Consider the following 56324-nt stretch of genomic DNA (forward strand, 5'->3'; position numbering starts at 1 on the left):
CTGAAAATCGCGCGGGAATGGTCGCGCGAACGGGTGCAGTGGGGCAAGCCGATCGGTAAGCATGCCGCCGTCGCCGGCAAGATCTCATTCATCGCCGCCACCTGTTACGCGCTCGAAGCGGTGCTCGAGCTCTCCGGTCAGATGGCCGACGAAGGCCGCAACGACATCCGCATCGAGGCGGCGCTGGCCAAGTTGTGGTCCAGCGAGATGGCCTGCGTGATCGCCGACGAGCTGGTGCAGATACGCGGTGGTCGCGGCTATGAGACGGCCGAGTCGCTGGCCGCGCGAGGTGAGCGCGCGGTGCCGGTGGAGCAGGCGGTGCGCGATCTGCGGATCAACCGCATCTTCGAAGGATCCAGCGAGATCATGCGGTTGCTCATCGCCCGCGAGGCGGTCGACGCCCACCTAACCGCCGCGGGTGATCTCGCCAACCCCAAAGCCGATTTTCGGCAGAAGGCCAAGGCAGCGGCCGGTGCCAGCGGGTTCTACGCAAAGTGGTTGCCGCAACTGGTTTTCGGTGAAGGGCAGCTGCCCACAAGCTACCGCGAGTTCGGCAGGCTGGCGACGCATCTGCGGTTCGTCGAACGCTCTGCGCGCAAGCTGGCTCGCAACACGTTCTACGGAATGGCGCGCTGGCAAGCCGCATTGGAGCAAAAGCAGGGCTTCCTGGGCCGCATTGTGGACATCGGCGCCGAGCTGTTCGCCATGTCGGCGGCGTGCGTGCGGGCGGAAGCCCAACGTGTCGCCGATCCGGTCCAAGGCGAACAGGCCTACGAACTGGCCGACACGTTTTGCCAGCAGGCCACGCTTCGGGCGGAAGCCTTGTTCGACGCCTTGTGGACCAACACCGACAGCACCGATGTTGCGGTGGCAAGCGATGTTCTGGAGGGCCGCTATGTCTGGCTGGAGGAGGGCATCCTGGACCAATCCGAGGGCACCGGTCCGTGGATCGCTTCCTGGGAGCCGGGCCCGTCCACCGAAGCCAATGTCGCGCGACGGTTTCTGACGGCACCGGAGCGATGAGCTCCTACGTCGCCGAAGCGGGTGAGTTCACCCGCGACACCGACTACATCGCCACACGCATCACCGCCGACGGACGCGACGGATATCCCGTCGAGCCCGGCCGGTATCGGCTCATCGTCGCCCGGGCGTGCCCGTGGGCCAACCGCGCTGTCATCGTGCGGAGACTGCTTGGACTCGAACCTGTTGTCTCCATTGGGTTTTGCGGCCCAACCCACGACGAACGCAGCTGGACTTTCGACCTCGATCCCGGCGGCGTCGACCCCGTGCTGAAGATCCCGCGACTGCGCGATGCCTACCTCAAACGATTCCCCGACTATCCGAAGGGCATCACCGTCCCGGCGATCGTCGATATCCCCAGCGGGGCCGTCGTCACCAACGATTTTGCGCAGATCACGCTGGACTTCTCCACCGAGTGGGCCGCCTATCACCGCGACGGCGCACCGCAGCTTTATCCCGAGCCGCTGCGGGCCGAGATCGACGAGGTGAACAGGCGGGTCTACACCGAGATCAACAATGGGGTGTACCGGTGCGGGTTCGCCGGGTCACAGCAAGCCTACGAGGCGGCTTACGACCGGTTATTCAGCGCACTGGATTGGGTGAGTGAGCGGCTGTCCGGTCAGCGGTATCTGGTGGGCGACACCATCACCGAAGCCGACGTACGGCTGTTCCCCACGTTGGTGCGCTTCGACGCGGTCTATCACGGGCACTTCAAGTGCAATCGCCAAAAACTCACCGAGATGCCGGTGCTGTGGGCGTATGCGCGTGACCTGTTTCAGACCCCAGGTTTCGGTGACACCGTCGACTTCGTCCAAATCAAACAGCATTACTACATCGTGCACCGTGACATCAATCCCACCGGGATCGTGCCGAAGGGCCCCCAGCTGACCGGTTGGCTGACGCCGCATGGCCGGGAAGCTTTGGGCGGCAGGCCGTTTGGTGACGGAACGCCGCCTGGGCCGCCAGTAGAAGCTGAGCGGGTGCCCGCCGGTCATGGGGCCAACGGCTAGCTCCACACCAGGCGCACCGACCATTCGGCGTGCGGCACGTCTTGCAGCTCACCGGCCGGGTCGACGACCAAAGTCAGCAATTGCACGACGATTCCGCTCAGTCGCCCGCGTTGGGGGTCGACGGGGGGAATGGTGGCCGCGAGCCGGGTGGCGGACCGGAAAAGCGTGGTGGTCGTATTCGCCGGGTCCTCGTACACCCGAAGCAGTCGCCAAGGCGCCCGCCCGATCGCCTTGGGAACCGACAACTGCACCGGATCTCGCGCGGTGACCGCCAGCACGCCCTGCGCGTGCGGTGTCTGACAGTCGTTGACGTTCAACACATTGCAATACACATACGGGCCTACCCTGGTCAGATGCCCGTGCGTGTACGCGCTGATCTTCGGTTGCTGCGGGCCGCGACCGGATACCAGCAGCCAGGTGCCGAATCCGGAGGCGACGGCCAGCACCACGACAACCGCCACCAGTGCGACACGGCGCGTCATTCCCACGCCACCGCAGCCGGGTCGGGCCCGCACCGCGCACCTTCCTGTTCGACCATCACGGGTCGATTGCCCCCGAAGCCCGGGATCAGCGAATCACCGTGGTAGCTGACGACGGTTTGGGCCAGGCCGAGGATCAGCAGCGCGGTCACCGCGGTGAAACCGACCCACAACTCGGTGTACAACATCACGCCCAGCGCGCCGCCCAGCACCCACGCCAGCTGCAGGGTGGACTCCGATCGCCCGAACGCCGAGGCCCGCGACTCCTCGGGCAGGTCGTCCTGCAGCGACGCGTCCAGCGAGGCCTTCCCGATTGCGCTGGCCCCTGACGTGATCAAGGTGGCTATCGCGGCCACTAACAGGTTGCCGGCCACCGCTGCCGCCAGCGCCGCCGCGGTGACCGCGACGGTGCAGCGCACCACCAGCACGGCGGGCCTGCCCAACTGCAGTCGCGCGCTGGCGAAGTTGCCCGCGAAGTTTCCGAGTCCCGCCGCGGCGCCGATCAGGCCGAGCATGCCCACCTGTACCCAGGCGTTGGCTTCATGCGCCTTGGCGACGAACGCCGGGTACAAGAACAGGAAACCCACCATCACCTTGATCGTGCAGTTCCCCCACAGTGCAGTAATAATGTTGCGGCCCAACGGTTGTCGCAGCGCCCCGCTGGCCCTCTTGACCTCCTCGGCCCAGCTTCGGCGGCCTCGGCCGTTGCGGACGCGATAGCTCAACGTGGTGGGAACCTCACCGGTGGTCACCTCGACCCAGCGCGGAATCCGCATCGACAACCAGGCACCCGTTACGGTGACCGCGACGATGAAGAACAATGCGCCCGGCAAGCCGAATAGGTGGGTGAATAAAAACTCGATCCCGCTTGCGATGCCCCCTCCCACAATGGTGCCGCCGAGCAGACCGAACACCGTCAACCGGGAATTCACGCGCACCAGGTCGATGGTGGGCGGCATCACCCGCGGCGTCACCGCGCTGCGCAAGACACTGAATGACTTCGACAGCACCATCATGGCCAGCGCCGAAGGGTACAGCACCCACGGCGGGAAGCTGCCGGTGGCGCTGTCGTAGTTCATGATCAGCAGCACCGCCAGCGCCGTGCGCAGCACGAACGACAGCGCGAGCGCGACCCGGCGACCGTGCTGCAGCCGATCCAGCGCCGGGCCGATCAGCGGCGCGACAACGGCGAACGGCGCGATAGTGATCAGCAGGTACAGCGCAACCCGGGCTTTGCTCTCGCCCGTGGCCGCCGCGAAGAACAAGGTGTTGGCAAGTGCGACGGCCATCGCGGAATCGACCGCGAAGTTCGCCACTACCGGCCACGTGAGCGCGGTCAGCCCGGATTTGTCGGCGCCGTCCGCGGTGGCGGCGCGTTGCACGAGCCAATACATCCGCGAACCCATTTCGCGGCTGCGCTGTGCCGCGGCCCGCGTAACGGTAACCCGTTCACCGGGCGGCGTGCTGCGGGGCGGTGCGGGACCGCCGCGCGTTTCCGGATCGCGGTGCAGCAGTGGCGGCAGGTAGCGGTTGGCGCTGGGCATCGGCGGCGGACGGTGCAGCCGCCGATCGCCGGCGTCGTCGGCGGGATAGTTGGCCATGCCGGGATGCTCGCCGACCGGTCGGGAACCGGGCCGACGGCCAGGAGCAGCCGCGCGGCCAACGCCGGTGTGATCACGCCGACGCCCAGACACACACCAATTCTGGCTCATGCCCAGGGTGCGGGCGTGCAACCGATCGGTGTGGCTGGTCGTCCTCCCGACGCGCGGGCATCGGGGACAATGGACAGCGTGACCGCACGCACCGAAGAAGCCGCAATCACCGAGTGGTCCCAAGAGGTGGCCGCGCTTCTCACCGGCGCGGTCGACCAGGCCCGCGCCGCGATCGAGGAGTTCAGCGGTCCGGAATCGGTGGGTGACTATCTCGGCGTCAGCTACGAAGATCCCGCCGCCGCGACCCACCGGTTCTTGGCACATGTGCCCGGCTATCGGGGATGGCAGTGGGCGGTCGTGGTGGCCGCGTATCCGGGCGCCGATCACGCGACGATCAGTGAAGTGGTCCTGGTTCCTGGCCCGACCGCGCTGCTGGCACCCGAATGGGTGCCCTGGGACCAGCGGATCAGGCCCGGAGACCTGGGACCCGGTGACCTGCTGGCAGCGCCACCCGACGACCCGCGACTGGTGCCCGGCTACGCCGCCACCGGTGACCCGCAGGTCGACGAAGTCGCCGTCGAACTCGGCCTGGGGCGCCGGCGCGTGATGAGTGCTTGGGGTCGCGCGCAAGCGGCCCAACGCTGGCACGACGGCGAGTACGGTCCCAACTCGCCGATGGCGCGCTCCACCAAACGGGTGTGCCGCGACTGCGGCTTCTACCTGCCGTTGGCCGGTTCGCTGGGCAGGATGTTCGGGGTCTGCGGCAACGAGATGTCTGCCGACGGGCATGTCGTGGACGCCGAGTACGGCTGCGGCGCGCACTCCGACACCCCAGCTCCCGCGGGCGGCGGCACGCCGATGTATGACCCGTACGACGACGGGGTGCTCGACATCACCGAGACACCGGCAGACGGCTAGCCGCTCTCGGCCGCGGCCTTGATGTTGGCCAGCGACGTGTTCATACCGTCGAGAAGCTCACGTTCGAAACTGTCCACGCCGCCGAACAACGCCTTGACCGTCATGGTCGAGATGGGCTTGACGCCGTTCTCGGCGTGCCGGCTCTCGATCACCCTTGTTCCCTCGTTCGTCGGCTCGAGCTCGTAGCTCCAGATGGTGCCGTTGGCGTTGACGCGGAACGCCAGCTTCTTTTCCGGGATGACTTCGGTGAGCGTGCACGTGGTGGGCCAGAACAGCTTGTCGCGTCGGTTGAAGTTGAGCGTGCGGGTACCCGGACGCACTGGACCGAGTGGTCTCATCCATCGGCACTGCGGGCTCCACTGCGGCATACGGCGCAAATCGGATATCAGCTTCCACACCTTGGCGGCGGGTGCCTTGATGTCGACTTGGGCTTGCAACAACGGCGCTGCCATCGGGTTCTCCTCGGTTGGCTGATCACTGCGGCCGGTGATGTTCCAGGCCGGTTTGCGCGCCCCGTGCCCCACGGCGCACGGCGTCGCGCTGCCACAGGAAGATACCCGTGCCGAGGAGCCCGGTGGCCAACCCTGCTACCGTCACCGGCCGCCACGTCTCGAGGGCGGGCACCACGAAGGCCGCGATCGTCGCGGTCAGCCACCCCAGCGCGCCCACGCCGATCACCGGCCACACCTCAAGCAACCCAGGGGGAAGCGGCGGCGGTTCGAGACCCTGGCGAGACATCGCGTTCAACATACCGGTGCGGGTGACCGGGGCAGGATTCGGCGTAGACGATGCTAAGCGTTCACTACCTGTCGTAACCTTCGCGCTGTGATAGACAGCGATACGCGGCTGGCTAGCGATTTGTCGTTGGCGGTCATGCGGCTGGCGCGCCAATTGCGGTTTCGGCGTCCGCAGTCGCCGGTGTCGCTGTCACAACTGTCGGCGCTGGCCACGCTGGACAAAGAAGGCCCGATGACACCGGGCGCGCTGGCCGAACGAGAACGCGTCCGGCCGCCGTCGATGACCCGGGTGATCGCCTCGCTCGCCGAGCTGGGTTTCGTGGAGCGCACCGCACACCCGGTCGACGGCCGCCAGGTGCTGGTGTCGGTGTCTGCTGCCGGCGTGGACCTGTTGGAGTCGGAACGTCGCGCCAGCAGGGAGTGGCTCGCGCAGCGGCTCGCGTCGCTGGGCAGCGCCGAGCGTGACACGCTACGCACGGCGGCCGACCTGATGTTGGCGCTGGTCGACGAAAGTCCGTGAGCGCCAGCCGCTTCGCGGCCATCGACGTAGTGGATGTCACTGATCCCGACGACCCGCGCGTCGACAACTTCCGCGACCTCAACAGCGTGGACCGCCGTCCCGATCTGCCGAGCGGCAAGGGGCTGGTGATCGCCGAGGGCGTCCTGGTGGTGCGGCGCATGCTGGCATCCCGGTTCACGCCGCTGGCCCTGCTCGGCACCGACCGCCGGCTCGCCGAACTCCAGGCCGACCTGGCCGGGGTGGCAGCGCCGTACTACCGGGTGTCCGCCGAGGTGATGGCCCGGGTGGTCGGCTTCCATCTCAATCGTGGCGTGCTGGCCGCGGCGCGCCGGGTACCGGAGCCAGACGTCGCACAAGTTATCGACGAGGCCCGCACGGTCGCGGTGCTCGAAGGAGTGAACGACCACGAAAACCTGGGCTCGATCTTCCGCAACGCGGCCGGGCTTGGCGTCGACGCCGTGGTCTTCGGCAGCGGCTGCGCCGATCCGCTCTACCGTCGCGCGGTGCGGGTATCCATGGGTCACGCGCTCCTGGTGCCATACGCCCGCGCCACCGACTGGCCGGCCGAGCTAAAGACGCTGCGCGAACACGGCTTTCGCTTGCTGGCCATGACTCCCAACGAACACGCCCAGCCGTTGCCCGCAGCGATGGCGCAGCTGTGCGACCAGCGAGTCGCCATCCTGGTGGGAGCCGAGGGCGCCGGCCTGAGCGAAAAAGCTATGCGCGGCTGCGACCTGCGGGTGCGCATCCCGATGTCCCGCGGCACCGACTCACTCAACGTCGCCACCGCGGCCGCGCTCGCCTTCTACGAACGCGCTAGGCTCGCGCCGTGACCGACGAATCCACGCCCTGGGCAACGGGTTTGACGGTCGCCGGATTCGTCGCGGCGGTAACCGGTGTCGCGGTCGTGGTGCTGACCCTCGGGCTGGTCCGGGTTCACCCGGTGTTGGCCGTCGGGCTGAACATTGTTGCGGCCGGCGGGCTGGCGCCGACGTTGTGGGGCTGGCGCCATACTCCGGTGCTGCGCTGGTTTGTGCTGGGGGCGGCCGTCGGTGTGTCGTGCGCCTGGGTGGCGCTGCTCACGCTGGCGGCGCTGGGTCGGGCCTAGCGGTTTCCGCCGGAGCGCACGCCCAGCAACACGTCCTCCCACGCGGGAACCGGTGGCTTGCCGCGCCGAGCGCGTGCCGGCTGGCGTTGGCGTTCCGGGGCAGCGGGTGTCTCCGGCGGCGGCGCGGGATCGTCGAAATCGAGTTGGGCCACCGCCGCCACCGGGCGCAGTGGACGGTCGAAATCCGGATCGATCAGCTCGCTGGCGGCGTCGTCGATGGCGGTCACCGTTCCGCCGTGGGCACCGGGCGAGAACCGGAAGTGAGCGACATTATCGGAGCGGCCGGCCTTCCAGGCCAGCTGTACCGTCCAGCGGCCGTCGTCGCTGCGCCACGCGTCCCAACTGGTGCTGTCGGGGTCGAGCCCACGCGCGGCCAATGCGGCGCTGACCGTCTCCCGCAGTGTCGCCACCGCGGGACCGTCGGCGAGCACGGGATGCGCCGTGGTTGCCAGCTCGGCGGCCCGGGCCCGTTCCAACAGCACCGGGTGGGCGAACCGCTGGATCCGGGCGATCTCGGCGCCGGTCGCCGCGGCCACCTGCTCGACGGATGCGCCCGCGCGAATCCGGGACTGAATCTCTTTGGGGCTGAGCATGTTGCCGACCTCGATGTCCATCCTGGTTGGCCCCAGCCGCGCCCCGTCGCCGCGTACCGCCGCCCGCAGCCGATCGTCGACGAGCAGCTTGAACCTGTCGCCGGAGTCCCCGTTGCTGTTAAGAGCCTCGCAGATAATGTGTTTGCCGTCGACATCGAGCCCAAGGACCGTGAGTTCCCGCATGTCGACCTCCTCGCAGGCTCTTGGCATACCAGCGCGACGGGCCTGTCAGCTGCGCACTCTAATGCAGCTGACCGCCGTAACCGCGCTGACACGCGGGCCGGCTCGGCACCGTTTAGAGCCGCTCGACCACCCAGTCGACGCACGCGGTGAGCGCGCTGACGTCATCGGGGTCAACCGCGGGAAACATCGCGACCCGCAGTTGGTTGCGGCCGAGTTTGCGGTACGGCTCGGTGTCGACGATGCCGTTGGCCCGCAGCACCTTGGCGACTGCGGCGGCGTCGACGTCGTCGCTGAAGTCGATGGTGCCCACCACCTGGGACCTCAGCCGCGGCTCGGCGACGAAGGGTGTGGTGTAGGGCCGCTCCTGGGCCCATGAATACAGCCGCTGCGAGGAGTCGGCGGTGCGTTTGACCGCCCAGTCCAAGCCGCCATTGCTTAGCAGCCAGTCGATTTGCTCGGCCAGCAGCACCAGCGTGCCGATCGCCGGCGTGTTGTAGGTCTGGTTCTTGCGGCTGTTGTCGACTGCGATCGGCAGCGACAAAAAGTCCGGCGCCCACCGCCCGGATTCGGCGATGGCCTCGATGCGGCCCAGCGCCGCAGGGCTCAGGATGGCCAGCCACAGCCCACCATCGCCGGCGAAATTCTTCTGCGGCGCGAAGTAGTAGGCGTCGGCCTCGGTGATGTCGACCGGCAGGCCACCCGCGCCGGAGGTGGCATCGATGACGACCAGCGCATCGCCCGAGCCGACCGGACGCTGCACCGGCACGGCCACCCCGGTCGAGGTTTCGTTGTGTGCCCACGCGATCACATCCACCGACGGATCGCTGCGCGGCTCCGGTGCGCTGCCGGGATCGGCCTTGACGATGACCGGATCGCCGACGAACGGATTCTTGGCGACCGCCGAGGCGAACTTCGAACTGAACTCGCCGTAGCTCAAGTGCAGTGACCGCTTGTCGATCAGGCAGAACGCAGCGGCGTCCCAAAACGCGGTGGCACCGCCGTTGCCCAAGATCACCTCGTAATCGTCGGGCAGCGAGAAATACTCGCGCAGACCGCTGCGGACCCGGCCGACCAGGTCCTTCACCGGGGCTTGCCGGTGCGACGTGCCGAACAGCCCGGCGGCGCTGGTGGTGAGCGCCTGCAGCTGTTCGGGGCGGACCTTCGACGGTCCGGATCCGAACCGGCCGTCGCGGGGTTTGATGCCGTCGGGGATCGTGAGCTGGTCAACCATGCCCACCAGCCTAGTGAGCACCACATGTGTGACCCGAGTCACAACGAGGCGGGTGGCGGCGGCTCGGCCACACTGGCGGACCCGACTCTAGCAAGTTGGCGATACCTCCGGTACTGTGTACACAACCCGTACGAATGTAAACCTCGTCAGGAGGCTATTCATGGCTCGGACGAAAATGGTGCAGCGGTGGCGCCGCAACATGGAGGTGCGGGACGACGCCGACTACGTCGACTTGCTGACCACACTGTCCGAGGGGTCGGTGCGGCGCAATTTCAATCCGTACACCGACATCGACTGGGACTCACCGGACTTCGCGGTGAGCGACGACGACCCCCGCTGGATCCTGCCGCAGACCGATCCGCTGGGGCGGCACCCGTGGTATCTGGCGCAGCCGCTGGAGCGCCAGATCAAGATCGGTATGTGGCGTCAGGCCAATGTCGCCAAGGTGGGCCTGCAGTTTGAATCCGTTCTGATCCGCGGGTTGATGGAGTACGCGTTCTGGGTGCCCAACGGCTCGCCGGAGTACCGGTACTGCCTGCACGAGTCGGTCGAAGAGTGCAACCACACCATGATGTTTCAGGAGATGATCAACCGCATCGGCACCGACGTGCCCGGCGCGCCCCGGTTCCTGCGGTGGGTGTCGCCGTTGATTCCGCTGGTCGCCGGCCCGCTTCCGATTCCGTTCTTCTTCGGGGTGCTCGCAGGTGAGGAGCCGATCGACCACGCCCAGAAAAACGTGTTGCGAGAAGGGAAGTCGCTGCACCCGATCATCGAGCGGGTGATGGCCATCCACGTGGCCGAAGAGGCGCGACACATCTCCTTCGCCCACGAATACCTGCGCAAGCGGGTTCCGCATCTGCCCAAGCGGAAGCGGTTTTGGCTGTCGCTGTATGTCCCGGTGGTGATGCGGATGCTGGGCCAAGCGATCACGGTGCCGCCCAAGAGCTTCTGGCGTGAATTCGACATCCCGCGCGAGGTCAAGAAAGAGCTGTTCTTCCGCTCCCCGGAGTCCCGGAAGTTCCTGCAGGACATGTTCGCCGACGTTCGGATGCTCGCCTGCGACACCGGCCTGATGAACCCGGTCGCCAAGCTGGTGTGGCGGATCTGCAAGATCAACGGCAAGCCGTCGCGCTACCGCAGCGAGCCGCAGCGCCAGCATCTGGCGGCCGTTCCGGCTGCCTGACTGCCGTTATGCCGCACGTCATCACCCAGTCGTGCTGTAGCGACGGGTCCTGCGTTTACGCCTGTCCGGTGAACTGCATCCATCCCACACCGGACGAGCCCGGGTTTGCCACTTCCGAGATGCTCTACATCGACCCGGTCGCCTGTGTCGACTGTGGTGCCTGCGTGAGTGCGTGCCCGGTCGGGGCCATCGCGCCCGATACCCGGTTGACGGACGACCAGCGGGCGTTCGCCGAAATCAACGCGTCCTATTACCCCGAGCGGCCCGCCGGGCAGAAGCTGCCCCCCACATCGAAGCTGGCCCCGGTGATCCCCGCCCCGCAACCGCGCCGCGGTGCGCTGAGCGTGGCCATTGTCGGATCAGGCCCGGCCGCGATGTACGCCGCCGACGAACTGCTCACCCAGCACGGGGTGCGGGTCAACGTCTTCGAGAAGCTGCCCACCCCTTACGGGTTGGTGCGCGCCGGGGTGGCGCCCGATCACCAGAGCACCAAGCGGGTCACCGCGCTATTCGACCGGATCGCTAGGCGCCGAGGTTTTCGCTTCTACCTCAACGTCGAAGTCGGCAAGCATCTGAGCCACGCCGAGCTGCTCGCCCACCACCACGCCGTCATCTACGCCAGCGGCGCACCCAACGACCGCCGGCTCGGCCTCGAAGGCATGGGCTTGCCCGGCACGGGCACCGCCACCGAGGTGGTGGCCTGGTACAACGGCCATCCCGAATTCGCCGATCTGCCCATGGATCTCAGCCACGAGCGTGTCGTGATCATCGGGAATGGCAACGTCGCATTAGATGTCGCCCGCGTGCTCACCGCCGATCCGGACAAGTTGGCTCAGACCGACATTGCCGATCACGCGCTCAAAGCGCTGCGGCGGTCGCGGGTCCACGAGGTGGTCATCGCGGCCCGGCGCGGACCGGCGCAGTCCGCGTTCACGCTGCCCGAGCTGATCGGGTTGACCGCGACGGCCGACATCGTGCTGGACGCGCAAGACCACGAGCTGGTGCAGCGCGATCTGGCCGCCGCCGCGAAGACCTTGACCCGGCAGAAGTTGGAAATACTGAGCAAACTCGGCGACAGCTCGTCGCCGTCGTCGCGGCCACGAATCCGGTTGGCCTACCGACTCACACCCCGGCGGGTGCTCGGCCGCCAGCGCGCCAGCGGCGTCGAGTTCTGCGTCACGGACACCGACCGGGTGTGCGCACTCGAGGCCGGCCTGGTATTGACCTCAATCGGCTATCGGGGCAAGCCGATTCGCGATCTGCCGTTCGACGAAGACGCCGGTGTCGTCCCCAACGACAGGGGCCGGGTCGTCGACCCGACATCAGGCCGACCGGTGCCCGGCGCCTACGTCGCGGGGTGGATCAAGCGCGGGCCGACCGGGTTCATCGGCACCAACAAGTCCTGCGCGCAGCAAACCGTACAGCAGCTCGTCGACGACTTCAACGCCGGCTTGCTCGCCGAGCCGATCAGCAGACCGTCGGCATTGGACAAACTCGTGCGGGAACGTCAGCCCGATCTCGTGGACGCCGCCGGATGGCAGGCCATCGACGCCGCCGAGATCTCCCGCGGCACCGCCGACGGACGTCCCCGCATCAAGTTCACCTCGATCACCGACATGCTGGCAGCCGCGGCGCTTGCGCCCGCGCCGCCGCTGCGGCAGCGGCTGGTCAACCGGCTGCGCGAATTGGCTTAACGCGCCGCTTGGCCCATCGCTGCGGCGATCTCCTCCATGCTGACCTCACGCACCGGCTGTCCCAGCGACCAGTGGTGACCGAACGGGTCGGCGACCACGCCGTAGCGGTCCCCCAGAACTGGTCGTCCAACGGCGCCACCACGGTGGCGCCGGCGTCGAGCGCACGCTGGAACTTGGCGTCGACGTCGGTGACGGTCAAATGAATGGTGACCGGGGTTCCGCCCAGTGACTTCGGTGTCATCGACTTGCCACCGCAGGTCTCGGGGAAGTCGTCGTTGAGCATCACCGTGAAGCCGTTGATGCGCAGCGCGGCGTGGATCAGCTTGCCGTCGGGGCCAGGCACCCGGCCCAGCTCTACGGCGTCGAAAGCCTTGACGTAAAAGTCGATCGCCGCGGCGGCGTCGTCGACGACGAGATGCGGTGACAGTGCGGGTTCGACGGTGATCGCCATGATGGCCTCCTACGGTCAGGTTTCTCGCGGCCCGGACGGGCTCACCAGTACCGACCCGGCCACCGACGCAAACTCATCGCAGCGTGTGGCCTCAACCTTTCTGAATCTGGTCCCAGCCTTCGACCGACTCCGGGCTACGCGGTCCGGGGCCCACGTAGATCGCCGACGGCCGCACCAGCTTGCCCAGTTGCTTCTGCTCGAGAATGTGGGCACACCAACCGGCGGTCCGGCCACAGGTGAACATCGCCGGCATCATTTTGGCCGGCACTCGGGCGAAATCGAGGACCACCGCTGCCCAGAACTCGACGTTGGTTTCGATCGCGCGGTCCGGGCGGCGCTCACGCAGCTCGGCCAATGCCGCCTGCTCGACGGCCAACGCCACCTCGTAGCGCGGAGCGCCCAGCCGCTTGGCGGTCGCCCGCAAGACCCGCGCTCGGGGATCCTCCGCGCGATAGACCCGGTGCCCGAACCCCATCAGTTTCTCGCCGCGATCCAGGATTCCTTTGACCAGACCGCGGGCATCGCCGGTGCGCTCGACTTCTTCGAGCATGGGCAGCACCCGGGCCGGTGCACCGCCATGCAGCGGGCCGCTCATCGCCCCGATCGCCCCAGACAGCGCGGCGGCCACGTCTGCGCCGGTGGATGCGATCACCCGTGCGGTGAACGTCGACGCGTTCATGCCATGCTCGGCGGCTGATACCCAGTAGGCGTCGACGGCCTCGATGTGGCGCGGGTCGGGCTCGCCTTGCCAACGCGTCATGAAACGTGCTGTGATCGTGGGACATTCGTCGATGATTCGTTGCGGAACTGCGGGCTGGTAGATGCCGCGCGCCGACTGGGCGACATAGGACAGCGCCATCACCGAGGCGCGGGCCAGCTGCTCTCGCGCGGTGATGTCGTCGATGTCGAGCAGCGGCTGGTATCCCCAAATGGGCGCCAACATCGCCAACCCCGCCTGCACATCGACCCGCACATCGCCGCTGTGGATCGGCAGGGGGAACGGTTCGGCCGGCGGCAGGCCATGGCCGAATTTGCCGTCCACCAGTAGTGCCCAGACATCGCCGAAGGTGACCTGCCGGCTCACCAGGTCCTCGATGTCGACGCCGCGATAGCGCAGCGCGCCCCCGTCCTTGTCCGGTTCGGCGATCTCGGTGGTGAACGCGACCACACCGTCGAGGCCGGCGACGAAATTCTCCGGGACCACAGTCATGGCGCCGATTCTCTCATTCCGCCCAACCACCGCCGCTACCGGTCGGTAAGGAGGAGCGGGAGTAGCGTGGGCGCGATGGCAGGTCCTGACAGCGAACACTTGGCGGCGATGCGGGTTGAGTACAGCGCCGAAAAAGACGGATGCCCCGACCTCGACGCGGATTGGCTCGACGACGGGTGGGTTGCGTTGTTCCGCAAGTGGATCGGTGACGCCGAACGCGCCGGGATCGCCGAGCCTAACGCCATGGTATTGGCCACTGTGGACGCCGGGCGGCCGGTCACCCGCTCGGTGCTGTGCAAAGACGTCGATGAGGGCGGGATCACCTTCTTCACCAACTACGACTCCGCCAAGGGTGCCGAGCTCGCGGCCACCCCGTACGCGTCGGCGACCTTTCCCTGGTACCAGCTGGGTCGGCAATTCCACATCCGCGGCCCGGTGACCAAGGTCGATCCGCGGGTCACCGAGGACTACTGGTCCAAGCGGCCACGCGGCTCGCAGCTGGGTGCGTGGGCGTCGCAGCAGTCTCACCCGATCGCCTCCCGGGCGGCATTGCTGGCTCGACTCGCCGAGGTGAGCGCGCGTTTTGCCGACGTCGAGCGCATCCCGGTCCCGCCGAACTGGGGCGGGTATCGCATCGCACCCGAGGTGGTCGAGTTCTGGCAAGGCCGGGAAAACCGGCTCCACAACCGGATTCGCGTCATCGGCGGCCGGGTCGAGCGCCTGCAGCCCTGACCCCGGGGCGGTGCGCGCCGCGAGCGAGGCAGGTTGGTCGCCTTGGGTGGCCCCCCGCAGGCGCGCCGAGAAGATAGCGACTACCTTGAGCTATACACGCCTGGTAAGGCCAGCGTTGTCACTGCTGATTAGCGCAAAGGGGTTCTTGTGGCCGCAACCGACGACGTCGCCACTCTCCGCTACCCGGGCGGCGAGTTGGATTTGGAAATCGTGCATGCCACGGAAGGAGCCGACGGCATCGCACTCGGCTCGCTGCTGGCCAAGACCGGATACACGACGTTCGACACCGGCTACGCGAACACCGCGTCCACCAAGAGCGCCATCACCTTCATCGACGGAGACGCCGGCATCCTGCGCTACCGCGGCTACCCGATCGAGCAGCTCGCCGAGAAGTCGACGTTCATCGAGGTCAGCTATCTGCTGATCTACGGTGAGCTGCCGACCAAGGAACAACTGGCCGCGTTCACCCACCAGATTCAGCGGCACACCATGTTGCATGAGGACCTGAAACGGTTCTTCGACGGCTTTCCCCGCAATGCGCATCCCATGCCCGTGTTGTCGAGCGCAGTCAACGCACTCTCGGCGTACTACCAGGACTCGCTGGACCCGATGGACAGCGATCAGGTCGAGCTATCCACGATCCGCCTGCTGGCCAAGCTGCCCACGATCGCGGCCTACGCCTACAAGAAGTCGGTCGGGCAGCCGTTCCTTTACCCGGATAACTCACACACCCTGGTGGAGAACTTCCTGCGGATGACGTTCGGGCTGCCCGCCGAGCCCTACGAGGTCGACCCGGAAGTGGTCCGCGCGCTGGACATGCTGTTCATCTTGCACGCCGACCACGAGCAGAACTGCTCGACGTCGACCGTCCGGCTGGTCGGCTCGTCCCAGGCCAACCTGTTCACGTCCATCTCCGGCGGCATCAACGCGCTGTGGGGACCGCTGCACGGCGGGGCCAACCAGGCGGTGCTGGAGATGCTGGAGAAGATCCGCCAAGAGGGCGGCGACGTGCACGACTTCGTCCGCAAGGTGAAAAATCGTGAAGCCGGGGTCAAGCTGATGGGCTTCGGGCACCGCGTCTACAAGAATTACGACCCGCGGGCCCGGATCGTCAAAGAGCAGGCCGACAAGATTCTCGGCAAGGTCGGTGCCGACGACGATCTGCTGGAGATCGCCAAGGCGCTCGAGGAAGCCGCGCTCACCGACGACTACTTCGTCGAACGCAAGCTCTATCCCAACGTCGACTTCTACACCGGCCTGATCTACCGGGCCATCGGGTTCCCCACCCGGATGTTCACGGTGTTGTTCGCGCTGGGACGGCTGCCCGGCTGGATCGCGCACTGGCGTGAGATGCACGACGAGGGTGAGAGCAAGATCGGCCGTCCGCGCCAGATCTATGTCGGGCATGGCGAGCGTGACTATGTCGCGATCGACGCGCGCTAGTCAGTTGGACGCCAGCACCGCCATCGCGGCGTTGTGACCGCCGATGCCCGACACCGCGCCCCCACGCCGGGCCGCCGAGCCGCACACGATGATTCGCTCGTAGTCGGTGGCCACCCCCCACTGGCGCGCCGGCGTATCCAGCGATTCGTCGTCGTCGGCGAACGGCCAGGACAGGGCACCGTGAAAGATGTTGCCGCCGCTCATCGCCAGCGTTCGCTCCAGGTCTAGCGTGGTCTTCGTCTCGATGCAGGGCCGGCCGTGGGCGTCGATCATCAGCACATCTTGAATCGGTTCGGCCAGAACAGAATTCAGCGAGGTGAGGACCGCTTCGGTGAGCTGATCGCGGGCCACGCCGGGGCTGCGGTCAGCACGCAATGTGTGCGGTGTATGCAGGCCGAACACCGTAAGGGTCGCCGCGCCGGAGTCGCGTAACGCGGCGGACAGCACGCTCGGATCGGTCAGTGAATGGCAATACACTTCGCAGGGCAAGGGCTCGGGCAATCCTCCGCTGGCCGCCCGCGAGTAGGCCGCGTCCAACTGGGTCCATGTTTCGTTGACGTGGAAGGTTCCGCCGAAGGCCTGCTCAGCTGTCACCCCGTCGTCGCGCAAGCGAGGCAGCCGCCGCACCACCATGTTCACCTTGACCTGGCAGCCCTCGGCCAGTGGCGGCCGGGGCTGGCCCAGCAGGTCGGCCAGCACCACCGGGGTGACGCCGGCCAGGATGACTCGGCCCCGGATGCGGCATTCTTCGCCGCCACAGCGGTACCACACCTCGCCTTCGGGGTCGACCGCGTAAACATCTGCACCAGTTACTATTTCGGCGCCGTGGCTGGTGGCCGCGGCGGCCAGGGCCGCCGTCACCGAACCCATGCCGCCGACCGGGACATCCCAGTGCCCGGTGCCTCCGCCGAGCAGGTGATACAGCAGGCAGATGTTTTGGCGCAGCGACGGGTCGTTGACGCCGGCGAAGGTGCCGATCAGCGCGTCGGTGGCGATCACGCCGCGGACGAGGTCGTTGCCCACCGCGGCGGCGATGGCGTGCCCGATGGGTTCTTCTGTGATCGCTCGCCATGCCGCGTCGGCCTCGGGCCTGTTGCCGTCAAGGACGTGCCGGTGCATCTGGGTACGGGTGCGCAGCGGCTCGAGCAACGTCGGCCACAGCCGCTCAGTCACCAGTCGGCAGCGCCGGTAAAACGCTATGAACCCTGGCTCGTCATCGGCGGCTCCGATCGCGGCGAAGGTGTTCTGGGCTCCGACAAGCAGACCCCGGCGACCGGCCGTAGCGGGGTCGGGGGTATACGACGCATACCGCCGCCGTGCCAACCGAACCGGCGCGCCCAAGTCGTCGACGACGCGCGGCGGTAACAAGCTGACCAGATACGCATATTGCGACAGTTGTGTGTCGACGCCGTCGAAGACTTGGGCCGAGACCGCGGCCCCACCGACATGGTCGAGCCGCTCGAGCAGCCGCACTCGCAAGCCGGCGCGGGCCAGATACGCGGCCGCTACCAACCCGTTGTGCCCGCCACCCACCACGATCGCATCGAAATCGCGCGTCGAGCTGGCCGAGGCCATCGGCTAGCTGAGGTAGCCCTCGACCTGGTCCGGCGGGCGCACGCTGGCGTCTCGGGGGTCAGCACCGGTCTCGCGCAGCGCCCGACGCTGCCGATCGCGCAGCGCCTTCTCCTCGGCAACCAAGTCGCGGATTCGCGCCAGGGTGTCTTGGTCGGTGGGTTTTCTCTCCTCTGCCACCTCTCCAGTGTGCCTGAGGCAAGCGCGGTGCTGCGGAGTACCGGGCAGTGGTTCGGTGGCCTAGCTAGGCTTCCTATCGCTTGCGAACACCATTGGTATGGGAGGGCAGATGGCGGGTTCCGGCGAAGCACCCGCAAACACCCAATGGCGGCGAGCCGCGAAGTTCTATCGATGCCCCCTCGGCATTGCGTGGCTGATCGCCGTGGTGATTATTCCGCTGTTGCTGACAGTGATCGGCTACGGGCTGGCCGAGCGGTCGCGTTCGCAGGCCGCCGGTCCGGTCGCTAAGGTTCCGGGCGAAACCCATACCAGTGTTGCCAGACCTGTGCCTAAACCCCCACGGGTACCGGTTATTTCGCTGGCACCGCTCTCAGTTGTCCGTAAGGGCAACGATATAACGCTGCGTGGGGAGTTCCCCGATGACATGGCCAAGAGCGCACTACTGGAAGCGGTCAAGAGCTCGGTCGGTCCCGACGTCAACGTCGTCGACAAAATCACGATCAACCCCAACGTCAACGCGCTCGATTGCTCCGACGCCGGACCGGTTTTCAGCGCCGCCGCGTCGATCAGGGATTTCCAACTTACCGTCGACGGCGACACCATCACGTTGGCGGGGACCGCTGCCACGAACGACCAGGGCGACGCCGTCGAGCAGGCAGCTGAGGATGCCTGGCCGAATCTGAACATCGTGGACAAGATGGAAGTCAGCGGCCCGGTTGCGCCGACCGCTGCGTGTGCCGACTTGCAACAAGCCGTCAACCGCGTGCTGCCCACGCCAATCACCTTTCCTACCAACAGCTTTACACTCACACCTGACGACGAGCAAAAGCTGACTCAAGTCGCGGACAAGCTGAAAAGCTGCCCTGGCGCGCACATCACCGTCAACGGCTACAGCGACAACACCGGCGACGACGCTGTCAATGTTTCGCTCAGCGACAACAGGGCGAATTCGGTCGCCGACTTCCTGATCGCCAAAGGTGTGACAGGCGACCGCATTACGGCCAAGGGAATGGGCGCGGCCAACCCGGTCGCCGGCAACGACACTCCGGAGGGGCGTGCCCGGAATCGCCGCGTCGAAATCGTGGTCAGCTAAGGAGAATCCGAGATGGATTTCGTGATCCAATGGATGTGGTATCTGCTGGCTTTCGTGGCGGGATCGGCGGTTGCGTGGGTGATCACGGTCATCGCGATCAGGCGCACCAGCGAAGAACAAGCCATCGCGGACATGCCGGGCTCACGTGAGACAGGTGCACGGTGATGGACGACGTGAACTGGTGGCTGCTGGCGCTGGCGTTCGTCTTGGGTGTGGTGCTGACGTTCGCGATGACGGTTCGGCGCGTCAGACGCGAAATACCGGTGGGCGGTGCTGCCGGCGGGGAGGAGACACAACCGCCACAGGACAAGGAGACGTAGGCCGTAGGGCCCGGCCGTTACGTCGCCGACTGTGCAGGTTGTGGTCGGAAACTTCGGCGAATTGCGTGGAAAAGCTGCACACTCGGCGCGGAAGCCCGGGCTTAGCTGGGTGGGGGCAGGCGTAGCAGCAGCCGCGCCCCGCCCAGCGGGCTGTTTTCCAACGATGCTGTGCCGCCGTGTAATTGGGCCTGCTGGGCCACCAGCGCCAGCCCCAGTCCCGACCCCGAATGCGAGGCCGTCGACCCGCGAGAAAACCGCTCGAACACCACTTGGCGCTCTTCCTCGGGCACTCCCGTGCCGTTGTCGTCGATCGCGATTTCCACGCCTTCTCGCGAGCTGACCGCCGACAGCTGAACCCGGGTGGCGCCGCCGTGTTTGACCGCGTTGGCGATCGCGTTGTCGACGGCCAACCGCAACCCGGCTGGCAGTCCCACGATGATGCAGGTCGGCGAGGGTACCAGCGAAACGTCGAGATTCGGGTAGACCCGCATGGCATCGTGCGCGGCACGGTCGAGCAACTCGGTGATGTCGACCGGCACATGGTCTTCCCGGGTGGACAACTCGCCCTGCGCCAGCCGTTCGAGCGCGCTCAGCGTGGCCTCGATGCGTGACTGGGTGCGGATCACGTCGTTGAGGACTTCTTTGCGTTGGTCGTCGGGCAGGTCCAGGGTGGCCAGCACCTCGAGGTTGGTCCGCATTGCCGTCAGCGGAGTGCGCAGCTCGTGCGCCGACACCGACGCGAAGTCGCGGGCCGAGGCGAGCGCCTCCTTCGTGCGGTTCTGCTCGTCCCAGATGCGCTGCAGCATCCCCCGCATTGCCTCGGCGATTTCGACGGCCTCAGTGGCGCCGCGCACCTGAACCTGCGGCGCCTCGTCGCCGGCATCGATGGAACGGGTCTGCTGGGCCAGCCGTTTGAACGGTCGCACCGCGAATGTCGCCAGCAGCCAAGCGAATATCGCCGACGCGGCGATGGCGAACGCACAGACGAGCACCACCCGGCGGTGCTGGGCATTGGTGTCGGCGATGGTTTCGTCGTAGGTGGCTCCGACTTCCACCGACATCGGTTGCGGTGCGGGGATGTCCACCGTCCGCACCCGGTAGCGTTTTCCGTTAATGTAGGTGTCGGCGTAGTCCTGGTCGAGCTTGGGCAGCGTGATGCTCGAGTTCGACGTGACCGTGTCACCGCGGCGGACCGTGATGATGGCGTCGGCGTCGCTGGGTGAGCGCGGGATCTGATCGAGGCCACGTGGCAGGAACGGAATCGCGAAACCAGCCGCTTCGTCGAGGCGGCGGTCCAGCCAGTACTGACGGTCCTTGGTAATCCCGAACCAGACGATGGTGCCGACGATCAGCACGGGGATGGCCGCGCCGATGGCCGTCGCGACCACGACCCGTGCGCGCAGCGAGGGCGTACGGGTCAGGATTCGGGATAGTAAGTTCATGGCTGCATGGGTCTTTTCCCGTCACTGCATGCGCAGCACGAATCCGACCCCACGAACAGTATGCAGCAGCCGGGGTGCACCGCCCGCTTCCAGCTTGCGCCGCAGGTAGCCGATGAACACGTCCACGACGTTGGTGTCGGCGGCGAAATCGTAGCCCCACACCAGTTCCAGCAGCTGGGCGCGCGACAGCACCGCGGTCTTGTGCTCGGCCAGCACCGCGAGCAGGTCGAACTCCCGCTTGGTGAGGTCCACGTCGATCCCGTTGACCCGCGCGCGCCGGCCCGGGATGTCGACCTCCAGCGGGCCCACCGTGATGGTTTCCGACGACGACGTCGCGGTGGAGCCGCGCCGGCGCAACAGTGCACGCACCCGCGCGACGAGTTCGGCCAGCACAAACGGCTTGACCAGGTAGTCGTCGGCGCCGGCTTCCAGCCCGGCCACCCGGTCGTCGACCGAGCTGCGCGCGCTCAGCACGCACACCGGCACGTCGTTGTCCATGGCGCGCAGCGCGGTGACCACGCTGACCCCGTCCAGCACGGGCATGTTGATATCCAGCACGATCGCATCGGGTCGGGTTTCGGTGGCACTGCGCAACGCCTCGGCGCCGTCGGCCGCGGTCGACACCTCGAATCCGGAGAGCCGCAGTCCGCGTTCCAGCGAAGCCAGCACGTCAGAGTCGTCGTCGACAACCAGCACGCGGGGTGAGGTCACACCAGTGTCCATGCCGCCTATCTTGCCTGAAGGAGCCGCCCGCCGGTGGGACGCCGAGCTGTGCGCCGCCGACGGTCAGCGCAACCCGATCCGGCGGTAGCGTTGCAGCCGGGTCCTCATGCGCTCGGCGTCGGGCACAGCGCGCAGCGCATGCACTTCGGCGGCGATGGCGCCGGCAAGCCGTTTGGAGAATTCGATCGGCTCGTCGGCGGCATCGGGGTGCTCGACGACGATCCGATCGACGATGCCCGACGCGAGCAGGTCGGCCGACCGGATCCCTTGTGCCGCAGCCAGTTCCGCGGCGTGTGCGGTATCGCGGAAGACGATCGCGCTGGCACCCTCCGGCGGCAGCGGCGCCAGCCAGCCGTGCAGTGCGGCCAGCACCCGGTCGGCGGGCACCATCGCCAGTGCCGCCCGCCGCTGCCCTGGCCCAGCAGCACCGACACCGTCGGTGTGTCCAGCGTGACGAGGTCGGCCAGGCAGCGGGCAATCTCGCCGGCCAACCCACCCTGCTCGGCTTCGGCCGACAACGCGGGGCCCGCGGTGTCGATGACCAGCACCAACGGCAAACGCAGTTCGGCGGCCAACGCCATGCCGCGGCGGGCTTCACGCAATGCGGCCGGACCGACGATGCCCCCGACGATGCGCTGCTGGCCGAGCACGACGGCGGGTTGGCCGGCGAACCGGGCAAGCGCGAGGAGGGTAGTCGCCGCCTCGCCCTGATCTGCGCCGAATTGCAGCCCGGACAACAGCACCTGCTCGGTGCAGCCGTGCCGCAGCAGATGCCGCACTCCCGGGCGGTCCGGTCGCCGCGACGCCACCACCGAATCCCAGGCCGGGACATCGGGTATCGGCTCGGCGGGCGGCGACGGCGGTGGTGGCTCGGGAGCGTCGGCGAGCACCTTCAACGCGCGATCCAGCGTGTCGCGCAGCTCTTCGAGCGGCACGACACCGTCGATCACCCCGTGCCGCTGCAGGTTCTCCGCGACCTGAATGCCGGCGGGAAACGGTTCGCCGTAGAGCTGCTCGTACACCCGCGGGCCCAAAAACCCGATCAGCGCGCCGGGCTCGGCGATGGTGATGTGCCCCAGCGAACCCCACGACGCGAACACACCGCCGGTGGTCGGGTGGCGCAAATACACCAGGTAGGGCAGGTGGGCCCGCTTGTGCAGGGTGACGGCGGCGGCGATCTTGACCATTTGCAGGAACGCGACGGTGCCCTCCTGCATGCGGGTACCGCCGGAACTGGGCGACGCCAGCAGCGGCAGCCGTTCTGCGGTTGCCCGCTGCATCGCCGCGGTGATTCGCTCTGCCGCTGCCACGCCGATCGAGCCGCCGAGGAAGCCGAATTCGCACACCACCACCGCGACCCGGCGCCCGAAAACCCGTCCCTCCCCGGTCAGCACCGCTTCGTCCACACCGGTGGCAGCCCGGGCGGCGGCCAGCTCCCGGGCATAGGACTCTGAGGCCGGCACCGCGGGTGGCGTGGTGTCCCAGCTGACGAACGAGCCGTCGTCAAGCACCGCCTCGCGCAGCTCGTCGATTCCCGTGCGGCGCACCGTTTGAGGGTAGCCAGTGGGATTTGGTGTGCGACACCACGGCTACTTGGCGAGAGCGGGCCCGGCGACCATAATTAGCACTCGACGAATGAGAGTGCTAACGCGTGTGGCGGAGGTCGAAGGGAGGGAAATCGATGCGCGGCAGCGACTTCGTCGTCGAAGCTACGGTCGGACCGGGGGCAACGGACCTGCGGCGTCCGATGCGGATCGTGTTGGCCGCCCCGCCGTATTTCGATATCCCGCCGAAGGGCTACGGCGGGGTGGAAGCGGTCGTCGCCGATCTCGCCGACACGCTCGTGGCCCGCGGCCACCATGTCACCGTGCTGGGCGCCGGGGATTCGCACACTGCGGCGAAGTTCATCCCACTGTGGGATCGCACCGTGCCCGAGCGGCTCGGGGAGCCCTACCCCGAGGTGATGCACGCGCTGAAGGTGCGGAGCGCCATAACCCGGATAGCCGCGGTCGACGGGGTCGACATTGTGCACGACCACACCTTCGCCGGGCCGCTCAACGCGCCGTCATATCAGGCGCTCGGGCTGCCGACGGTGGCAACCGTGCACGGCCCGATCGACGAAGACCTCTACCCCTACTACCGCGAGCTGGGCGATGATGTGGGGTTGGTGGCCATCAGCGACCGACAACGGCAACTGGCTCCCGACCTGAATTGGGTTGGGCGCGTGCACAATGCGCTGCGCATCAAGGACTGGCCGTTCCAGGCCAGGAAAGGCGACTATGCGCTGTTCCTCGGGCGGTATGCGCCCTACAAGGGCGCGCATCTGGCCGTGCAGGCCGCGCACGAGGCTGGCATTCCACTGGTGCTCGCCGGCAAGTGCAGCGAGCCGTCGGAAAAGGTCTACTTCGAAGAGTGCGTGCGGCCGCTGCTCACCGACACCGACCACGTGTTCGGTGAGGCCGACGCGGTCAGCAAGCGCAAGCTGCTCGGCGGTGCGCGTTGCCTGCTGTTCCCCATCCAATGGGAGGAACCGTTCGGGATCGTGATGATCGAGGCGATGGCGTGCGGCACGCCGGTCGTCGCATTGCGCGGAGGCGCGGTGCCGGAGGTGGTCGTCGACGGTGTGACGGGTTTCGTGTGCGACCGCCCTGAAGAACTCGCGACCGCCATTCGCCACGTCGGAACACTCGATCCAGCCGCCTGCCGGCGCCATGTCGCGGCCCACTTCGACGTGTCCGCGCTCGGCTGCGGCTACGAGCAGGTCTATCGAAAGGTGCTGCGGCGTCATGCAATTCACAATGAGACGGACGTCATAGAGGCCGTCCGCTATCTTGAACCTGACGAGAAAGTCAGTGCATGAGCGTCCCAGGAGCCTTCAACGTCGGCGAGCCAACGCGCATCGGCTCGGGTGGTGACACCATAACGCTGGTTGAGGGCTCCACCTTCTGCTTGTCCGATCAGCACGGCGACGTACTGCCCGGCCGACCACACGGGTTGTTCTTCCGCGATGCCCGGGTGCTGTCCAGGTGGGAGCTGCGCTTGCACGGTCAGACTGCCGAACCGCTGGCTGTGCACACGCCGGAAGCATTTGCGGCGCAGTTTCTTTTGCGCCGAGCGCCCAGAGCGGGAAGGACCGACAGCACCCTGCTGATCGTGCGGGAGCGGTTGATCGCCGACGGGATGCGGGAAACCATCTCCTTGCACAACCTGGATTCCGAAACCACCGTTGTGTCACTGCAATTGGTCGTCGATGCCGACTTCGCCGATCTGTTCGCGGTGAAAGAAGGCCGCTCATCCATCGGTTCGGCGGACATGACCGTGACGGACAACGAATTGGTGCTCAGCGACCGTGCCGACCCGGTACGAGGACTGACCGTAACCGCTACGGGCGACCCGATCGTGCTGCCCGGTTCGCTGGCGTGGCGGATCGTCGTACCGTCGGGCGAACAGCGTCAAATCGAGCTGATCGCCGAGCCGACGGAGGCAGACCGCAAGCTCAGCCCCCGGCTGCGCCGCGGCGAGAATCTGGAGGCCAGCGCACCCGCGCGCAAGCTGGAGGCCTGGCGTGACACTGCGACGAAGGTCGAAACCGACCATCCGGTGCTCGCACAAGTGTTGCGGCGCACCGAAAGTGACCTCGGTGCGCTGCTGATCCACGACGCCGCCAGCGAGCGGCCATACGTGGCGGCGGGGGCGCCCTGGTTCATGACGCTGTTCGGTCGTGACAGTCTGCTCACCGCCTGGATGGCGCTGCCGCTGGACGTCGACCTGTCGCTGGGCACCTTGCGCCGGCTGGCGCGCGCCCAGGGCCGCCGCGAGGACCCCGTGACCGAGGAACAGCCCGGTCGCATCCTGCACGAGGTCCGGCGCGGTCCGGCCAGCGAGGATGTGCTCGGCGGCAGCGTGTATTACGGCTCGATCGACGCCACCCCGTTGTTTGTGATGCTGCTGGGCGAATGCTGGCGCTGGGGCGCCGAGCCGGCGATCGTGCGGTCACTGCTGCCGGCTGCCGACGCGGCGCTGGCGTGGGCGGAGCACTATGGCGACCGCGACGGCGACGGCTTCATCGAATACCGTCGCGCCACCGACCTCGGGCTGATCAACCAGGGCTGGAAGGACAGCTTCGACGGCATCAACGACGCGTCCGGCCGGTCGGCTGAGCCGCCGATCGCGCTGTGCGAAGTCCAGGGCTACCAGTACGCCGCGCTGCTGATGCGCGCCGAACTCGCCGAGGGCTTCGGGGATGCGGGCGCTGCACACCGGCTGCGCGAGCGTGCCGACACCTTGCGAGCGAAGTTCCTCGACGCCTTCTGGCTGCCGGAGCAGGGCTGGTACGCAATCGGATTGGGCAAGGACAAGCGTCCGGTCGACGCGTTGACGAGCAACGTCGGTCACTGCTTGTGGACCGGGATTGCCGCCGACGAACACGTCGCCCTCCTCATCGAACGGCTGTCGGGTCCCGAGATGGACAGCGGGTTCGGGCTGCGCACGTTGGCCACAACGATGGGCGCCTACAACCCGATGAGCTACCACAACGGCTCGGTGTGGCCGCATGACACCGCGATCGCGGTCGCAGGGTTGCTGCGGTATCGGCATATCCCGGGGGCGGTGGCGCTGGCTGAACGGTTGGCCACCGGGTTGCTCGATGCGGCCGAGTTGTTCGGTGCGCGGCTGCCGGAGTTGTACTGCGGGTTTCCGCGCGACCAGTTCGGTGTGCCGGTTCCCTACCCGACGTCGTGCTCGCCGCAAGCGTGGGCCAGCGCGGCGCCGCTGCTGCTGGTGAGGTCGTTTCTGGGACTGGAGCCCGACGTTCCGCGGCGCCGGTTGACCGTGCGGCCGCAGTTGCCGGCGGCGTGGGGCAGGGTCGCGCTGACGGATCTGGTGCTTGGCCGCGTCACCGTGAACGTGGAAGCCCAAGGCCGCAAGGCTACGACGCACGGTTTGCCGCCGGACTGGGAGTTGGTGACGTCCGACGAGTGAGACCCCGCTCAGCTCACCTCGGCGGGTGCCGATACCGCGGGCAGGTGGTTGCCCGCGCGGCGCAGCATCGGACCAAACGTGAGCCAGATGATCAGTGAGCCCACCGATAGCGTGCCGAGCAGAGCGAAAGCTGTTGGGAATCCGAATATTTGGGCGACATAGCCGCCGAGCACCGGGCTGAGTGCGCCGCCGAGGCCTTGGGCGGCCATGATCGCGCCCTGGCCGACGTTGATGTGCCCGGTGCCGTCGAGCAGTCTGGCCACCAGCCCTGGCACCGCCACCGACAGCATGCCCGCGCCCATGCCGTCGAGTACCTGGACGGGAATGACACCCCAGGTGGTGATGACGTTGGCCGCGATCAGCCCGCGGATGGGCAGGGCGCTGAAGGCGATGAGGATCGCCAGCCAGTAGCCGCGGGTTTGCGCGATCCGCATCGCCAGCAACGAGGCGGGGATCATGACCGCCTGGGCGACGACGACGGTGCTGGCGACCGTGGTAAACGGGTTGGCGTGGGTGGCGACCACAGCCAGCCCGTAGAGCGGCAGCATCGCGGCGTTTCCCAAGTGGAACAGCGTCACCGCAGCGGCCAGCGCCAGCAGTGGCCGGCATTCGATGAGCACCCGCAGCTTCTTGACCGGGGCCTGGTCGCCGGTCAGCGCTTCGCCGCGGGCTATGTGGTGGTTGATGCGGCCAGCCGGAATCGCCAGGGTTGCGCCGATCGTGACCACCGCGAAGCCCGCGGCCAGCCAGAACACGCCGGCGTAGCCGAATATCCAGCCGAGCAGTCCCGAGATCGCGGCACCGGCCATATTGCCGGCATGGTTATAGGCCTGGTTGCGACCGTTTTGGCTGGTGAATCCGGCTTGGCCGACGACGCCGAGCGTGATGCCGATGACCGCCGGGGCGATCGTCGCTCCCGAGATACACATGACCGACTGCGCTGCGGCGACGACCCAGAAGTGCCGGGTGGTCAAAATCACCGCCGAGGCCGCGACGGCGGCTAGGCCGACCACGATGACGCAGGCACGCTTGCGGGTAGTGGCATCGACCAACGCCCCAGCTGGTGCGACGGTCAGCATGCCGACGATGGCGCCCAGGGTGATGACCGTGCCGATGGCGCCGGTGTTCCAGCCCCGGCTGGCCAACAGCACGCCCAGGAAGGGGCCCATCCCGGCCTCCATGTCGGCCATGAAGAAATTCACGGCCTGCAGCGCGGCCCGGTCACGCGTCCGCACCGTCGGCGCAATGAAGTCTTGGCTTGGCACCCCTAGATTCTTGCGGCTTGGCACCCCGACGTCGCAACCTGACGCGGGCACACCCGGGTCGCCTACTGCCGGTTAGGCTGGCGCGCATGTTGATCGGTGTCACTCGCGTCGAAGCCGTCACCACCATCGAGCTGCAGCGCGCCGAGCGGCGAAACGCGCTGAATTCCGAGCTGGTCGAGGAGTTGCGCGAAGCCGTCGAGAAAGCCACCGCTGAGAACGTGCGCGCCATCGTGCTGACCGGTCAGGGCAGTGTGTTCTGCGCAGGCGCCGACCTGAGCGGAGATGCGTTCGCCGCGGATTATCCCGACCGGCTCATCGCCCTGCATAAAGCCCTGGACGCGGCGCCGATGCCGGTGATCGGCGCGATCAACGGCCCCGCCATCGGCGCTGGGCTGCAACTGGCGATGCAATGCGATCTGCGGGTAGTGGCCCCGGACGCCTTCTTCCAATTCCCTACATCGAAATACGGTCTGGCACTTGACAACTGGAGCATCCGGCGGTTGTGTTCGCTGGTCGGCCACGGCCGAGCGCGGGCCATGTTGCTCGCCGCAGAAAAGCTCGGGGCCGAGGAGGCACTGGCCACCGGCATGGCCAATCGGATCGGCACGGTGGCCGACGCGCAGGCCTGGGCGGCAGAAATCGCCGGCCTGGCGCCGTTGGCCCTGCAGCACGCCAAGCGAGTGCTCAACGACGACGGCGCCATCGAAGATCCGGCGCCAATCCACAAGGAACTGTTCGACAAGGCGTGGGCCAGTCAGGATGCGATCGAGGCCCAGGTTGCTCGCATGCAGAAGCGACCACCGAAGTTCCGGGGGGCCTGACCGTCATGCTGCGCGGACCACTGCGGCTGGTGGTGGGCACCGCCACGCTGGCGGCCGGCGGGTGGGTGCTGCGGGCACTGCACGGCGCCCCGGCCGCGCTCGGCGCAGAGCCTTCCGCAATCCGCAAGGTGGCCGAGCGTTCGCCGCACTTTCGCGACGGCGCGTTTGTCAACATTGACCCGGCATCGCTGTTCAGCCTGGACCGCGAGCAGCAGCAGCTCATCCTGCGGGAGATTATTGGCGGACTCGCCGCCACCCGTCCGCCGGTGCCGATCCCATTGGCCCGGCCGGGAGTCATCGACAGTGGCCCGGGCCGGGTGGCGGTCACCTGGTTCGGCCACGCCACCGCGCTGCTGGAGATCGACGGTTACCGGGTGCTGACCGATCCGGTGTGGAGTCACCGCTGTTCGCCATCCGACGTGATCGGACCCGACCGGCTGCATCCGCCGCCGATGCAGGTGGATGCTCTGCCCGCCGTCGACGCCGTGGTCATCAGCCATGACCATTACGACCATCTCGACATCGACACCGTCATCGCGCTGGCCCACAGCCAATGGGCCCCCTTTGTGGTGCCGCTGGGTGTGGGCGCTCACCTGCGCGCCTGGGGCATCCCGGACGAACGGATCATCGAACTGGATTGGTTCGAACGCACCCAGCTGGACGAGCTCACCCTGATTTGCACGCCGGCGCGGCACTTTTCGGGTCGCTTCCTGAGCCGCAACAACACCCTGTGGGCGTCATGGGTGGTGATCGGGCCCAACCGCCGCGCATACTTTGCCGGCGACACCGGCTACACGAAAACCTTCGCCGAGGTCGGCGCCGACTATGGGCCGTTTGACGTGACGCTGATGCCGGTCGGCGCCTACAACAAGGCGTGGCCGGATATCCACATGAATCCGGAGGAAGCGGTCCAGGCGCACTTGGACGTCACGGCTTCGGGCTCTGGGCTTCTCGTGCCGATCCACTGGTGTACGTTCCGGCTCGCGCCGCATCCGTGGGCCGAACCTATCGAACGGCTACTGGCAGCCGCCGACGCCGGGCAAGTGCGGGTTGCGGTGCCCAGGCCGGGTGAGCGTGTGGACGCCGAGGAACCCTGTGAACTTTTTCCGTGGTGGCGTCCCTGAGCCGCTTGGCTTGCCGCCGGCCCTGTTTGCCTTATCACCGCCGCCTCGGTGATTGCTCTGCGCTGTGCCACTGGGCATACGCGCGCATTTTCGATGAGGCAACGCGGCGGTCATCTTGTCGTAGGACCGTGGCATACTCGTACACATGTTCGATGACGAGGCGCGGTTGGCGGTGATCGCCCGCTTCGATGAGATGTGGGAGCGGCGTCATCCCTCGACCACCCCGCAATCGGCGGCGCTGGTGGATCAGATCCGGGCGGCTTGGCGGGCGGAGAATCGGGCGGCGGCCGCGCAGCTGAGTGCGATCGGGCAGCTGTTCGGCTATCGGTTGTCGCGGTGTGCCGAAACCGAGCGGTGGGCGATCGACACCGAGGAGGCGGTGGCCGCCGAGGTGGCCGCCGCGCTGCGGATCAGCCAAGGACTCGCGTCGAGCCGGCTGCGCTATGCCCGGGCCATGCGCGAGCGGCTTCCCAAAACCGGCGCGGTGTTCACAGCCGGCGACATCGACTATCGGCTGTTTCAGACGATCGTGTTTCGCACCGAGCTGATCACTGACCCCGACGTGCTAGCCGCCGTCGATGCCAAGCTGGCCATGGCGGTGCCGCGCTGGCCGTCGCTGACCCGGGCCCGGCTGGCCGCGATGATCGACAAGATCGTCGCGGCCGCCGACGCCGATGCGGTGCGCCGACGCACGCAGCACCAAAACGACCGGGAGGTTTGGATCGGTGATTTGGCCGAGGGTGGGATATCGGAAATCCATGGCAGGCTGTTCACCACCGACGCGCACGCGCTGGATAAGCGGTTAGATGTGTTGGCGGCCACGGTCTGTGAGCATGACCCACGTAGCCGCCAGCAACGCCGTGCTGACGCGCTGGGGGCGTTGGCGGCCGGGGTCGATCGGTTGGGGTGCCGCTGTGGACGGCCCGATTGTGCGGCCGACGCGGGGCGGGCGGCTCCGTCCGTCGTCGTTCATGTGATCGCGGAGCGGGCTGGCATCGTCGGCAGCGGCTGTGCGCCAGCCTCGTTAGTTGAGGCTGATGGCCTCATCCCACCCGAACTGGTCGAAGACCTGGCGCGGTCAGCCACGCTGGTGCCGCTGGTGCATCCCGGGGATGCTCCGCCCGAGCCGGGATACACCCCGTCGAAGGCGCTGGCCGATTTTGTGCGCTGCCGGGATTTGACGTGCCGCTGGCCCGGCTGCGACAAGCCCGCGTTCGAATGCGACCTCGATCACACGATTCCGTATGCGCAGGGCGGGCCCACCCACGCGTCGAACCTCAAAGCCTATTGCCGCACCCATCATTTGGTGAAAACCTTTTGGGGCTGGCGCGAAAAACAGTTGCCCGACGGCACCCTGATCTTGACCGCCCCGACCGGGCACACCTATGTCACCACCCCAGGCAGCGCGCTGCTGTTCCCGGCCCTGTGCCAACCCACCGGCGAAATGGCCGCCCCGCCAGCCAACCCACCCCAGCACCACTGCGGCGACCGCGCCGCGATGATGCCCAAACGTCGGCGCACCCGCGCCCAAGACCGGGCACAGCGCATCGCCGCTGAACGCCGCCGCAACCGGGAAGCGCGCCTCGCCCGCCGAGAAGAACGCCTCAGCTACTTCAATTTGCCCCCACCCGACAACAACGACGACGACCCACCACCGTTTTAGCTGCGACTCAACGAGATTCGAGCTTCATCACACGACATGGTGAGTGCGGCCGAGTGATGCGCCGCGCCCGGCGATTTGTCGCTGGCCGCTGCGATCGACCACAATGCCCGAGCGGTAGGGTCGGCAACGGAAAGGACAGCGCATGGGTTTCCCGGACAAGGCAAAAGACCTGCTGGCTAAGAACGCCGACATCATCGACAAGGTGCAGGAGGCGGCCAAGAAAGCCGTCGACCAGCGTAAGCAGCAGAACTGACCATGGCCAAACTCTCTGGATCAATCGACGTGCCGTTGCCGCCCGAGGAGGCCTGGTCGCACGCCGCTGACCTGTCGCGTTACAAGGAATGGCTGACCATTCACCGGGTATGGCGCAGCAAGCTGCCCGAAAAGCTGGACAAGGGCACCGTGGTCGAATCGATCGTCGAGGTCAAAGGTATGCCCAACCGGATCAAGTGGACGATCGTTCACTTCAAGCCGCCCGAAGCGATGACCCTCAACGGTGACGGTGTGGGCGGTGTCAAGGTCAAGCTGCTCGCCAAGGTCAAGCCCCAGGGCAACGGTTCGGTTGTCAGCTTCGACGTTCACCTTGGCGGTCCGGCCCTGTTCGGGCCAATCGGCATGCTGGTTGCCGGCGCTCTCAAGAGCGATATCCGCGAGTCGCTGCAAAGATTCGTCAAGGTGTTCGCCGACGCCTGACGGCCCGCGATGATTTCCCGCCCTGGTGGCAGTCGGTACCGATGACCCGGATGCCGGGCCCACCTATCGAGGAGGTCATCGTGCCCGTTCGTTACCGCGCCCCCGTGGGCGCTCCCACCTGGATTGACTTGACGTCGTCTGACGTCGACCGTGCCCGAGACTTCTACGGGATAGTCTTCGGCTGGACGTTCGAAGCCGCCGGACCCGAATACGGCGGATACATCAATGCCGCCAAGGATGGCCACCCTGTGGCCGGTCTGATGGCCAACAATCCGGAGTGGCAAGCCCCGGACCGCTGGACCATCTTTTTCCACACCGACGACATCAACGCCACTGTGTCGACGCTGACTGCGGCGGGAGGTTTGTCGTGCATTGCGCCGATGGAGGTACCGGCGAAAGGCTTCATGAGCCTGGCCACCGACCCGTCCGGGGCGCCTTTTGGTTGCTGGCAGCCGTTGGATCACCATGGTTTCGAAGTGATTGGTGAAGCTGGCGCCCCGGTCTGGCACCAGCTGACCACCCGCGACTACCCCGCGGCGGTCGCCTTCTACCGCGAGGTGTTCGGGTGGCGGACCGAGCATATCTCCGACAGCGACGAATTCCGCTACACCACAGCCTGGTTCGGCGACGAGCAGCTGCTCGGCGTGATGGACGGTTCTGGGTTGCTCCCTGACGACGGCCCGTCGACCTGGAGCATCTTCTTCGGCGCCGAGGACGTCGACAAGACGCTGCAAACGATCACCGACAATGGCGGCGCGGTGCTGCGAGCGGCCGAAGACACCCCGTATGGTCGGTTGGCGTCAGCGGCAGATCCCACTGGCGCGGTGTTCAACCTATCGTCGTTGCGGCGCTAATCGCTGGCGCCGAGCGCGAAGTCGGCGTAGTCGAAACCGGGCACCACCACGCAGCTGACCAGGCTCGGTTCGTCGTCGCGCGGGCGTGCCCGCTGCCAGTGGCGGGGCGGCACCAGCACCTGCGGTCGCTCACCGGCCAGAATGTCACTTCCGAGCACATGCGTTGTGGCGCTGCGGCGTTCGGCGCCAATATCGAGCAGTAGAGGGCTACCCCGGTGGTGCAGCCACAGCTCGGCGCTGCGCACGGTGTGCCAAGCCGACTGCTGGCCGGGCATCAGTAGCAGCAGAATCGACGTTGCGGCGCTGCGCGGGCCTGTGTAGTCCGGCGGCAACGCGGACTGGCTGACCGTCACATCGCTGCGCCACATCGGTTTAAACCAGCCACCCTCGGGGTTGGGTGCCAAGTCCAGTGGGCGAGCCCAATCGGGGAGTTCCGTCATCGCCGCCCCCTGAGATGCAGCCGTCAAGGTCTTGCGACCCACCCTAAGACCTGGCGACTCACGTGCTTCCCGCGTGTGCCGGGCGGGGACCGCGGCGGTGCGAAGTTAGGGTCGAAACCATGAGCCGCCGCGTGCGCCCTGGTTGGCTGGTCGCCTTGTTCGGCGCGATCGTGGCGCTCAGCACCTGGCTGCCGTGGCTCACGACGTCGGTCAACGGCGGAGGCTGGGCCAGCGCCATCGGAGGCAGCATTGGCAGCCTACGGTTACCACCCGGATTCGGTGCCGGCCAGCTGATCGTGCTGTTGTCGTCGACGCTGGTGGTGGCGGGTGCGATGGTTGGCCGTGGCCTTTCAGCCAGGCTCGCTTCGGCTGCGGCGCTGCTCATTTCGCTGCTTATCGCGGCGCTGACATGGTGGTATTACGACATCAATGTCAAGCCGCCGGTGTCAGCCGGCTACGGCTTGTATCTTGGCGCGGCTGGCGCGGCTGGTGCCGTGGGTTGTTCGATGTGGGCATTGGTGTCGGCACTCGGCCGGCGTCACGACTAGTGGGAGCAGCTGGAGGCGGTCCCGCCGGCTCTCGGGCTGAACCGACGAGACCTAAGTGGACGTGCAGGCCGACCTACCCGTCCACCTTTGGGGCGCATTGCCATCAGCCGCGATCGACAAACATGCTCCCAGTCACGTGCCCGCGCGTTTGATGCGGTTTAACGCGACGCGGGCAGGGAAGCCCCAGCGTATGGTCGAACTGTCGAATCATGAGCTGGCGGTTCGCATGGCAGAACTGGCCCGCTCCATCGCACCGCCGCGCGACGTCGAAGACGTCCTCATGCGAGTAACAGACGCTGCAGTCGAGTTGATACCCGGCGCGGATACGGCCGGGGTGCTCTTGATCGCGCCGGGCGGCAAGTTCCAGTCGCTGTTCGGTACCTCCGACCTGGTCTACAAACTCGATGAGCTGCAAGCAAAGTACAACGAAGGTCCGTGTGTGGACGCCGCACATGACGAATTAATGCTCCGCACAGATGATTTCACCAAAGAGCCCAGATGGCCGAATTTTTCGCGTGCAGTCAGCGAAATCGGAGTACGCAGCTGTCTGTCGTACAAGCTCTACGCGGGTGACCGCAGCGCGGGCGCGTTGAACGTCTTCGGCTTGCAACCCCACGTATTCAACGCGGAATCCGAAGCAATCGGCTCAGTGCTCGGCGCGCATGCCGCGGCGGCAATCATGGCCAGCCGGCACGGTGAGCAGCTTCGGTCGGCGCTGAACAGCAGGGATGTCATCGGTCAGGCGAAAGGCATTCTCATGGAGCGCTTCGATGTCGATGCCGTGCGCGCATTCGACATGCTGCGCGAGTTATCCCAGGCCATGAATATCCGGCTGGCCGAAATCGCGCAGCGCGTCGTCGACACCCGCGGCGACTGACGGGCTGTCGTGGCAGTAAAACCGCCGTTGATCTGCAGACAAAGAATTCGGCGCCCTCGGCAGGATTCGAACCTGCGACACCGGCTTTAGGAGAGCCGTGCTCTATCCCCTGAGCTACGAGGGCCGCGAACGTCGTTGAATACCTGTTCAAACGTAGCCGTTCCCGGCGGTTTCGCACATGGTCGGGCTGTAGCCGGTGTGAGTGTAGTCGGCATGACCAGGCCCATGCGGCGCTTGTCGCACTGCGTCGAACTGAGCTCAGCGCCACATCGTGTCCTCGGTAGGTGTTGGCGAAGTCACCGCGGAAAGGCTGAGTCAGTCCGTGAGCGTGTTGCTGTTCGGGATTTCGCACCGCAGCGCGCCGGTGTCGGTGCTCGAGCAATTGAGCACCGGCAGGTCGGGACAGGCCAAGATCGCGGAACAGGTCTTGCAGTCACCGCTGGTGACCGAGGTTTTGGTGCTGTCCACCTGCCACCGCGTCGAGGTATACGCCGTGGTTGAAGCCTTCCACGGTGGGCTTTCGGTGATCGGCCAGGTGCTCTCCGAACACTCCGGGATGTCGCTGCGGGACGTGACTCAGTACGCCTATGTGCGCTACGCCGAAGCAGCCGTCGAGCACCTGTTCGCGGTGGCCAGTGGTTTGGATTCCGCGGTAGTTGGTGAACAACAGGTGCTGGGCCAGGTGCGCCGCGCGTACGCGGCCGCCAAGGCCAACCGCACCGTCGGGCGCGTCTTGCATGAACTGGTCCAGCGCGCGCTGTCGGTGGGCAAGCGGGTGCACTCGGAGACCGGGATCGATGCCACTGGCGCCTCGGTGGTGTCGGTCGCGCTGAGTATGGCCGACGTCCGGTTGGGCGGGCTGGACGGGCGCGTCGCCGCGATCGTCGGTGCCGGTTCCATGGGGGCGTTGTCGGCCACACATTTGGTGCGGGCAGGTGTGCAGCGTATCCACGTCGTCAGCCGGTCGCCGTCCCGCGCGCAGCGCTTGGCACACAAGCTGTCGCAACGCGGCGTGGACGCCGACGCTGGAGTCCTCGAGCAAATCTCGACGGCGCTGGCAGATGCCGAAGTGGTGGTGTCGTGTACCGGCGCCCTGCGCCCGGTGGTGACGGTGGCCGATGCACACCTGGGCTGTCGCTGCCGTCAGCGGCCGGTGGTGATCTGTGACCTCGGCATGCCCCGCGACGTCGAGCCCGCTGTGGCGGGACTGCCGGGCGTCTTCGTCATCGACTTGGCTCAGGTGCAACGTGAGCCCTCAGCACACGCCGCGGCCGCCGACACCGAAGCCGCGCGTCGAATCGTCGCTCAAGAAGTCGCAAGTTACTTCGCTAGCCAGCGGATGGCCGCGGTCGCCCCGACCGTCACCGCGCTGCGTCAGCGTGCGGCCGATGTCATGCAAGCGGAATTGTTGTGCTTGGAGCACCGGCTGCCCGGCCTAGACAGCGTGCAGCGTGACGAAATCGCCCGCGCGGTGCGGCGGGTGGTCGACAAATTGCTGCACGCGCCGACGGTGCGGGTCAAGCAGTTGGCCAGCGCCCCCGGCGGCGACAGCTACGCCGCGGCGCTGCGTGAGTTGTTCGCGCTCGACCCACAGACCGTCGACGCGCTCGCTCGTGCCTCAGGTGGCGGCGGTCAAGGTTGCCAGCCGGCCGAGATCAAGAGTGAGTCCCTCGAAGCCGCTGGCCCATTCGGCGCGCAACGTTGATCGGTGCGAGGGCAGTTTGCCACGCCTTGCCTTGCCATCGGGGCCCGAGGCCTACGAATGTCACGACGGCGCCGTTAGCACCATCGCCCTCGGCGGGTATCAACTCGATTACCGTGTGGGCCACGACAATACGACCGTCCTTGCACAGGGCGGGCAGCTTGAGCATGCCGCCGTCCATATGGCCGGTTTTCATGGCCCGGTCGAAACCCCACCAGTGCACCGGCCGGAAAGCCGGTGGGATGACGACGTTGAGGCTTCGCCCGAGCGCGTCGTCGGCGGAATGACCCAGGAGCTCGGTGACCGCGGCACCCCATTGACGGATGATGCCGTCGCGATCGACGGTCACGGTCGCGCGCTGGTCGGAACGGGCCCTGTGGGAAACGTCCATACCGTGGTAACGGTGCGTGCCCACCGCCGGTTCACCGACCGGTGTCGAGCAGTCGGGGCCAGATCCGCACCATGCGCGCCCATTCAAGCTTGAACCATGGTGTGAAAGTGTGTGGCGCGCTAGCGATCTCGGTTTGCAGCGTGTGCGGCGCAACGTAGCGCCAATGCGCGATTTCGTCGGTGTTTGGCCGCGGCTGCTCGGCGGTGCGACCGGCGTAGACCCAGCACAGCTCGTGCTCGGCGCCTTGTCGGTCGTACTGCGCGTGGTAGCGGAATTTGAACAGGAACTGCAACTCCGCGCGCAGGCCGAGTTCCTCCCACAACCGGCGGTGGATCGCGCGGTTCATCGTCTCGCCGCGGCGAGGATGCGAGCAGCAACTGTTGGACCAGTAACCAGGCCAGAGGCGTTTGCTGTTCGCACGCTGCTGAACGAGCAGGTGGCCCGCCGGGTTGAACACGAAGAGCGAGAACGCGCGGTGTAGTGTGCCGCTGCCCCGATGGGCGTCGGCCTTGGCCAGGAAGCCGATTTCGCGGTCATGGACGTCGACGAGGATCAGTTGCTCGTCGTCGCTGCGGACCACTCGGTTGTCCGATCCCCGGGATTTCATTGGTGCTGCGCCCAGCCGGTCAGCGCGTCGGCAGCGTCGGCAGCGCCAGCGCCGAATCCACTGCCAGCGCGCAGAACACCACCGCGAGATAGGTATTCGATCGCTGGAACAGCCGCATCGGATCAGCGGACTCGCCGCGACGCACCCGGGCGTGCAGTTGGCGGGCACTGACAAGGATCCATACCGCGCCGAGCACCGCGATGGCGCCGTACAACCATCCGGTGGCCAGCGTGACCAGGAGCGTCGCAAGCACCGTCAGCCGGGTGTAGACGAGGATCTGCTTGCTGACATGACGTTCGGTCGCCACGGCGGGCAGCATGGGTACGCCGGCGGCCCGATAGTCGTCGGTGTGGCGCATGGCCAAGGCCCAGCTATGCGGCGGGGTCCAGAAAAAGACGATCGCAAACATCACGACTGCCGGCCATGCAATGGTGCCGGTGGCTGCCGCCCAGCCAATCATCACCGGCATGCCGTTGACGGCACCGCCCCAGACCACGTTGTGGGACGTGCGACGCTTGACGAGCATCGTGTAGATCAACACGTAGAACGCGATCGTCGCCACCGCCAGCAGGCCGGCCAGCATGGTCGTGGTCCGCCACAGCCACAGGACCGAACCGGCGCTGAGCGCAAGCCCGAACGCCAGCGCATGACGCTTCGGCACTGCGGCGCGGGCCAGCGGGCGCTGCGCGGTGCGCTTCATCAGCTTGTCGATGTCGGCGTCGGCAACGCAATTCAGTGTGTTGGCCCCCGCCGCGGCCAGCATCCCGCCGACCACGGTATTGAGCAGCACCACCGGATGCACGGTGCCGCGCTCGGCCAGCAGCATCGCCGGGACCGCCCCCACCACGAGGTGGATGGTCCGCGGCTTGGTCAGGGCCAGATAGTCGCGCAGTGTGGCGCGGACGCGATCGCGTCTCGACAGGCCGGTTTGCTGCCCCATGGTCACCGTGACACTCCCCAAGCTGCCCTTCACTAGGGACACGGAGAGCACACAGCTGGCGTTCAACAAGCTCGTTGCTGTCAGGGTGTTGCCGTCATTGGGCCCGCTCCCTGATAACTCGCGCGACGTCAACGCGTTTGATGAGGCGCGCCGCTGGGAACTGGGAGACAGCTGCGGTGACGATGACGGCGCCCGCGGCAACGATTAGCACTGCCGCGCCGACGGAAAAATGGAGATTGAACAGGTCGTTGTTGTACGAGTGCAGGAACAGCCATCCGGCGGCAATCCCGCCGGCGAGACCGATGGGCACGGCAAGCACGATCGCGGCGATGTTCTCGACGGCCACCGCGGCGGTGAGTCGGCGAATGGGCGCGCCGACGGCGCGCAGGGTGGCGAGTTCGCTGGTCCGTTCGGCCAAGTTGACTGTCATGGTCACGTAGATGACCGTGAACGCGAGCAACGCGCCCAGCACCAGCATGCCGCCTGCGAACACCCAGAAGATGACGAGATAGCTCTCGATTTGGTCGGCGACCGCGTGGGCGTCGGTGTAGGCGACCACGCCGCTGAGCCCGGTGACGGCAGCGCGCACCTGATTGCGATCGATGCCGCCGTCGAAGCGCAGCAAGTAGCCGTCGGGTTCGGTGTTGGTGATCGATCGGGCCACGGCGTTTGTCGCATACACCGCGGTACCCAATGGTTCGTCGACCAATCCGGCGAGGCGAACATGCCGCGAGGGTCCGGCGGGGGCCATGACGGTGATGTCATCGCCGACGCGCACCCCCAGTTTGTCGGCGAGCGCAGCGCCGGCAAGGATCCCGTCGGATGGCAGCGTGCGCGCGACGCCGTCCGGGGTACGAAACCCGTGCATGACCGTCGCGGGTTGGAACCCGGTAAGTGACGTCGGATACGTGTGGCCGTTGGCGGCGACGGTGACCCGCACTATGGTCGCCGGCTCGGCGATCGCCACGCCTGGCACTGATCGTAGTTGCGCGCCAACATCATTGGCGCCCTGAGCGGTCAACACGGTGGCGTCCTGACGTTGGATCCAGCGGAACTGGATGTCGAGCATCGCACGCACGCTGGTCAGCATGCCCGCCGAGGCGAGGATCAGCACAAGAGCCAGTACGCCCCCGAGCATCGTGGCGGCGGTGCGGCGCCGGCTGCGGGTCAGGGACCGAAGCGCCATCCGCGCCGCGACCGGCAGCAGCGTCCACCGCACCGATAGCCGCGCCAGCAGACCCGCCCGAAGCGGCTGACGGTGGTCGCCGCGCATCGCCTCGGCGGGAGCGGTCCGGGCGGCGCCGATCGCCGGTGCCAGTCCCGCGATCACTCCGGTGGCCAGTCCCAGAACCACACCGACGACAGCGGTGGGGATCCGGTGTTCGATGACAATGTCCGGGAGTCCAAGCAAAGACGCATAGAGCGTGGTGTACGCGGAAGTGGCCACCCACCCGGCGAGCACTCCAGCCACGACCGCGACGGCGGTGATAAGCGCACCGTGCCACAAGTAGTGCGCGACGACGGCGCCGCGGCGCGCGCCCAGGGCAAGCAGAGTACCGATGATCGGTCGTTCGGTGTGGACCAGGCGGGTGATCAACACGTAACCGGCGATCGCCGCGGCGGATAGAAACAACACCGGAAATCCGATCGCCATCACCGAGAAGCCGTTGAAGTTTTCCCGCAGCGCGGCATCCGACGGTTGATCGCGTCGGTCCTGGATATCCACCGCACCGGCCGAACGCAACACGCCAGCGACCTGGTTTTGATCGGATTGCGTTGCACCGCTGGCAATTTCGATCAGCACCTGGTTGGGCGTCGCGCGCGCCGACAACGCACGGGCGAGCGGTTCGGCCGCGAATAGCACCGCGAACGTGTGCGGGTCGCCCAAAATGTCTTGGCGGTTTCGCGCGGGCCACAGATATTCCGGTGATCGCGCCGCACCACAAATGGTCATGTCACGCCACTGGGTGCCGTCGAAAACCCGGACATGTTTGCATACCGACAGGCCGAAGGTGTCGGCGGTGTGACGTTCCGCCAGCACCTGGTCGTCGCGGGCGGGATCGGGCAGTTGCCCGTCGGTGAGGTCGATGTCGTTGATTCCGTGATCTTTTAACGACGTCATTCCGACGACACGGCCGACCAGTTTTGTGCCGTTGATTGTCATCGGCCGATCGGCTTGAGTTCGGGTGACGACGCGGCGGACGCCGCCGGTGTGACGGACCGCGGTTGCGATCGCGTCCGAATCGTCATCGGTCACGGTCAGATCGGCGAAGTGTGTTCGAGCGTAAGTGCGGTCATACGATGCTTGAACGTTGCGAAAAGAATCGTAACTGGCGACAAAGAGCAACACTCCCAGCATCACGGTCATGCCGATCGCGGTTGCCTGCGGCCACCTCTGGTGTAGTCCGCGAAAAGCCTTCTTGTGCAAGGCGCTAACCACTACGGCACCTCACCAGTTGATAGTTGCGGCGTCGGCCGGTGCGGTGTTGTAGTCCACCGACACGATGGCGCCGTCACGCAACCGCATTACCTGATCGGCGATCTGGGCGACTGCCTCGTTGTGAGTCACCATCATGACCCCGCGCCCGGCGCGGCTGGTCTGTTGCAACAACTGCAGAACCTGTCGGCCCGTCGCGACGTCGAGCGCACCGGCCGGTTCGTCCGCGAGCACCAGGTCCGGGTCGGTGGCCAGCGCTCGGGCGATGGCGACCCGTTGCTGTTCGCCGCCCGAGAGTTGCGCGGGGAAGTGAGCGGCGCGATCCGACAGGCCAACAGCGGCAAGTAGATCCAGCACGCGGCCGCGGTCTCCCCGGCCTGTCAGCTCGATAACCGCCTGCACGTTCTCGTATGCGGTGAGGGTGGGAATCAGGTTGAAGAACTGGAACACGAACCCGACATGTGTCCGGCGAAAAGCGCCCAGATCGCGCGGTCGGCAACTGGAAATGTCTTGTCCGGCAACCATCACCGTTCCGCAATCGGCCGATTCGATGCCGCCGATGACGTTGAGCAAGGTGGTTTTGCCCGATCCGCTTGGACCCAGTACCGCTACCATCGTGCCTGGCGCGACGTCGAGATCGACTTTTTGCAACGCGTGCACCGCAGCAGCGCCCTCGCCGTAGGTCTTGCTGACCCCGGCCAGCCGGACTCCGCCGCGCGGTGGCGCGCGCATACCGTAGGTACGAGTGCGGGTTTCCGATAGTTCAACGAACGCCCGGCGAGGATCAGCTCACCGCAGTTCGGCGATCACCTTCGAGAAACCTTCGGCGTGGCCAGCCTGCACGCTGAATGAGGTCAGCCCGTAGACGTCGCGGTAGCGCCGCAGTGTGTCGGCGATGTCGCGGGGTGACCCGCTGAGCACCGCGGGCAGCGCCATCAACTCCTCGTCGGAGAGGTGTGGCGCATACCGGCGGGTCAGCGACAGGTTGGGCCTGCCGGAGTTGTCGGTCGGCACCGCGGTGATCGCCAGGTCGAGCTCCAGATTGCCGAACCGGTCACCGGCGACGGCCCGGATGAACTCGACACGTTCGGCCAGTGGGTCGCCGAAGCCGCGCGGGTTGGCGCCGGTGAGGCCGACGATGTCGGCGTGACGGGCCGCCACCGTCAGCAGCCGGTCGCCGTTGCCGGCGATGAGGATCGGCACGCGGGGCAGGTGCTCCCGCAGATAGGCCGTGACGTGCTCGAGATAGTCGACGCGCTCGCGGGCGCTCGGATAGGGAATTTCAGCGGCCTCGAATTCTTCCCGCACGTAGCCGGCGCCAAGGCCCAGGTCCAAGCGGCCTTCGCTGAGCACCTCCAGTGCTGCCGCGTCACGGGCCAGTAGGGCCGGCTTGTAGAAGCACGCGTTGAGCACATAGGTGCCCACCCGCGCCGTCGTCGCGGACGCTGCGACGGCGGCGAGGGCAGGGAACGGGGCCGGTGCGCCGAGATGGTCGGGCACATTGAGGACGTCGAACCCGAATCCTTCTAGCCGGCGGACCTTCTCACGCAGCGCGCCGGGGTTTTTGATCGAGTGGATGCCCACTCCGAAACGAAAGGCCCTGCTCATAGCAACCTCCGCGTACGTCAACGTCCGGTCTTCCACGATCTCGCCGCCGCCACCAGGCCCCGCACCAGCGCCGAGGTCACCGGTGACAGCCCGTCGGGCTCAGGCTCAAGTCCCCGGCTCCTTCTCGGGCCGTTTGCGCCTGCATCGTCGTCCGGGCGTGGACTGCGCGGGCTGATGCCGCGCACCCGCGCCGACAGCTCCAACTGGGCTCCGCCGTCGCGCACCCGGTTGACCGGGTTGTCCGGATGCAGACCGCGAAGCTCGCGCGGGATGGCATGCAGTTCGGTGACGATCTGGTAACCCGGCAGGTTGAGGTGGCGGGCCAGGTGGATGGCCAGGGCGCGGTTGCGCCCCCCGGCCAGCAGCTGCGTGCTGCGCCCGAAGCGGGCGTAGCCATGCAGCGAAACCGCGACGTCGACGTGGCCGAGGAACTCGGCAAGCCGCGGCGATTCGTCCGGCCGGAACCGAACCGAGGACAGATGATGCGGATACCGCTGCGGGTGACGCACCAGATACAGCGACGCGCCGGCGGCGTCGGCGGCGCGTTGGGCGATCACGTCGGTCATCTGCTCCAGGCCGCCGCCGTGAATGGCTAAAAAGCCGAACCGCGAACGCAACCGGCTGACCTCGATAACACCCGGATCGGACAGCAATTCTGAAAACGACTGCGGCACAATAGCATTCGAGACAGACGGGCGCGGCCATCGGGATGGATCCCACCGGCGCAGATACTCGATCCAGCGTGGGGGCAACCGGTGATGCACTGCGCCGTCGATGATGCGCTCCAGGTAGCCGGGCCGAGGCGCCCCGGGGGTTACCCGGTGGTCGACGTAGACCCACGCCGAAGCGGGCCCGTCGTCGGTATGCACGCTGAGCCGATCGCGACGGTAACGCACCGGCACGCCCTCGGCGCTGTCCAACGCGCTCAGGTCATCATCGGAGACCTGCCACAAGACACCGTGCACGTGACCCCCGGCGAACGGGTCGACGGTGGCCACCCCGCGCTGGTTGATCAGCCACTCGTGGTCGGCCAGCATTGCCGGGCGCGGCTCGGCAGCGTCAGGACAGCGACGCGACATTTGTCGCACGCACAGGTTCGACCCGTACGCGAAGTAGGCGTGTCGGCGCACCGGCGGTCAGCCTCTCACCGTCAGGTACACCAACATCACATTAAGCAGGCTAATCATCAGCGCGACCGCCCAGCCGGCGGCGGTGGTGGCGCGGTGGTTGGTGTCGGCGCCCATCACCGCGCGATTGCTGGTCAGCAGCACCAGCGGAAACAGCGCGAACGGTATACCGAACGACAGCACCACTTGGGACAACACCAGCGCGCGGGTCGGGTCGAAACCCCACGCCAGGATCAGCATGGCCGGTGTCAACGTGACCAGTCGGCGCGCCAGCATCGGCACCGACCGGTACAGCAATCCCTGCATGATCATGGCGCCGGCATACGCGCCCACCGACGCCGAAGCCAAACCCGACACCAGCAACCCGATGGCGAAAAACACGGCGATCAGCGGACTTACGGTGTCGCGCACGGCGGCGTAGGCGCCCTCGATGGAACCGGTGCCGCCGCGGCCCTGCATGTTGAGCGCGGCCACCAGCAGCATGGCGGCGTTGACGCCGCCCGCGACCATCATCGCCAGCGCGACATCCCAGCGGGTGACCCGCAGCAGCCAGCGCCGGGGCGGTCCCGCGTCGGGATGCCCGTGCCGGTCGCGGGCCAGACCCGAATGCAGGTAGACGGCGTGCGGCATCACAGTGGCGCCCAGGATCGCAGCGGCCAGCAGCACGCTTTCGGTGCCGTCGAAGCGGGGCACCAGCCCGCCGAGCACCGCCCCCGGCGGCGGTGTGGCGACGAAGAAGCTGGCGGTGAAGCCGATCGCGATGAGCAACAGCAAGCCGGTGATCAGTTGCTCGAACAAGCGCTGGCCGCGCCGGTCTCGGATGGCCAGCAGCAGCAGCGACACGACCCCGGTGATCAGCCCGCCGACCAGCAGCGGCAGGTGGAACAAGATGCGCAGTGCGATCGCCCCGCCGACGACTTCGGCCAGGTCGGTGGCCATGGCCACCAGTTCGGCCTGCACCCAGTAGGCCAGCCGGGCGGGTCGGTTCATCCGCTGACCGACGGCCTCGGGCAGCGAGCGCCCGGTGACTAGCCCCAGCTTCGCCGACAGGTATTGCACCAGCCCGGCCATCAGGTTCGCGGCGACGATCACCCACAGCAGCAAGTAGCCGAACTGGGCGCCGGAGCTGGCGTTAGCTGCGACGTTGCCGGGGTCGACGTAGGCGATGGCGGCGACGAATGCTGGCCCGAGCAGATACCAGCCTGTTTTGGCCTGTGTCAGGGTGTTCTGCGCCAACTAACCGACTTTCGCCGACCTCGACTGATCAAGCCAGGTTAGCCGGGCGCGTAGAGGCCCCGCCCGGTGACCAGCGGTAAGTCCAGTGTGGTGCGGATACCGGCCGGTGCGGCCACCACGGCGGGAATCGCGTTGACGATGCGCATCGCGGTTGCCACCAGCCCAGCGTGGTTGTGATCGCCGCGGCGGCTGCTCAGGCAGATGTCTACCGCGTAGGACGGCTCACCGGTGATCTCGATGCGGTAGGAGCCGCCGGGCTGGGCAGGCTGCGGCCAATCCGGGCACAGGTCGTCGCGCAACCGGGTCACGTGTTCGAGCACCACTGCGGGCTGGCCGCCGGCCATGCCGAGCACCTCAAAGCGCAGCGCTGCGGCGCTGCCCTTGGGGATATGGCCGCAGGCAATGTCGAAGTTTTCGGGCGCCGGTTCCCGCGTGTAGTGCTCGGTGACCTCGTCGAGCGAGATGCCCAGCCCGGCGGCAAGCTGGCGCACCACCGAGCCCCACGCCATGCTCAGCACTCCCGGCTGCAGCAGCATCGGAGTGTCATCGAGCGGTTTGCCGAAGCCCATCACGTCGAACATGACGACGGCGCTGTCGTAAGTGGCGTAGTCGACGATCTCCATGCAACGCACCTGCTGGATGCTCTGGCAGGTGCCCGCCAACGCGAGCGGAAGCAGGTCGTTGGCAAAACCAGGGTCGATCCCGTTGACAAAGAGGCTCGCATTACCTTGGCGCGCTGCTTCTTCCAACGGTGCAATGAGTTCTTCGGGGATCACTTGCCACGGGTATTGCAAGAAGACGGGACCGCTGCCGACGACGTTGACCCCGGCGGCCAGGATGCGCCGGTAGTCGTCGAGGGCTTCGGGTAGCCGGTTGTCGGCCATCGCGGTGTAGACCGCGCATTGCGGCCCGGTTGCCAGCACCGCGTCGAGGTCGGTGCTGGCGTGTACGCCGGTCGAGTCCGCAAGTCCGGCAAGCTCACCCGCGTCCTTGCCCGCCTTGGACCGCGAGGACACCCACACACCGGTGAGCTGGAATTCCGGGTTGGTGATCAGCGCTTTGAGCGCATGAGCGCCGACGTTGCCGGTGCCGATCTGGGCGACGCGAATGGCCATGGTCTACAGGTCCGGGATCGAGAGGTCGAGGTTGGGGAAGGTGAGGCCGCCGTCGACCTCGAGGATCTTGCCGGTCAAAAAGCCACCGGCCGGAGAAGCCAAATACACTGCGGCGGCAGCGATGTCGGCGGGGTCGCCGAGGCGGCGCAGGGGTGTCGCCTGTTCCATCGGTCTTCGCAGCTCCTCGTTGGAGGCCACCACGTCCAGGGCCGAGGTGACGATTGAGCCCGGCGCGATGGCGTTGACCCGGATGCGTGGGCACAGATCCAGCGCGGCCAGCCGGGTGTAGTGGGTCAGCGCGGCTTTCGCGGTGCCGTAGGCGGCGAAACCTCGTCCGGCCAGTCGGCCCATGGTCGAGGTGATGTTGATGATGCTGCCGCCGCCGGAGTGTTCCAGCATCAGCGGCGCCGCCGCGGTGGTCAACGCGTGCGCGGTCGCGACGTTGAAGGTGAACGCGTCTTTGAGGTCTTTGGTCGACGTGGTCAGCAGCGTGTTGGGCATGGTGCCGCCGACGTTGTTGACGACGATGTCTAGTTTCCCGAACGCGTCGACGGCCTGGCCGGCCAGCTGCGCGGTCGCCTCCGGGTGGGCCAGGTCGGCGGCCACCACGTGAGCACGCCGCCCGGTCCCACGCACCTGCTCAGCGACCGCCTCGAGCTGGGATTGCGTTCGGGACGCGATGACGACGTCGGCGCCCACCTCGGCGAACGCTACGGCGATGGCCGCACCCAATCCGCGACCGGCGCCGGTGACGATGGCGACTTTGTCGTCGAGTCGAAAGCTGTCAAGGATCACGGGCGACACCGTAACAGGATTGGCCGCTTTCTGGAACGTGTTCTAATTCGACTCCGCCGGCGGTAGCCGAAAGCTCATCGTGATCGTCGTTCCCGATTCACCGCTGTCCAGCTCAACCCGGTCACTGACCGCGTTGATCAATTTCAGGCCCTGCCCGCGACGCCCGGGCTCCGGCGGCGGTGTCTTCCAGGAGCCGGAGTCGGCGACCCGCGCGCGGATTTCGCCGCCGGCGATGTCGACGTCGACGCGCACCTGTCCGGTGCTCAGTCCCTGATACGCATGTTCGGCGCTGTTGGCGCACGCCTCGTAGACGGCGAGCACGACATCGGCGATCAGCGGCCCTGGGACGGCGCACGACTCAAGCCACGCCGTGAGCCGATCCCGCACGCCGGCCAGCTCCGCTGCGGCGGCACCGGTTTCGAGTCGCAGCGCCGCCTGGGGGCGCCGGTACACCACCATGGCGACGTCGTCGTCGTATCCGGCTGCCGGGGCCAGCTCACGCACCACCGCGTCGGCGAGATGGTCGACGGGCAAATCCCTGTTGTCCGTCAACACCTTGGCCACGCGTGCGATCCCGGCATCGATCGGCTCGTGTTTGCGTTCGACAAGGCCGTCGGTGAACACGATCAGCGTCGAGCCGGGCGGCAACGCCTGGGAGGCTTGCGGCCGGGGGTGATCGCGGTGCACCGCCAGCGGCACCGACCGGGCCTCGGCCAGCAACGTTGTCCCGGCGTCCGGCGTCGCGAACAGCGCCGGCATGTGACCTGCGCTGCTGTAGCGCAGCACCCCGGTTTCGGTGTCGAGGATGCCCAAGAACACCGTCGTGCAGTACGCGCCCGGAATCACCTCAGCCGCCGCGTCGAGGTCTTCGAGCAGCAACGCGGGTTCGGCTCCGGTCAGCAACAGAGCACGCGCCGAGCTGCGCAACTGACCCATCACCGCGGCGGCGGGCAGGCCGCGGCCCACGCAGTCACCCACCACGATGCCGATTCGGCCCTCGCCAAGCGACAGCACGTCGTACCAGTCGCCGCCGATCTCCAGCGGCGGGACAGCGGGCTCGTAACGAACCGCGAAACCGGCCGGAGGCTGCATGCTCGGCAGCATCGCGCGCTGCAACGTCAGCGAAGTGTTGCGGGCGGTTTCGAACTGCCGCACATGCTGTATCGCCAGGCCGAGGTGACCGACGAGCACGGTGACCAGCAGCCGATCCTCCGCGCTGATCCAGCGGGGTACCCGCAGCTCCAACCACAGCGCGACGTCGCCGGCACCGGAGAGCACCGCGATGACACCGCGTGACTTGCCCGGCGTATCGGCCCATTCGACCGTCTGGACGGTCAGCGGCAGTTGATGCCGCGCCGTTTCAAACGTCTGGCGCAGCAACGGATCGAGCTCGCGCCAGCTCGACTCGGCCGGCTCGCCGGCTACTCGAATGGTGGGCTCGCCGCCGTTGGTCGGCCACATGACCGCGATCACCCGCTGCACATCGAGAGCCATCCGGCATTCGTCGAGGGTGATCGAGAGCACCTCGTCGACGTTTTTGGCCACGCTCACGGCCGTCGCTAGCCGCAACACCGCGCTCTCGCGCGCCGCGAAGGCCCGCTGCGCGGTGATGTCGCGAATGGTCCCGACGTACACGTCTTTTTCGGCAGCGTATTCGGCCACCGCATTGATGCTTACCGCTACCCACGTCAGGTGGCCGTCGCGATGCCGGATCGGCGTCTCGTAGGCCACGCTGCCGCCTTGGACCAGCAGGGCTTGCTGGTGATTGGCCGCTTTGCGGTCGACCAACCACGGGTGCGGCCACTGATAGGGCAAACCGTCGGCGGTGTAGCCCGTGATTTCGGCGAACGCGTCGTTGATCTCGATGACTGCGCCCCGGTGATCGGCCACGAAGAACCCCTCCTGCAAAGAGTTCACCAACGCGCTGCGGAACTCGTCGCGGTCGGCGAGCCGGTCGGCGCGGGCTCGCTGTTCCTCGTAACGCCTTGCGCTGTCGAGGAATCCGCGAGTCGCGACGTCGAGGGCAGCAAGCGTCTGCAGCAAGAATTGCAGTGCGGCGGGCGCGTCGAAGTGCGAGTTCTTCGACAGTTCTTCGACCAGCTGGAAGTGGTTCTCGATGATGTCGAGCATGCTGATCCGGTCCTGCAGCGCTTGGCGGCCCAGCTCGTGGCCGACGGCCAGGCTGGCTTCGCCGCGTTCCTGCAGGTGGGCGCGCAGCGCGTCGGCATAACGGGCGTGAAACTCCGCCGGGTCGGTCATGGCGGGAAGCCTCGGTGTCGCGCGGCAAGCACCAGTGCGTCGTCGGTATTCTTGCCGTGCCTATCCAAAATCCGCTCAGTGATCGTCGTTGCCGATGCGGCGAAATCGATGCTGTCGAGGTGGTTTTCGTCAATACCGTCACTGGCGATGATCAGCAGATCGCCGGGGCGAATCGAAACCGGTTGAAGCGGCGGGATTTCTGGTAGCCGGTAGCCCACGATGCCACCGGAAAGACGTGCGCTGGAGCGGACGTCGATGCCGCTGGGCGCCTTGGCCACCAGGTTGGCGGCGACGTTTCCCACTCCGGTCCAGTGCAGCACGCTGGCCTCGAAATCGATCCTCGCCAACGTCATGGCGACGCCTCTGGTGTCCGCCAAGGCGTGGTGGCAAAGCTGGACCAAGGCTTCGAGCGGCTCGGCGGGCGAACCGCGCAGCACCTCCACGGCACGCGACGCCGCGGCGGCGGCTTCGGTGCCGTGACCGAGCCCGTCCAGCACGGCGAACAGGGCGGCATCATCGCCGAGTTCGACCGCCACCTGATGGTCTCCGCAAACTTGCTCTCCCGGTCGTGGGCGTCCCGCTGCCGCCCACTCGATCGGCCCCAGTCGACCGTGTTCACGCACCGGCCGGAACCCATTTCCACATTTCGACGAGTGTTCCCCGACCCGGCGTGGATTCCACGATCAACCGGTCCATCAGGCGGCGCGCACCGGGCAGGCCCAGCCCTAGCCCGCGGCCGGTCGAATAGCCGTCCTCGAGCGCCCGGTCGACGTCGGTGATCCCCGGGCCTTCGTCTTCGGCGCGCACCACGAGCGCGGTTCGGCCGTCCCGATCCTGGACGGCAAGCCGAATCGTCCCGCTACCGGCGTAGCTGGTGATGTTGCGGGCGATTTCGGAGATCGCGGTGGCGATCATGGTGACGTCGGTTAACGAGAACCCGAGATCACGGGCGAGTTTATGCACTGCCTGACGTGCGGCGACGATGTCATCGGGATGGCCCACGTCCACGACGATCTCATCCGCCACTGTCGCGTCCAATGGTCGCTCTTCGGCGCGCGAGCCGTCCGTTCAGCAGGGCCAGTCCCTCTTCGAGGTCCAGCGCGGTGTGCATACCGTCGAAGGCGAGCCCAAGCTGCACCATCGCAAAGGCGACCTCGGGTTGCAGGCCGACGATCACGGTGTCAGCGCCGCGCAGCCGGGTCATGTGCGCGATCGTGCGCAGTGACCGGGCGGCGAAGGAGTCCATCACGTCGATCGCGGTGACGTCGACGATGATGCCCTGCGCCCGGAACCGATTGACCCGTTCCATGAGGTCCTGCCGCAGCCGCTCGGTGTCGGAGTCGGTGAGCGCGGCTTGGACCGTGGCGATCAGAATCGCGCCCTGCTTCAGGATGGGTACTGGCATGCGAAACTCCCAGTAACCCCCGTGGAATTCACCGTTATCCGCTCTGTTCGCCGGTGCGGGTCACTTCGTAGCCCAGCAGGCGTTCCGCCTCCTCGATACCGCCCTGCAGGTCGCCGACCGCGTTCATCTTCGACAGGTCTAGCCCGATCGTCACCAACGTCAGCGCGATCTCCGACGAAAGCCCGGTGATGATCACGCTCGCACCCATCAGCCCCGACGCGTCGACGGTCTGCACCAGGTGATTGGCCACGGTGGAGTCGATGGTCGGCACACCGGTGATGTCGATGACCACGACCTTGGCGCGGTTGTTGCGAATGGCCCGCAACAGCTGTTCGGTGAGTTGCCGGGCGCGCTGGCTGTCGAGAACACCGATGATCGGCAGGATCAGCAGTTGCTCGCGGACTTGGAGCACCGGGGTGGACAGCTCGCGGATCGCCTCCTGCTGCTGGCGGATGATCCGCTCGCGTTCCTGCACGAAGCTGACCGCCACCGTGTTGGCGATGCGGTTGGCGGCCGGCTCGTAGGCGTCGAGCACCCGGTTGAGCAGGTCGAAGTCCGATTGGTATTTCTCGAACAGCGAGCGCGCGAGCACGTCACGCAATAGCAGCACGATGCCGACGACTTCGTCGGTCTCCACGCCCCGCGGGATGATCCGCTCGGACAGGTCGCGGGCGTAGGCCTGCAGCGCTTCGACGCTTCCGGTCTCGAGCACCTCGACGTAGTTGTCGTAGACGGCGGTGGCTTCCGAGAACAGCTCCTCCGGCGTCATCGCGGTGAGCAGTTCGGCCTCGGTGATCCGGCGCGCCCACTCTTCGCGTAGCGCGGTTCGGTTTTGGCGCAAGTGCTGGACCAGCTGTGGCAGCAGACCCTCGCTGGAGATACCGGCTGCCTGGGTGGCGGCGGCGGTGGTCGCCAAGTCTGTCGGAGAATCAGACATCTAACCTCCCGGCATCCGCTCGCTGCGCAAAACCTCAAGCCCCTGCAGAGAGTAGCTTGAGGACCGGCGGCGGATCTGCTGAAGTATGATTTTTCCGCTGCGAAACCACGGATTAGGCTCGGACCGTTCAGCAAAGAGCGATCGACCGCCGGATAAGGATGGCCGTTGTCTGCTACGGATCCGATCTCCATCTCGATTGGGAATCGCGACGGCGTCGTCGTGCTCGCTGTGGCCGGTGAAGTCGATCTGGTCACCATCCCCGCCCTGGAAGACGCCATCAGTAGTGTGATCGCCGACAATCCGGCGGGACTGGTCATCGACCTCACCGCGGTCGAATTCCTGGCGTCGGCCGGCCTTCGGCTACTGGCCGCCACCCATGAGGAAGTCAGCAAATCAGCGCCGTTCGCGGTCGTGGCCCGCGGCCCGGCGACCAGGCGGCCGATTCAGCTGACCGGACTCGACGAGGCTTTTCCGCTGTACCAGACGCTGGAGGACGCGTTAACCGACGTGCGCGACGGCAAGCTCAAACGCTGACGCGCGACGTATCTAGGACCGAGTTCCAGCTTTGGCGCGCGGCTTTTTCGCCGGTGCCTTCTTGGCAGGCGCTTTTTTGGCCGTCGTCTTGGCGGCCTTCTTCGCCGGGGCCTTCTTGGCGGCCGTCTTTTCCGCGGGTGGTTTTCCGTCGCCGGAACGCGCCTTCACACTGGCTTCCAGCTTGGCCAGCAGATCGGATACGTCTTCGGTCTCGTCTAGTTCGGTCGGCTGCTCTTCAGCTGTAAACGCTTGGCCGCCTTGCAGTTTGGCTTCGACTAGCTCGCGCAGCTGCTCCTGGTAGTCGTCGTGGTAGCGGTCGGGATTGAAATCCACGGCCATCGACTCGACCACCTGTCCCGCCATTTTGAGCTCCGCGGGTTTGATTTCGACCTTCTTGTCGAGCACCGGGAAGTCGGGGTCACGGATCTCGTCGGGCCACAACAACGTGTGGACAACCATCACCTCACGCTTGCTGAAGTCCTTGACCCGCAACGCCGCAAGGCGTGTCTTGTTGCGCAGCGTGAAGTGCGCGATCGCTACCCGATCGGTCTCGGCGAGTGTTTTCGCCAGCAGCACATAGGATTTCGTGGTTTTCGAGTCTGGTTCCAAAAAATAGCTGCGGTCATACATCATCGGGTCGAGATCGCCGGCTGGGACGAATTCGAGCACTTCGATTTCTCGGCTGCGCTCTTCCGGCAGCGTCGCGAGATCTTCGTCGGTGATCACCACCATCTGGCCGTCGTCGGATTCGTATGCCCTCGCCACATCGCGGTACTCGACGACTTCACCGCACACTTCGCACACCCGCTGGTAGCGGATCCGTCCGTTGTCCTTGGCGTGCACCTGATGGAACTTGATGTCGTGGTCCTCGGTGGCGCTGTACACCTTGACAGGGACGTTCACTAACCCGAAGGCGATCGAACCCTTCCAGATGGAACGCATACCGCCAGTATGCCCGCAGCAGCGGCCGACTAAGCGTCTAGCGCTGCTCGGCCGCGGCGTCCCGGGCCGCCGCGTCGGGCATATCAGCACCGGCACGGGCAACGGTCAACGCCGCTAGCACGGCCGCCGACTGCAGCGCCGCGGTCAGCGCGTCAACCCCGATCCTGCGTAGGCGCTCGCGCCGGTCAGCGCCCAACAGCCCGGATCGCCACAGCCAATCGATAAGGCCGACCATGAACGCGTCGCCGGCGCCCACCGTGTCCACCACCTCGACCGGCCGCGCGGCCGCCTGCGCTCGGCCCGCTGCACACACCGCGAATGCGCCGCGCGCACCCGTCGTCACCGCCACGATCGACGGGCCCAGCGCCAACCAGGTCCGCGCGATCTGCTCTGGTGTGCGGCCGGGATCGACCCAGCGCAGGTCTTCCTCGCTGGCCTTCACGACGTCGCTGCGCTCGACGAGGCGCTCGAGCCGTTCGCGGGCCTCATCACGGTCGGTGATTAGCGCCGGTCGCACATTGGGATCCAACGTGACGGTGCCCGAAACCCGGTATGTGTCGACGAGCGCCGCCACCGCCCGGCAGCCGGGCTCCCGCACGGCGGCGATGGAGCCGGTATGCACCACAACCGGTGGCGCTGCCGTCGGGATACCGGCAAGCTGCCAGTCGAGGTCGAACACGTAGTCGGCCAGCCCGCCGTCGGCTAGCCTCACCCGCGCGCTCGATGTCCTGGACGCAGCCGTGCTTCCTGGAAGGAGTTGTGCGCCTGAGGATTTCACGTAGTCAGCGATTCGGCGGCCCTCCGGGTCGTCGGCGATGTGCGTCAGGAAGTCGACGGCATGGCCGAGCCGGGCCAATCCGACGGCGACGTTGAGCGGGCTGCCGCCGACATACTCCCCGGTGATTCGCCCGTCCCGCTCGACGACGTCGATCAACGCTTCCCCGATCACCAGTCCGCGGCTCATCACAGCAGCGCTTTCAATGTCGCCCGAACCCCGTTGCGGTGCAAGGAATCCAGCGCCCACCGGTAGGCCGCGACGAAACGCGGCTGCTGCGCCAAATCGCCGAATAACGCGGTGTTTTCGATGAACGCGGTCGGGTTGGTCCGCTGCGATCGCGCGATCGGCACCAGCGCATCGGCAAGGTGGTCAACGACCTCGATCGGATGCCCGCACTCGTCGATACCTTCGGCGTAGCGCGCCCACCCCGCCACCGCCGCAGACGCCAACCGGATCGGCCCACCGGTGGCCAGGTTGGCGCGGATCACCGGAAGCAGCCACTTCGGGATGCGGTCCGAGGAGTAGGCGCACAACCGGGCGATCGTGTCGCGCACACCGGGGTTGGCGAAGCGCTCGATCAGCGTCCGCTGGTACTCGCCGAGATCGATGCCAGGCACCGGTTTGAGCGTGGGAGCGGCTTCGGAATCGAAATAGGCCAGGAGGAATCCGGCCAGCAACGGGTCGCGGGCCGCGTCGTGGACGAAGCGGTATCCGCACAGCCAAGCGAAGTAGCACAGGCACTGGTGACCGGCGTTGAGCAGCCGCAGTTTCATCGCCTCATACGGGCTGACGTCGTCGACCAGCAGCACACCGGCCTGTTCCAATGGTGGCCTGCCGTCGCCGAAGTCGTCCTCGAGCACCCACGCGGCAAACGATTCGGCCAGCACCGGCCACCGGTCGTCGACGCCGAAATCGCAGCGCACATCCGAGACGATCTCAGCCGTCGTGGCCGGGGTGATCCGATCGACCATGGAATTAGGGAACCGGGTGTGGGTGGCGATCCAATCGGCCAGGCCGCGATCACGGCGTGCGGCGGCCTCGAGGACGGTGCGCCGAGCGAGGTTACCGTTGTCTTCGATGTTGTCGCAGGACACGATGGTCGGTGACGTGACGCCGCGCTCGCGGCGACGAGCGAGACCCTCAGTGAGCAGCGCGAACGCCGGGCCGTCCGGGCTGTATCCGCCCTCGGTGATGGTCATCGAGACGATCCGGGTGCTCGGCGCCGCGAGCACGTCGATGGCGCCTTCCCAGTCTTCGGGCGCGTAGCGGTAGTCCACGATCGAGCCGATCACCCGCGCGTCACGGCTGCCGTCTGGGTTCGCCAGCACCAGCGTGTACAGCCCGTCCTGCGCGCGCAACACATCTCGTATCCTCCGGTCGGCCCTCAGCACCCCCACCCCGCAGATGCCCCACTCGCGGGCGAGCCCTTGCCGCAACAGCCGGTCGATGTACATGGCTTGATGCGCCCGGTGAAAATGACCAGTGCCGAGATGCGCGATACCGACACGGATGCTGCTGCGGTCATAGTCGGGTGCTGCGATCGGCAGGTTTGCTAGCGCTGCACTATTGAGTTTCGTCGCGCTAGGCGCCATTGCCGAACTCCTCCCGGGCCACAGCCTCGAATCGGGCTCGATATGACGACACGCCTTAGCCTAAATCCGTGGATGGTTCCGGTGATTTGATCGGCGTGTGAACAGCGAAAATGCCTTCTGAACTGGGACAATACGAGTGCTGAGGCCGCATTTGTCCATAGTCCGGGAAGGCACTTTCGATGCACTCATCGTATACGTTCACCACCGGATCGGCGGTGTTTGACGAGCAGAATCTGCTGTCGGCGGCCGGGTTGGTGCCAGTGCTGGAACTGGCTGAGCAGACCGGTCTTTCGGAATTGATCAACGAGCGCGTGGATCTGCCGTCGACTCGGGTGAAGTCCGGCGCGGTCAACCCGGCTGGCAAGCTGACCTCGATCGTCGCCGGGATGATGTGCGGCGCGGACAGCATCGATGATGCCAATGTGCTGCGCGCCGGCGGCACACCCCGGGTGTTCAACGAGGTATATGCCCCATCGACGTTGGGGATCTTTTTGCGCGAGTTCACCTTCGGGCATACCAAACAACTCGCCGCAGTGGCCCGCGAGCATCTGATCGCACTGGCGGCGCGCACCCCGCTGCTGGCTGGCGCCGACGAGCGGATGTTTTTGGACATCGACTCGCTGCTGCGCCCGGTCTACGGCCACGCCAAGCAGGGCGCCTCCTTCGGTCATGCCAAGATCGCCAGCCGCGCGCTGCTGCGGCTGGGCCTGTCCCCACAGATCACCACCATCTCCACGGCGACCGCCGCGCCGGTGATCGCCGAGGCGCAGCTACGGAGCGGCAAAGCCGCCTCCGGGCGCGGTGCCGCATACCAGCTCAAGCAGGCGATCACCACCGCGAAAGCGATCAACCCCGACGCGCCGATCCTGGTGCGCGGCGACTCAATGTTTGGCACCAAGAAAGTGATCACCACCTGCATTCAGCGAGGCGCCGAATTCTCCCTGTCGATCAGCCGCAACAAGCGCATCAACGCCGCGATCGCCGCCATCGACGAGGCCGCCTGGACCCCGGTGCACTACCCGGGCGCGGTCGAAGACCCCGACACCGGGGCGTTGATCTCCGATGCCCAGGTCGCCGAAACCCCCTACACCCTGCGCCTGGCCCGCGGCCGAACACTGACCGTGCGGCTGGTAGTGCGCCGGGTCAAAGACGCCCGCCAC

At 66.8% G+C, this 56324-nt stretch carries 56 protein-coding genes, 1 tRNA gene and 2 pseudogenes (2 of these 59 running past the window's edge); 25 read left to right on the forward strand and 34 right to left on the reverse strand.

Translation table 11 applies throughout. The annotated features are described in order from the left end of the window. Both MYXE_RS05600 and MYXE_RS05605 read left to right on the forward strand, forming a co-directional pair. On the forward strand, window positions 1-1023 hold the 3' portion of the coding sequence (locus tag MYXE_RS05600) for an acyl-CoA dehydrogenase family protein (protein WP_085194658.1). Its footprint begins 915 nt before the window's first position; only the last 1023 of its 1938 coding nucleotides appear in the window; the start codon falls outside the window, past its left edge; it ends in the stop codon at window positions 1021-1023. Continuing rightward, window positions 1020-2030 carry a glutathione S-transferase family protein gene (locus tag MYXE_RS05605; protein WP_003922747.1) on the forward strand — a complete coding sequence of 337 codons (1011 nt, stop codon included), beginning with the start codon at window positions 1020-1022 and terminating at the stop codon, window positions 2028-2030. The genes MYXE_RS05600 and MYXE_RS05605 overlap by 4 nt, the downstream gene beginning before the upstream one ends. Here MYXE_RS05605 and MYXE_RS05610 read toward each other — a convergent pair. Together MYXE_RS05610 and MYXE_RS05615 are read right to left on the reverse strand one after the other, a co-directional pair. Further along, window positions 2027-2512 (reverse strand): DUF2771 domain-containing protein, encoded by a 486-nt coding sequence (locus MYXE_RS05610; RefSeq protein ID WP_085194698.1) that lies wholly within the window; start codon window positions 2510-2512, stop codon window positions 2027-2029. The genes MYXE_RS05605 and MYXE_RS05610 overlap by 4 nt on opposite strands. Next, a complete protein-coding gene (locus MYXE_RS05615; RefSeq protein ID WP_415624477.1) occupies window positions 2509-4221 on the reverse strand; it encodes an MFS transporter in 1713 nt (570 codons plus the stop codon). Before MYXE_RS05615 ends, MYXE_RS05610 begins: the two co-directional genes overlap by 4 nt. Window positions 4222-4299: 78 nt before the next feature. Here MYXE_RS05615 and MYXE_RS05620 point away from each other — a divergent pair, with 78 nt between their 5' ends. After that, on the forward strand, window positions 4300-5079 hold the full coding sequence (locus MYXE_RS05620) for a DUF3027 domain-containing protein (protein ID WP_112650041.1): 780 nt from the start codon (window positions 4300-4302) through the stop codon (window positions 5077-5079). Here MYXE_RS05620 and MYXE_RS05625 read toward each other — a convergent pair. Further along, complete coding sequence (locus tag MYXE_RS05625) at window positions 5076-5531, reverse strand: SRPBCC family protein (protein ID WP_085194654.1); 456 nt, start codon at window positions 5529-5531, stop codon at window positions 5076-5078. The two genes, MYXE_RS05620 and MYXE_RS05625, sit on opposite strands and share 4 nt — an antisense overlap. A 22-nt stretch (window positions 5532-5553) precedes the next feature. Beyond that, window positions 5554-5817, reverse strand: coding sequence for a DUF2530 domain-containing protein (locus MYXE_RS05630; protein WP_174893195.1), 264 nt, complete (start codon window positions 5815-5817; stop codon window positions 5554-5556). An 87-nt stretch (window positions 5818-5904) separates the two neighbouring features. On the opposite strand from MYXE_RS05630, the gene MYXE_RS05635 reads away from it, so the two are divergent. From MYXE_RS05635 to MYXE_RS05645, 3 genes are read left to right on the forward strand one after another with little or no spacing between them, the layout of a single operon-like run. Further along, a complete protein-coding gene (locus tag MYXE_RS05635) occupies window positions 5905-6336 on the forward strand; it encodes an Rv0880 family HTH-type transcriptional regulator (protein ID WP_003922753.1) in 432 nt (143 codons plus the stop codon). Then, window positions 6333-7169 (forward strand): TrmH family RNA methyltransferase, encoded by an 837-nt coding sequence (locus MYXE_RS05640; RefSeq protein ID WP_003922754.1) that lies wholly within the window; start codon window positions 6333-6335, stop codon window positions 7167-7169. The genes MYXE_RS05635 and MYXE_RS05640 overlap by 4 nt, the downstream gene beginning before the upstream one ends. Next, window positions 7166-7444, forward strand: a complete 279-nt coding sequence (locus tag MYXE_RS05645; RefSeq protein ID WP_003922755.1) for a DUF2537 domain-containing protein — start codon at window positions 7166-7168, stop codon at window positions 7442-7444. Before MYXE_RS05640 ends, MYXE_RS05645 begins: the two co-directional genes overlap by 4 nt. Here the strand turns inward: MYXE_RS05645 and sepH are convergent. Next, on the reverse strand, window positions 7441-8220 hold the full coding sequence (gene sepH / locus MYXE_RS05650; RefSeq protein WP_003922756.1) for a septation protein SepH: 780 nt from the start codon (window positions 8218-8220) through the stop codon (window positions 7441-7443). The two genes, MYXE_RS05645 and sepH, sit on opposite strands and share 4 nt — an antisense overlap. A gap of 112 nt (window positions 8221-8332) precedes the next feature. Next, complete coding sequence (serC, locus tag MYXE_RS05655; protein ID WP_085194694.1) at window positions 8333-9451, reverse strand: phosphoserine transaminase; 1119 nt, start codon at window positions 9449-9451, stop codon at window positions 8333-8335. A gap of 160 nt (window positions 9452-9611) precedes the next feature. Here serC and MYXE_RS05660 point away from each other — a divergent pair, with 160 nt between their 5' ends. Together MYXE_RS05660 and MYXE_RS05665 are read left to right on the forward strand one after the other, a co-directional pair. Continuing rightward, window positions 9612-10634 carry an AurF N-oxygenase family protein gene (locus tag MYXE_RS05660; protein ID WP_085194652.1) on the forward strand — a complete coding sequence of 341 codons (1023 nt, stop codon included), beginning with the start codon at window positions 9612-9614 and terminating at the stop codon, window positions 10632-10634. Between the two features lie 8 nt (window positions 10635-10642). Further along, window positions 10643-12328 (forward strand): FAD-dependent oxidoreductase, encoded by a 1686-nt coding sequence (locus MYXE_RS05665; RefSeq protein ID WP_085194650.1) that lies wholly within the window; start codon window positions 10643-10645, stop codon window positions 12326-12328. Here the strand turns inward: MYXE_RS05665 and MYXE_RS05670 are convergent. Both MYXE_RS05670 and MYXE_RS05675 read right to left on the reverse strand, forming a co-directional pair. Then, window positions 12325-12779: pseudogene (locus MYXE_RS05670) on the reverse strand (VOC family protein). The gene MYXE_RS05665 and the pseudogene MYXE_RS05670 overlap by 4 nt on opposite strands. Before the next feature lie 91 nt (window positions 12780-12870). Continuing rightward, window positions 12871-13989, reverse strand: a complete 1119-nt coding sequence (locus tag MYXE_RS05675) for a citrate synthase 2 (RefSeq protein WP_085194648.1) — start codon at window positions 13987-13989, stop codon at window positions 12871-12873. Window positions 13990-14064: 75 nt separating this feature from the next. Here MYXE_RS05675 and pdxH point away from each other — a divergent pair, with 75 nt between their 5' ends. Together pdxH and MYXE_RS05685 are read left to right on the forward strand one after the other, a co-directional pair. Next, a complete protein-coding gene (pdxH, locus tag MYXE_RS05680) occupies window positions 14065-14721 on the forward strand; it encodes a pyridoxamine 5'-phosphate oxidase (protein WP_003922762.1) in 657 nt (218 codons plus the stop codon). Between the two features lie 147 nt (window positions 14722-14868). Continuing rightward, window positions 14869-16164: a citrate synthase gene (locus MYXE_RS05685; protein ID WP_085194646.1), complete on the forward strand. Its 1296-nt coding sequence runs from the start codon at window positions 14869-14871 to the stop codon at window positions 16162-16164. Here the strand turns inward: MYXE_RS05685 and MYXE_RS05690 are convergent, their stop codons facing one another. Together MYXE_RS05690 and MYXE_RS05695 are read right to left on the reverse strand one after the other, a co-directional pair. Continuing rightward, the gene (locus MYXE_RS05690; RefSeq protein ID WP_085194644.1) at window positions 16165-17739 is read right to left on the reverse strand and encodes a phytoene desaturase family protein; all 1575 of its coding nucleotides are present in this window, start codon (window positions 17737-17739) and stop codon (window positions 16165-16167) included. A 3-nt stretch (window positions 17740-17742) separates the two neighbouring features. Continuing rightward, window positions 17743-17916 (reverse strand): DUF2630 family protein, encoded by a 174-nt coding sequence (locus tag MYXE_RS05695; protein WP_003922765.1) that lies wholly within the window; start codon window positions 17914-17916, stop codon window positions 17743-17745. Window positions 17917-18025: 109 nt separating this feature from the next. Between MYXE_RS05695 and arfA the strand changes: the two genes are divergently transcribed. The 3 genes from arfA to arfC are packed head-to-tail and all read left to right on the forward strand — an operon-like array spanning window position 18026 to window position 19329. Continuing rightward, a complete protein-coding gene (gene arfA, locus MYXE_RS05700; RefSeq protein WP_085194642.1) occupies window positions 18026-19009 on the forward strand; it encodes a channel-forming protein ArfA/OmpATb in 984 nt (327 codons plus the stop codon). A gap of 12 nt (window positions 19010-19021) precedes the next feature. Next, window positions 19022-19174 (forward strand): channel accessory protein ArfB, encoded by a 153-nt coding sequence (arfB, locus tag MYXE_RS23750; RefSeq protein ID WP_003922767.1) that lies wholly within the window; start codon window positions 19022-19024, stop codon window positions 19172-19174. Beyond that, on the forward strand, window positions 19174-19329 hold the full coding sequence (gene arfC, locus MYXE_RS05705; protein WP_161552051.1) for a channel accessory protein ArfC: 156 nt from the start codon (window positions 19174-19176) through the stop codon (window positions 19327-19329). Before arfB ends, arfC begins: the two co-directional genes overlap by 1 nt. A gap of 101 nt (window positions 19330-19430) precedes the next feature. Here the strand turns inward: arfC and MYXE_RS05710 are convergent, their stop codons facing one another. The 3 genes and pseudogenes from MYXE_RS05710 to MYXE_RS05720 all read right to left on the reverse strand — a co-directional run bounded on the left by MYXE_RS05710 (window position 19431) and on the right by MYXE_RS05720 (window position 22957). Next, window positions 19431-20771 (reverse strand): sensor histidine kinase, encoded by a 1341-nt coding sequence (locus MYXE_RS05710; RefSeq protein ID WP_003922768.1) that lies wholly within the window; start codon window positions 20769-20771, stop codon window positions 19431-19433. Between the two features lie 21 nt (window positions 20772-20792). Further along, window positions 20793-21503, reverse strand: coding sequence for a two-component system response regulator PrrA (gene prrA / locus MYXE_RS05715; RefSeq protein WP_086009237.1), 711 nt, complete (start codon window positions 21501-21503; stop codon window positions 20793-20795). A gap of 54 nt (window positions 21504-21557) precedes the next feature. Continuing rightward, window positions 21558-22957 (reverse strand): annotated as a pseudogene (locus MYXE_RS05720) (carboxyl transferase domain-containing protein). Window positions 22958-23175: 218 nt separating this feature from the next. On the opposite strand from MYXE_RS05720, the gene MYXE_RS05725 reads away from it, so the two are divergent. Next, window positions 23176-24354, forward strand: a complete 1179-nt coding sequence (locus MYXE_RS05725) for a glycosyltransferase family 4 protein (protein WP_085194638.1) — start codon at window positions 23176-23178, stop codon at window positions 24352-24354. Then, on the forward strand, window positions 24351-26474 hold the full coding sequence (locus MYXE_RS05730) for an amylo-alpha-1,6-glucosidase (RefSeq protein WP_085194636.1): 2124 nt from the start codon (window positions 24351-24353) through the stop codon (window positions 26472-26474). The genes MYXE_RS05725 and MYXE_RS05730 overlap by 4 nt, the downstream gene beginning before the upstream one ends. Window positions 26475-26482: 8 nt before the next feature. Here the strand turns inward: MYXE_RS05730 and MYXE_RS05735 are convergent, their stop codons facing one another. After that, window positions 26483-27739: an MFS transporter gene (locus MYXE_RS05735; RefSeq protein ID WP_172442150.1), complete on the reverse strand. Its 1257-nt coding sequence runs from the start codon at window positions 27737-27739 to the stop codon at window positions 26483-26485. Window positions 27740-27828: 89 nt separating this feature from the next. On the opposite strand from MYXE_RS05735, the gene MYXE_RS05740 reads away from it, so the two are divergent. The 5 genes from MYXE_RS05740 to MYXE_RS05760 all read left to right on the forward strand — a co-directional run bounded on the left by MYXE_RS05740 (window position 27829) and on the right by MYXE_RS05760 (window position 32894). Continuing rightward, a complete protein-coding gene (locus MYXE_RS05740) occupies window positions 27829-28560 on the forward strand; it encodes an enoyl-CoA hydratase (protein WP_003922774.1) in 732 nt (243 codons plus the stop codon). Window positions 28561-28565: 5 nt separating this feature from the next. Next, entirely contained in the window at window positions 28566-29684 is a 1119-nt protein-coding gene (locus MYXE_RS05745; RefSeq protein ID WP_112649970.1) for an MBL fold metallo-hydrolase, read from the forward strand. Window positions 29685-29829: 145 nt separating this feature from the next. Next, window positions 29830-31347, forward strand: coding sequence for an HNH endonuclease signature motif containing protein (locus MYXE_RS05750; RefSeq protein ID WP_085194634.1), 1518 nt, complete (start codon window positions 29830-29832; stop codon window positions 31345-31347). A 255-nt stretch (window positions 31348-31602) separates the two neighbouring features. Further along, window positions 31603-32040 carry a type II toxin-antitoxin system Rv0910 family toxin gene (locus MYXE_RS05755; protein ID WP_003922776.1) on the forward strand — a complete coding sequence of 146 codons (438 nt, stop codon included), beginning with the start codon at window positions 31603-31605 and terminating at the stop codon, window positions 32038-32040. A gap of 80 nt (window positions 32041-32120) precedes the next feature. Beyond that, entirely contained in the window at window positions 32121-32894 is a 774-nt protein-coding gene (locus MYXE_RS05760; protein ID WP_003922777.1) for a VOC family protein, read from the forward strand. On the opposite strand, the gene MYXE_RS05765 is transcribed toward MYXE_RS05760, so the two are convergent. Further along, window positions 32891-33334, reverse strand: coding sequence for a cupin domain-containing protein (locus tag MYXE_RS05765; RefSeq protein WP_039891167.1), 444 nt, complete (start codon window positions 33332-33334; stop codon window positions 32891-32893). The two genes, MYXE_RS05760 and MYXE_RS05765, sit on opposite strands and share 4 nt — an antisense overlap. A 119-nt stretch (window positions 33335-33453) precedes the next feature. Here MYXE_RS05765 and MYXE_RS05770 point away from each other — a divergent pair, with 119 nt between their 5' ends. Together MYXE_RS05770 and MYXE_RS05775 are read left to right on the forward strand one after the other, a co-directional pair. After that, the gene (locus MYXE_RS05770; protein WP_003922779.1) at window positions 33454-33882 is read left to right on the forward strand and encodes a hypothetical protein; all 429 of its coding nucleotides are present in this window, start codon (window positions 33454-33456) and stop codon (window positions 33880-33882) included. A 190-nt stretch (window positions 33883-34072) separates the two neighbouring features. Next, window positions 34073-34759 carry a GAF and ANTAR domain-containing protein gene (locus MYXE_RS05775; RefSeq protein WP_085194631.1) on the forward strand — a complete coding sequence of 229 codons (687 nt, stop codon included), beginning with the start codon at window positions 34073-34075 and terminating at the stop codon, window positions 34757-34759. Between the two features lie 51 nt (window positions 34760-34810). Here the strand turns inward: MYXE_RS05775 and MYXE_RS05780 are convergent. Then, window positions 34811-34883: transfer RNA gene (locus tag MYXE_RS05780), tRNA-Arg, on the reverse strand. A 198-nt stretch (window positions 34884-35081) separates the two neighbouring features. Here MYXE_RS05780 and MYXE_RS05785 point away from each other — a divergent pair. Beyond that, the gene (locus MYXE_RS05785; protein ID WP_085194629.1) at window positions 35082-36464 is read left to right on the forward strand and encodes a glutamyl-tRNA reductase; all 1383 of its coding nucleotides are present in this window, start codon (window positions 35082-35084) and stop codon (window positions 36462-36464) included. Here the strand turns inward: MYXE_RS05785 and MYXE_RS05790 are convergent. The 15 genes from MYXE_RS05790 to MYXE_RS05860 all read right to left on the reverse strand — a co-directional run bounded on the left by MYXE_RS05790 (window position 36415) and on the right by MYXE_RS05860 (window position 51318). Next, the gene (locus MYXE_RS05790) at window positions 36415-36810 is read right to left on the reverse strand and encodes a PAS domain S-box protein (protein ID WP_232061748.1); all 396 of its coding nucleotides are present in this window, start codon (window positions 36808-36810) and stop codon (window positions 36415-36417) included. The genes MYXE_RS05785 and MYXE_RS05790 overlap by 50 nt on opposite strands. A 73-nt stretch (window positions 36811-36883) precedes the next feature. Next, window positions 36884-37459 carry an isopentenyl-diphosphate Delta-isomerase gene (gene idi, locus MYXE_RS05795; RefSeq protein ID WP_085194628.1) on the reverse strand — a complete coding sequence of 192 codons (576 nt, stop codon included), beginning with the start codon at window positions 37457-37459 and terminating at the stop codon, window positions 36884-36886. Between the two features lie 19 nt (window positions 37460-37478). Continuing rightward, window positions 37479-38399 carry a heme o synthase gene (locus tag MYXE_RS05800; RefSeq protein ID WP_085194689.1) on the reverse strand — a complete coding sequence of 307 codons (921 nt, stop codon included), beginning with the start codon at window positions 38397-38399 and terminating at the stop codon, window positions 37479-37481. 94 nt (window positions 38400-38493) lie between these two features. Beyond that, complete coding sequence (locus MYXE_RS05805; protein ID WP_332102221.1) at window positions 38494-40656, reverse strand: ABC transporter permease; 2163 nt, start codon at window positions 40654-40656, stop codon at window positions 38494-38496. A gap of 192 nt (window positions 40657-40848) precedes the next feature. Further along, on the reverse strand, window positions 40849-41568 hold the full coding sequence (locus tag MYXE_RS05810; RefSeq protein ID WP_085194623.1) for an ABC transporter ATP-binding protein: 720 nt from the start codon (window positions 41566-41568) through the stop codon (window positions 40849-40851). Window positions 41569-41625: 57 nt separating this feature from the next. Next, window positions 41626-42444 carry a TIGR03621 family F420-dependent LLM class oxidoreductase gene (locus MYXE_RS05815; protein WP_003922787.1) on the reverse strand — a complete coding sequence of 273 codons (819 nt, stop codon included), beginning with the start codon at window positions 42442-42444 and terminating at the stop codon, window positions 41626-41628. Between the two features lie 17 nt (window positions 42445-42461). Then, window positions 42462-43523, reverse strand: a complete 1062-nt coding sequence (locus tag MYXE_RS05820; protein ID WP_050947798.1) for a poly-gamma-glutamate hydrolase family protein — start codon at window positions 43521-43523, stop codon at window positions 42462-42464. 57 nt (window positions 43524-43580) lie between these two features. Continuing rightward, on the reverse strand, window positions 43581-44807 hold the full coding sequence (locus MYXE_RS05825; protein WP_003922789.1) for an Nramp family divalent metal transporter: 1227 nt from the start codon (window positions 44805-44807) through the stop codon (window positions 43581-43583). Window positions 44808-44845: 38 nt separating this feature from the next. Further along, complete coding sequence (locus MYXE_RS05830; RefSeq protein ID WP_003922790.1) at window positions 44846-45922, reverse strand: NAD(P)H-dependent amine dehydrogenase family protein; 1077 nt, start codon at window positions 45920-45922, stop codon at window positions 44846-44848. Between the two features lie 3 nt (window positions 45923-45925). Continuing rightward, entirely contained in the window at window positions 45926-46717 is a 792-nt protein-coding gene (locus MYXE_RS05835) for an SDR family oxidoreductase (protein WP_085194621.1), read from the reverse strand. A 42-nt stretch (window positions 46718-46759) separates the two neighbouring features. Further along, window positions 46760-48976 (reverse strand): SpoIIE family protein phosphatase, encoded by a 2217-nt coding sequence (locus MYXE_RS05840; RefSeq protein ID WP_085194618.1) that lies wholly within the window; start codon window positions 48974-48976, stop codon window positions 46760-46762. After that, complete coding sequence (locus MYXE_RS05845) at window positions 48973-49599, reverse strand: SpoIIE family protein phosphatase (protein WP_039891173.1); 627 nt, start codon at window positions 49597-49599, stop codon at window positions 48973-48975. The genes MYXE_RS05840 and MYXE_RS05845 overlap by 4 nt, the downstream gene beginning before the upstream one ends. Next, entirely contained in the window at window positions 49592-50002 is a 411-nt protein-coding gene (locus tag MYXE_RS05850; RefSeq protein ID WP_085194616.1) for an anti-sigma regulatory factor, read from the reverse strand. Before MYXE_RS05850 ends, MYXE_RS05845 begins: the two co-directional genes overlap by 8 nt. Then, a complete protein-coding gene (locus MYXE_RS05855) occupies window positions 49992-50381 on the reverse strand; it encodes an STAS domain-containing protein (RefSeq protein WP_003922795.1) in 390 nt (129 codons plus the stop codon). The genes MYXE_RS05850 and MYXE_RS05855 overlap by 11 nt, the downstream gene beginning before the upstream one ends. Before the next feature lie 34 nt (window positions 50382-50415). Beyond that, window positions 50416-51318, reverse strand: coding sequence for an STAS domain-containing protein (locus tag MYXE_RS05860; RefSeq protein ID WP_085194614.1), 903 nt, complete (start codon window positions 51316-51318; stop codon window positions 50416-50418). Window positions 51319-51483: 165 nt separating this feature from the next. On the opposite strand from MYXE_RS05860, the gene MYXE_RS05865 reads away from it, so the two are divergent. Continuing rightward, on the forward strand, window positions 51484-51852 hold the full coding sequence (locus tag MYXE_RS05865; RefSeq protein ID WP_085194611.1) for an STAS domain-containing protein: 369 nt from the start codon (window positions 51484-51486) through the stop codon (window positions 51850-51852). A 12-nt stretch (window positions 51853-51864) separates the two neighbouring features. Here MYXE_RS05865 and ku read toward each other — a convergent pair whose 3' ends face one another. From ku to MYXE_RS05880, 3 genes are read right to left on the reverse strand one after another with little or no spacing between them, the layout of a single operon-like run. Then, the gene (ku, locus tag MYXE_RS05870) at window positions 51865-52794 is read right to left on the reverse strand and encodes a non-homologous end joining protein Ku (protein WP_085194609.1); all 930 of its coding nucleotides are present in this window, start codon (window positions 52792-52794) and stop codon (window positions 51865-51867) included. A gap of 37 nt (window positions 52795-52831) precedes the next feature. After that, the gene (locus MYXE_RS05875; RefSeq protein ID WP_085194607.1) at window positions 52832-53758 is read right to left on the reverse strand and encodes a carbohydrate kinase family protein; all 927 of its coding nucleotides are present in this window, start codon (window positions 53756-53758) and stop codon (window positions 52832-52834) included. Continuing rightward, entirely contained in the window at window positions 53758-55164 is a 1407-nt protein-coding gene (locus tag MYXE_RS05880) for a mannitol dehydrogenase family protein (RefSeq protein ID WP_085194605.1), read from the reverse strand. The genes MYXE_RS05875 and MYXE_RS05880 overlap by 1 nt, the downstream gene beginning before the upstream one ends. Window positions 55165-55343: 179 nt before the next feature. On the opposite strand from MYXE_RS05880, the gene MYXE_RS05885 reads away from it, so the two are divergent. Further along, a protein-coding gene (locus MYXE_RS05885) for an IS1380 family transposase (RefSeq protein WP_085193969.1) crosses the window boundary here: on the forward strand, window positions 55344-56324 show its 5' portion. It continues 423 nt past the right edge of the window; only the first 981 of its 1404 coding nucleotides appear in the window; its start codon is at window positions 55344-55346; the stop codon falls past the right edge of the window.

The organism is Mycobacterium xenopi, from assembly GCF_009936235.1.
Classification (GTDB): domain Bacteria; phylum Actinomycetota; class Actinomycetes; order Mycobacteriales; family Mycobacteriaceae; genus Mycobacterium; species Mycobacterium xenopi.

Excerpts from the sequence above, each read along its gene's own strand:
- MYXE_RS05745 (WP_112649970.1), top strand. The coding sequence starts at position 28,566 with ATGCTGCGCGGACCACTGCGGCTGGTGGTGGGCACCGCCACGCTGGCG.
- MYXE_RS05660 (WP_085194652.1), top strand. The coding sequence starts at position 9,612 with ATGGCTCGGACGAAAATGGTGCAGCGGTGGCGCCGCAACATGGAGGTG.
- MYXE_RS05770 (WP_003922779.1), top strand. The coding sequence starts at position 33,454 with ATGAGCCGCCGCGTGCGCCCTGGTTGGCTGGTCGCCTTGTTCGGCGCG.
- idi (WP_085194628.1), bottom strand. The coding sequence starts at position 37,459 with ATGAAATCCCGGGGATCGGACAACCGAGTGGTCCGCAGCGACGACGAG.
- MYXE_RS05750 (WP_085194634.1), top strand. The coding sequence starts at position 29,830 with ATGTTCGATGACGAGGCGCGGTTGGCGGTGATCGCCCGCTTCGATGAG.
- MYXE_RS05855 (WP_003922795.1), bottom strand. The coding sequence starts at position 50,381 with ATGCCAGTACCCATCCTGAAGCAGGGCGCGATTCTGATCGCCACGGTC.
- MYXE_RS05755 (WP_003922776.1), top strand. The coding sequence starts at position 31,603 with ATGGCCAAACTCTCTGGATCAATCGACGTGCCGTTGCCGCCCGAGGAG.
- MYXE_RS05840 (WP_085194618.1), bottom strand. The coding sequence starts at position 48,976 with ATGACCGACCCGGCGGAGTTTCACGCCCGTTATGCCGACGCGCTGCGC.
- MYXE_RS05765 (WP_039891167.1), bottom strand. The coding sequence starts at position 33,334 with ATGACGGAACTCCCCGATTGGGCTCGCCCACTGGACTTGGCACCCAAC.
- MYXE_RS05725 (WP_085194638.1), top strand. The coding sequence starts at position 23,176 with ATGCGCGGCAGCGACTTCGTCGTCGAAGCTACGGTCGGACCGGGGGCA.
- arfC (WP_161552051.1), top strand. The coding sequence starts at position 19,174 with ATGGACGACGTGAACTGGTGGCTGCTGGCGCTGGCGTTCGTCTTGGGT.
- MYXE_RS05815 (WP_003922787.1), bottom strand. The coding sequence starts at position 42,444 with ATGAGCAGGGCCTTTCGTTTCGGAGTGGGCATCCACTCGATCAAAAAC.
- MYXE_RS05605 (WP_003922747.1), top strand. The coding sequence starts at position 1,020 with ATGAGCTCCTACGTCGCCGAAGCGGGTGAGTTCACCCGCGACACCGAC.
- MYXE_RS05610 (WP_085194698.1), bottom strand. The coding sequence starts at position 2,512 with ATGACGCGCCGTGTCGCACTGGTGGCGGTTGTCGTGGTGCTGGCCGTC.
- arfB (WP_003922767.1), top strand. The coding sequence starts at position 19,022 with ATGGATTTCGTGATCCAATGGATGTGGTATCTGCTGGCTTTCGTGGCG.
- MYXE_RS05875 (WP_085194607.1), bottom strand. The coding sequence starts at position 53,758 with ATGAGCCGCGGACTGGTGATCGGGGAAGCGTTGATCGACGTCGTCGAG.
- MYXE_RS05775 (WP_085194631.1), top strand. The coding sequence starts at position 34,073 with ATGGTCGAACTGTCGAATCATGAGCTGGCGGTTCGCATGGCAGAACTG.
- MYXE_RS05830 (WP_003922790.1), bottom strand. The coding sequence starts at position 45,922 with ATGGCCATTCGCGTCGCCCAGATCGGCACCGGCAACGTCGGCGCTCAT.
- MYXE_RS05810 (WP_085194623.1), bottom strand. The coding sequence starts at position 41,568 with ATGCGCGCGCCACCGCGCGGCGGAGTCCGGCTGGCCGGGGTCAGCAAG.
- arfA (WP_085194642.1), top strand. The coding sequence starts at position 18,026 with ATGGCGGGTTCCGGCGAAGCACCCGCAAACACCCAATGGCGGCGAGCC.
- serC (WP_085194694.1), bottom strand. The coding sequence starts at position 9,451 with ATGGTTGACCAGCTCACGATCCCCGACGGCATCAAACCCCGCGACGGC.
- MYXE_RS05710 (WP_003922768.1), bottom strand. The coding sequence starts at position 20,771 with ATGAACTTACTATCCCGAATCCTGACCCGTACGCCCTCGCTGCGCGCA.
- MYXE_RS05665 (WP_085194650.1), top strand. The coding sequence starts at position 10,643 with ATGCCGCACGTCATCACCCAGTCGTGCTGTAGCGACGGGTCCTGCGTT.
- MYXE_RS05800 (WP_085194689.1), bottom strand. The coding sequence starts at position 38,399 with ATGGGGCAGCAAACCGGCCTGTCGAGACGCGATCGCGTCCGCGCCACA.
- sepH (WP_003922756.1), bottom strand. The coding sequence starts at position 8,220 with ATGCGGGAACTCACGGTCCTTGGGCTCGATGTCGACGGCAAACACATT.
- MYXE_RS05630 (WP_174893195.1), bottom strand. The coding sequence starts at position 5,817 with ATGTCTCGCCAGGGTCTCGAACCGCCGCCGCTTCCCCCTGGGTTGCTT.
- MYXE_RS05675 (WP_085194648.1), bottom strand. The coding sequence starts at position 13,989 with ATGACTGTGGTCCCGGAGAATTTCGTCGCCGGCCTCGACGGTGTGGTC.
- MYXE_RS05615 (WP_415624477.1), bottom strand. The coding sequence starts at position 4,221 with ATGAGCCAGAATTGGTGTGTGTCTGGGCGTCGGCGTGATCACACCGGC.
- MYXE_RS05730 (WP_085194636.1), top strand. The coding sequence starts at position 24,351 with ATGAGCGTCCCAGGAGCCTTCAACGTCGGCGAGCCAACGCGCATCGGC.
- MYXE_RS05820 (WP_050947798.1), bottom strand. The coding sequence starts at position 43,523 with ATGTCGCGTCGCTGTCCTGACGCTGCCGAGCCGCGCCCGGCAATGCTG.
- MYXE_RS05690 (WP_085194644.1), bottom strand. The coding sequence starts at position 17,739 with ATGGCCTCGGCCAGCTCGACGCGCGATTTCGATGCGATCGTGGTGGGT.
- MYXE_RS05860 (WP_085194614.1), bottom strand. The coding sequence starts at position 51,318 with ATGTCTGATTCTCCGACAGACTTGGCGACCACCGCCGCCGCCACCCAG.
- MYXE_RS05880 (WP_085194605.1), bottom strand. The coding sequence starts at position 55,164 with ATGGCGCCTAGCGCGACGAAACTCAATAGTGCAGCGCTAGCAAACCTG.
- MYXE_RS05625 (WP_085194654.1), bottom strand. The coding sequence starts at position 5,531 with ATGGCAGCGCCGTTGTTGCAAGCCCAAGTCGACATCAAGGCACCCGCC.
- pdxH (WP_003922762.1), top strand. The coding sequence starts at position 14,065 with ATGGCAGGTCCTGACAGCGAACACTTGGCGGCGATGCGGGTTGAGTAC.
- ku (WP_085194609.1), bottom strand. The coding sequence starts at position 52,794 with ATGCGTTCCATCTGGAAGGGTTCGATCGCCTTCGGGTTAGTGAACGTC.